General features: G+C 73.8%; 46 protein-coding genes, 1 tRNA gene, 1 other RNA gene and 1 riboswitch (2 of these 49 cut by a window edge). Of the genes, 37 read left to right on the top strand and 11 right to left on the bottom strand.

Annotated features, from left to right (window positions below; translation table 11 throughout):
• Window positions 1-2,807, bottom strand: the 5' portion of a protein-coding gene (locus ACIRST_RS27995; RefSeq protein WP_402805193.1) for an FtsK/SpoIIIE domain-containing protein. Its footprint begins 49 nt before the window's first position; only the first 2,807 of its 2,856 coding nucleotides appear in the window; its start codon is at window positions 2,805-2,807; the stop codon falls past the left edge of the window.
• Between the two features lie 411 nt (window positions 2,808-3,218).
• Here ACIRST_RS27995 and ACIRST_RS27990 point away from each other — a divergent pair, with 411 nt between their 5' ends.
• The 3 genes from ACIRST_RS27990 to prfB all read left to right on the top strand — a co-directional run bounded on the left by ACIRST_RS27990 (window position 3,219) and on the right by prfB (window position 7,786).
• Entirely contained in the window at window positions 3,219-5,069 is a 1,851-nt protein-coding gene (locus tag ACIRST_RS27990) for a protein kinase (RefSeq protein WP_402805190.1), read from the top strand.
• Between the two features lie 289 nt (window positions 5,070-5,358).
• Entirely contained in the window at window positions 5,359-6,612 is a 1,254-nt protein-coding gene (locus tag ACIRST_RS27985; protein ID WP_350521763.1) for a serine/threonine-protein kinase, read from the top strand.
• Between the two features lie 58 nt (window positions 6,613-6,670).
• Window positions 6,671-7,786, top strand: coding sequence for a peptide chain release factor 2 (prfB, locus tag ACIRST_RS27980; RefSeq protein ID WP_350521764.1), 1,116 nt, complete (start codon window positions 6,671-6,673; stop codon window positions 7,784-7,786).
• Between the two features lie 161 nt (window positions 7,787-7,947).
• Here the strand turns inward: prfB and ACIRST_RS27975 are convergent, their stop codons facing one another.
• Window positions 7,948-8,142, bottom strand: a complete 195-nt coding sequence (locus ACIRST_RS27975) for a hypothetical protein (protein WP_350521765.1) — start codon at window positions 8,140-8,142, stop codon at window positions 7,948-7,950.
• Between the two features lie 350 nt (window positions 8,143-8,492).
• On the opposite strand from ACIRST_RS27975, the gene ftsE reads away from it, so the two are divergent.
• From ftsE to ACIRST_RS27935, 8 genes are all read left to right on the top strand, one after another.
• Window positions 8,493-9,182, top strand: a complete 690-nt coding sequence (gene ftsE, locus ACIRST_RS27970) for a cell division ATP-binding protein FtsE (RefSeq protein WP_030059730.1) — start codon at window positions 8,493-8,495, stop codon at window positions 9,180-9,182.
• A 78-nt stretch (window positions 9,183-9,260) separates the two neighbouring features.
• Window positions 9,261-10,172, top strand: coding sequence for a permease-like cell division protein FtsX (ftsX, locus tag ACIRST_RS27965; protein ID WP_350521766.1), 912 nt, complete (start codon window positions 9,261-9,263; stop codon window positions 10,170-10,172).
• 111 nt (window positions 10,173-10,283) lie between these two features.
• On the top strand, window positions 10,284-11,420 hold the full coding sequence (locus tag ACIRST_RS27960) for a S41 family peptidase (RefSeq protein WP_402805184.1): 1,137 nt from the start codon (window positions 10,284-10,286) through the stop codon (window positions 11,418-11,420).
• A gap of 64 nt (window positions 11,421-11,484) precedes the next feature.
• Complete coding sequence (gene smpB / locus ACIRST_RS27955; protein WP_350521768.1) at window positions 11,485-11,961, top strand: SsrA-binding protein SmpB; 477 nt, start codon at window positions 11,485-11,487, stop codon at window positions 11,959-11,961.
• Between the two features lie 86 nt (window positions 11,962-12,047).
• Window positions 12,048-12,429, top strand: a transfer-messenger RNA (tmRNA) gene (gene ssrA / locus ACIRST_RS27950).
• Between the two features lie 151 nt (window positions 12,430-12,580).
• On the top strand, window positions 12,581-14,893 hold the full coding sequence (locus tag ACIRST_RS27945; protein WP_402805181.1) for a HelD family protein: 2,313 nt from the start codon (window positions 12,581-12,583) through the stop codon (window positions 14,891-14,893).
• Window positions 14,894-15,262: 369 nt separating this feature from the next.
• Window positions 15,263-16,735 (top strand): NAD-dependent malic enzyme, encoded by a 1,473-nt coding sequence (locus ACIRST_RS27940; protein WP_402805179.1) that lies wholly within the window; start codon window positions 15,263-15,265, stop codon window positions 16,733-16,735.
• Between the two features lie 508 nt (window positions 16,736-17,243).
• Window positions 17,244-17,528 (top strand): HU family DNA-binding protein, encoded by a 285-nt coding sequence (locus ACIRST_RS27935; RefSeq protein ID WP_030242980.1) that lies wholly within the window; start codon window positions 17,244-17,246, stop codon window positions 17,526-17,528.
• A 76-nt stretch (window positions 17,529-17,604) separates the two neighbouring features.
• Here the strand turns inward: ACIRST_RS27935 and murA are convergent, their stop codons facing one another.
• On the bottom strand, window positions 17,605-18,945 hold the full coding sequence (gene murA / locus ACIRST_RS27930) for a UDP-N-acetylglucosamine 1-carboxyvinyltransferase (RefSeq protein ID WP_350521771.1): 1,341 nt from the start codon (window positions 18,943-18,945) through the stop codon (window positions 17,605-17,607).
• Window positions 18,946-19,245: 300 nt separating this feature from the next.
• Between murA and ACIRST_RS27925 the strand changes: the two genes are divergently transcribed.
• The 6 genes from ACIRST_RS27925 to ACIRST_RS27900 all read left to right on the top strand — a co-directional run bounded on the left by ACIRST_RS27925 (window position 19,246) and on the right by ACIRST_RS27900 (window position 26,704).
• Complete coding sequence (locus tag ACIRST_RS27925) at window positions 19,246-19,830, top strand: YqgE/AlgH family protein (RefSeq protein WP_350521772.1); 585 nt, start codon at window positions 19,246-19,248, stop codon at window positions 19,828-19,830.
• 62 nt (window positions 19,831-19,892) lie between these two features.
• Window positions 19,893-20,171 carry a DUF3039 domain-containing protein gene (locus ACIRST_RS27920; RefSeq protein WP_350521773.1) on the top strand — a complete coding sequence of 93 codons (279 nt, stop codon included), beginning with the start codon at window positions 19,893-19,895 and terminating at the stop codon, window positions 20,169-20,171.
• Between the two features lie 87 nt (window positions 20,172-20,258).
• Window positions 20,259-21,869, top strand: coding sequence for a beta-N-acetylhexosaminidase (locus ACIRST_RS27915; RefSeq protein WP_402805175.1), 1,611 nt, complete (start codon window positions 20,259-20,261; stop codon window positions 21,867-21,869).
• Between the two features lie 358 nt (window positions 21,870-22,227).
• Window positions 22,228-23,094: an FAD binding domain-containing protein gene (locus ACIRST_RS27910; protein WP_350521914.1), complete on the top strand. Its 867-nt coding sequence runs from the start codon at window positions 22,228-22,230 to the stop codon at window positions 23,092-23,094.
• Window positions 23,091-24,380, top strand: a complete 1,290-nt coding sequence (locus ACIRST_RS27905; protein WP_402805172.1) for a 2Fe-2S iron-sulfur cluster-binding protein — start codon at window positions 23,091-23,093, stop codon at window positions 24,378-24,380. Before ACIRST_RS27910 ends, ACIRST_RS27905 begins: the two co-directional genes overlap by 4 nt.
• Window positions 24,377-26,704, top strand: coding sequence for a xanthine dehydrogenase family protein molybdopterin-binding subunit (locus ACIRST_RS27900; RefSeq protein WP_402805170.1), 2,328 nt, complete (start codon window positions 24,377-24,379; stop codon window positions 26,702-26,704). The genes ACIRST_RS27905 and ACIRST_RS27900 overlap by 4 nt, the downstream gene beginning before the upstream one ends.
• Window positions 26,705-26,767: 63 nt before the next feature.
• Here the strand turns inward: ACIRST_RS27900 and ACIRST_RS27895 are convergent.
• Window positions 26,768-26,842, bottom strand: a tRNA-Cys gene (locus ACIRST_RS27895).
• A gap of 84 nt (window positions 26,843-26,926) precedes the next feature.
• Window positions 26,927-26,992, top strand: a riboswitch (guanidine-III (ykkC-III) riboswitch).
• Between the two features lie 44 nt (window positions 26,993-27,036).
• On the opposite strand from ACIRST_RS27895, the gene ACIRST_RS27890 reads away from it, so the two are divergent.
• Together ACIRST_RS27890 and ACIRST_RS27885 are read left to right on the top strand one after the other, a co-directional pair.
• Entirely contained in the window at window positions 27,037-27,351 is a 315-nt protein-coding gene (locus tag ACIRST_RS27890) for an SMR family transporter (RefSeq protein WP_350521776.1), read from the top strand.
• Window positions 27,352-27,442: 91 nt separating this feature from the next.
• Window positions 27,443-28,882 (top strand): MFS transporter, encoded by a 1,440-nt coding sequence (locus ACIRST_RS27885; RefSeq protein WP_350521777.1) that lies wholly within the window; start codon window positions 27,443-27,445, stop codon window positions 28,880-28,882.
• Window positions 28,883-28,885: 3 nt separating this feature from the next.
• On the opposite strand, the gene ACIRST_RS27880 is transcribed toward ACIRST_RS27885, so the two are convergent.
• Entirely contained in the window at window positions 28,886-30,238 is a 1,353-nt protein-coding gene (locus tag ACIRST_RS27880; RefSeq protein WP_402805167.1) for a hypothetical protein, read from the bottom strand.
• A 403-nt stretch (window positions 30,239-30,641) separates the two neighbouring features.
• On the opposite strand from ACIRST_RS27880, the gene ACIRST_RS27875 reads away from it, so the two are divergent.
• From ACIRST_RS27875 to ACIRST_RS27865, 3 genes are read left to right on the top strand one after another with little or no spacing between them, the layout of a single operon-like run.
• The gene (locus tag ACIRST_RS27875; RefSeq protein WP_350521779.1) at window positions 30,642-31,286 is read left to right on the top strand and encodes a class F sortase; all 645 of its coding nucleotides are present in this window, start codon (window positions 30,642-30,644) and stop codon (window positions 31,284-31,286) included.
• A complete protein-coding gene (locus tag ACIRST_RS27870) occupies window positions 31,283-32,605 on the top strand; it encodes an alpha/beta hydrolase (protein WP_402805164.1) in 1,323 nt (440 codons plus the stop codon). The genes ACIRST_RS27875 and ACIRST_RS27870 overlap by 4 nt, the downstream gene beginning before the upstream one ends.
• Window positions 32,602-35,181, top strand: a complete 2,580-nt coding sequence (locus tag ACIRST_RS27865) for a bifunctional lysylphosphatidylglycerol flippase/synthetase MprF (protein WP_402805161.1) — start codon at window positions 32,602-32,604, stop codon at window positions 35,179-35,181. Before ACIRST_RS27870 ends, ACIRST_RS27865 begins: the two co-directional genes overlap by 4 nt.
• Window positions 35,182-35,292: 111 nt before the next feature.
• On the opposite strand, the gene ACIRST_RS27860 is transcribed toward ACIRST_RS27865, so the two are convergent.
• Window positions 35,293-35,718: an SsgA family sporulation/cell division regulator gene (locus ACIRST_RS27860; RefSeq protein WP_402805159.1), complete on the bottom strand. Its 426-nt coding sequence runs from the start codon at window positions 35,716-35,718 to the stop codon at window positions 35,293-35,295.
• Window positions 35,719-36,027: 309 nt separating this feature from the next.
• On the opposite strand from ACIRST_RS27860, the gene ACIRST_RS27855 reads away from it, so the two are divergent.
• The 3 genes from ACIRST_RS27855 (at window position 36,028) to ACIRST_RS27845 (ending at window position 39,748) form a co-directional block, all read left to right on the top strand.
• Window positions 36,028-37,860 (top strand): DEAD/DEAH box helicase, encoded by a 1,833-nt coding sequence (locus ACIRST_RS27855; RefSeq protein ID WP_350521915.1) that lies wholly within the window; start codon window positions 36,028-36,030, stop codon window positions 37,858-37,860.
• 392 nt (window positions 37,861-38,252) lie between these two features.
• Window positions 38,253-38,903, top strand: a complete 651-nt coding sequence (locus ACIRST_RS27850; protein WP_350521783.1) for a helix-turn-helix domain-containing protein — start codon at window positions 38,253-38,255, stop codon at window positions 38,901-38,903.
• Window positions 38,904-38,941: 38 nt separating this feature from the next.
• A complete protein-coding gene (locus ACIRST_RS27845) occupies window positions 38,942-39,748 on the top strand; it encodes a S16 family serine protease (RefSeq protein ID WP_350521784.1) in 807 nt (268 codons plus the stop codon).
• A 99-nt stretch (window positions 39,749-39,847) separates the two neighbouring features.
• Here the strand turns inward: ACIRST_RS27845 and ACIRST_RS27840 are convergent, their stop codons facing one another.
• Complete coding sequence (locus tag ACIRST_RS27840) at window positions 39,848-40,330, bottom strand: Lrp/AsnC family transcriptional regulator (protein WP_350521785.1); 483 nt, start codon at window positions 40,328-40,330, stop codon at window positions 39,848-39,850.
• A 270-nt stretch (window positions 40,331-40,600) separates the two neighbouring features.
• Here ACIRST_RS27840 and ACIRST_RS27835 point away from each other — a divergent pair, with 270 nt between their 5' ends.
• Complete coding sequence (locus ACIRST_RS27835) at window positions 40,601-41,143, top strand: VOC family protein (protein WP_402805156.1); 543 nt, start codon at window positions 40,601-40,603, stop codon at window positions 41,141-41,143.
• Between the two features lie 50 nt (window positions 41,144-41,193).
• Here the strand turns inward: ACIRST_RS27835 and ACIRST_RS27830 are convergent, their stop codons facing one another.
• Complete coding sequence (locus tag ACIRST_RS27830; protein ID WP_402805154.1) at window positions 41,194-41,736, bottom strand: hypothetical protein; 543 nt, start codon at window positions 41,734-41,736, stop codon at window positions 41,194-41,196.
• 134 nt (window positions 41,737-41,870) lie between these two features.
• Here ACIRST_RS27830 and ACIRST_RS27825 point away from each other — a divergent pair, with 134 nt between their 5' ends.
• The 4 genes from ACIRST_RS27825 to ACIRST_RS27810 all read left to right on the top strand — a co-directional run bounded on the left by ACIRST_RS27825 (window position 41,871) and on the right by ACIRST_RS27810 (window position 47,490).
• Entirely contained in the window at window positions 41,871-42,575 is a 705-nt protein-coding gene (locus tag ACIRST_RS27825; protein ID WP_350521788.1) for a response regulator transcription factor, read from the top strand.
• Window positions 42,572-44,017 (top strand): HAMP domain-containing sensor histidine kinase, encoded by a 1,446-nt coding sequence (locus ACIRST_RS27820; protein WP_350521789.1) that lies wholly within the window; start codon window positions 42,572-42,574, stop codon window positions 44,015-44,017. The genes ACIRST_RS27825 and ACIRST_RS27820 overlap by 4 nt, the downstream gene beginning before the upstream one ends.
• Window positions 44,018-44,297: 280 nt before the next feature.
• The gene (locus ACIRST_RS27815) at window positions 44,298-45,878 is read left to right on the top strand and encodes a cellulose binding domain-containing protein (RefSeq protein WP_402805151.1); all 1,581 of its coding nucleotides are present in this window, start codon (window positions 44,298-44,300) and stop codon (window positions 45,876-45,878) included.
• A gap of 220 nt (window positions 45,879-46,098) precedes the next feature.
• Window positions 46,099-47,490 (top strand): glycosyltransferase 87 family protein, encoded by a 1,392-nt coding sequence (locus ACIRST_RS27810; RefSeq protein ID WP_402805149.1) that lies wholly within the window; start codon window positions 46,099-46,101, stop codon window positions 47,488-47,490.
• Window positions 47,491-47,564: 74 nt separating this feature from the next.
• On the opposite strand, the gene ACIRST_RS27805 is transcribed toward ACIRST_RS27810, so the two are convergent.
• A complete protein-coding gene (locus tag ACIRST_RS27805; protein ID WP_350521792.1) occupies window positions 47,565-47,981 on the bottom strand; it encodes an SsgA family sporulation/cell division regulator in 417 nt (138 codons plus the stop codon).
• A 513-nt stretch (window positions 47,982-48,494) separates the two neighbouring features.
• Here ACIRST_RS27805 and ACIRST_RS27800 point away from each other — a divergent pair.
• Window positions 48,495-50,096, top strand: coding sequence for an RDD family protein (locus tag ACIRST_RS27800; protein WP_402805147.1), 1,602 nt, complete (start codon window positions 48,495-48,497; stop codon window positions 50,094-50,096).
• Between the two features lie 91 nt (window positions 50,097-50,187).
• Complete coding sequence (locus ACIRST_RS27795) at window positions 50,188-50,940, top strand: RDD family protein (protein WP_402805145.1); 753 nt, start codon at window positions 50,188-50,190, stop codon at window positions 50,938-50,940.
• A 36-nt stretch (window positions 50,941-50,976) separates the two neighbouring features.
• Here the strand turns inward: ACIRST_RS27795 and ACIRST_RS27790 are convergent, their stop codons facing one another.
• Window positions 50,977-51,270, bottom strand: coding sequence for a hypothetical protein (locus ACIRST_RS27790; protein ID WP_402805143.1), 294 nt, complete (start codon window positions 51,268-51,270; stop codon window positions 50,977-50,979).
• Window positions 51,271-51,516: 246 nt separating this feature from the next.
• On the opposite strand from ACIRST_RS27790, the gene ACIRST_RS27785 reads away from it, so the two are divergent.
• From ACIRST_RS27785 to mycP, 4 genes are all read left to right on the top strand, one after another.
• Window positions 51,517-52,218, top strand: a complete 702-nt coding sequence (locus ACIRST_RS27785) for an endonuclease V (protein ID WP_350521796.1) — start codon at window positions 51,517-51,519, stop codon at window positions 52,216-52,218.
• A gap of 97 nt (window positions 52,219-52,315) precedes the next feature.
• Entirely contained in the window at window positions 52,316-52,768 is a 453-nt protein-coding gene (locus tag ACIRST_RS27780; RefSeq protein WP_350521797.1) for a hypothetical protein, read from the top strand.
• Window positions 52,769-52,806: 38 nt separating this feature from the next.
• Entirely contained in the window at window positions 52,807-54,243 is a 1,437-nt protein-coding gene (locus ACIRST_RS27775) for a hypothetical protein (RefSeq protein ID WP_350521798.1), read from the top strand.
• Between the two features lie 134 nt (window positions 54,244-54,377).
• On the top strand, window positions 54,378-55,592 hold the full coding sequence (mycP, locus tag ACIRST_RS27770; protein WP_402805140.1) for a type VII secretion-associated serine protease mycosin: 1,215 nt from the start codon (window positions 54,378-54,380) through the stop codon (window positions 55,590-55,592).
• Here the strand turns inward: mycP and ACIRST_RS27765 are convergent.
• Complete coding sequence (locus ACIRST_RS27765; protein ID WP_402805138.1) at window positions 55,586-56,158, bottom strand: GNAT family N-acetyltransferase; 573 nt, start codon at window positions 56,156-56,158, stop codon at window positions 55,586-55,588. The two genes, mycP and ACIRST_RS27765, sit on opposite strands and share 7 nt — an antisense overlap.
• Before the next feature lie 215 nt (window positions 56,159-56,373).
• Here ACIRST_RS27765 and ACIRST_RS27760 point away from each other — a divergent pair, with 215 nt between their 5' ends.
• A protein-coding gene (locus ACIRST_RS27760) for a DinB family protein (RefSeq protein ID WP_402805136.1) crosses the window boundary here: on the top strand, window positions 56,374-56,851 show its 5' portion. It continues 137 nt past the right edge of the window; 478 of the gene's 615 nt are visible here — the first part of the coding sequence; the start codon lies at window positions 56,374-56,376; its stop codon lies beyond the right edge, outside the window.

Below are 56,851 nucleotides of genomic sequence, written 5' to 3'. Positions count from 1 at the left end.
TCGGTGGGACCGTTGCCGAGTTCGCGGACCGGCCGACGGGCGGGCGGGGCGCCGAGCTGGAGCGGGTCGATCGCGACCACGGTCGGGCGCAGGGTGGCGGTGCGCGGGATGCGCCCGCTGATCCGGGCGGTCTGGAAGGCGGTGACGCCGCCGTCCGGCAGCCGCAGGTAGCCGCGGCCGGGGGTGTCCTCGGGGAGGGCGGCGGCGTCGCCGAGGTGGATCAGCAGGTCGGAGTCGGCCGGGTCGTCGGTGCGCAGCGCGATCCGCAGCAGGGCGGCCTCGTCCACCTCGGTGCCGGCGCTCTCCTCCGGGCGGCCGGTGGCGACGGCGAGGTGGACGCCGAGCGGGCCGCCGCGGCGGGCGATGCCGGCGAGCGCGCGGGCGAGCGGCCGGCCGGCCGGGGAGGTGGGCGAGAGCAGGGCGTCGTAGTCGTCCACGACGACGACCAGGCGGGCCGGGACGGGCGAGGCGGAGGCGGGCGTCGCGGGGGTGCCCGGCCGGGGGCCGTCCGCGCTGCGCGGCGCGATGATCCTGGGCGCCGAGGCGGCCGCGGCTCCGACGGTGGCGGGCACCGGCACCTGCGGATGGTCCGCCGGCTGCTCGTCCAGGCCGTGCCGGCCGTGCTGGCCGTCCAGGATCCGTGCGGCGTGCCAGGACGCGAAGTCCAGGCCGTCGAACAACCGCTCCCGCAGGGTGAGTTCGTCCTCCAGCGCCTCGGCCGCGAGGAGTGCGGCGCGCGGGTCGGTGGCTGCGTTCACCAGGCCGGTGACGTGCGGCAGCTCGGTGCAGCCGTCCAGGCCGTCCTCGGCGGCCCGGCCCTCGACGATCGTGACGGTCAGCCGCTCGGGGCGCTCGGAGACGGCGAGCGAGGCGATCAGGGTGCGCAGCAGCTCGGTCTTGCCGGAGCCGCAGCCGCCGCCGATCAGCAGGTGCGGGCCGCCGGGGTCGGGGGAGGGGAGGGCGAGCTCGGGGTCGGCCAGGTCGAGCGTGCACAGCTCGTCCCGGGTGGTGCCGAGCAGCGCGGTGGCGGCGCCGATGCCGCCCGCGTGCGCGGCCCAGCGGGCGGACAGCTTGGCCGGGGTGACGGTGTCGAGCTGCAGCAGGTCGAGCAGGCGCAGCGCGTCGGGCAGCGGGCCGCGGGCGGCCGGGGTGGCCTCGCGCAACGGGGCGAGGACGCGGGCCAGCCGTTCGGCCCAGGCGTCGGAGACGGCGTCCAGCGAGACCTCGTGCAGGGTCTCGCGGCCGCGGGCGACGGGGCGGTCGAGCGAGAGCTGGGTGCCGACCTCGCCGGTGATCAGGGCGGTGGCGCCGAGGCCGCGGGGGAGCAGTTCGGGCTGCTCGGCGAGGCAGATCGGGAAGATGCCGACCGCGGGGCCCTGGCGCAGCAGCAGGTCGAGCGCGTGCCGGGCGGTCTCGGTGGCCGGTCGGCCGTCCACCACGACCACCGTGGCGGGGTGGCCGCCGAGGCCGCTGGGGCCGCTGAGCCGGGCGGTGAGCTCGGTCAGCCGGGCGGTGGCCTGTTCGTCGTCGAGGCCGAGCAGCAGGCGGCAGTCCTGGCCGTCGGCCGGGCGCAGGTGGGGCAGCCACAGGGCCCAGGCCCAGGTGTCGGCGCGCTCCTCGGGGGCGCGGGTCGGGTCGGCGTCGACCACGACCAGGCTCAGGCCGGTGGGCGGGTGCAGTGCGGCGAGCTGGGCGACGACGCCGCGGGTGAGCGCGTCCAGGCGTTCGCGCGGGCCGCAGAGGCCGAGGCTGCCGGCGGTCTGCAGGTCGAGGGTGACCGGGACGGCGGGCAACAGGGTGCCGGGCGTGGTGCCGGGGCCGCCGGGGCGGTCGGCGGTGCCCAGGCGCAGGGTGAGCGCGTCGGGGTGGCCGGGGCCGCGCTCCCACAGCCGCGGGCCGGGGCCGACGGCACCGAGCAGCAGGGCGGCGAGGTCGGGCCAGCGTTCGCGCTGGGCGGCGGTCTGGCGCAGCCGTACGGCGGCGTGGTGGCGTTCGGCGCTCTCCTGGCCGGGCGGTTCGGCGGTGCGGCCGGGCAGCAGGGAGAACAGGCCGCGGCCGCGGCCGGGGGCGGGCTCGGGGGCGGCGGGCGGTTCGGCCGCCGGCGGCGCGGGCCGGACGGGGCCCGGCGCGGCGAGCTGGAGGTGGCCGTGGCCGTCGGGCAGGGCGGCGCGGACGGCCCCGGTGGCGTCGGCCGGGTCGGGGGCCGTCACCTGCAGGGTCGACTCGCCGATCCGCAGCAGGGCGCCGGGTTCCAGCGGGACGGCGGCCTCGGGCGGGCCGGGCGGGACGAGCCGGCCGTCCAGGGTGGTGCCGTTGGTGGAGCCGAGGTCGCGGACGGAGACCCGGCCGTCCTCGGTGAGGTGCAGTGCGAGGTGCAGCCGGGAGACGTCCGGGTCGTCGAGCGGGACGTCGGCCTCACCGGAACGGCCGATCCGGATCTCCCGGCCGTGCAGCCGGTGCACGCCGCCGGCGTCCGGTCCGCCGACCACGCGCAGTTCGGCGACGGCGGGGGTGTCGTCGGAGTCGTCGGCGGTCGGGTCGGGCTCGTTGAGGCTGAGGACGGCTCCGTCGAGCAGCGGGGGGTGGCCGAGCAGGGTGTGCTCGTCCACCCGGTGCGCCCCGGCGTACAGGTGCACATGGGTGGCGGCCCGCGGTCCGCGCACGCCGACCGCGCCGGCGAGGGCGCCCGCGATGGCGCCGAGCGCGGTGCCGACGGGAGCGGTGACCAGCACGTCCACGTAGGGGATGGCGGAGCCGGCGGCGGTCGGGCCGCTGCGCGGTCGGAGGACGGTCAGCCGGATCTGCATCTCGCCCGCGGGTCCCTTCTGCTGGTGTGAAGCCTGGTACCCCGGCGCCGTCGCGGACGCACCGGGCGGCCGCGGCGACCCCATTGGGCCACACGAGTGGCGAGTGTCCATCCTGCCATCCGGCACGGACGGTCCGCGCACGGTACCGGATTTGACGATCTTGCGATCATCGCCATGGTGGAGGCGACGGTGGGTCAGGTCAACCGCCCCCCTCGCGGCCCCCGGGCAGGCCCGCCGACCGGCTCCGGGCACTCCCCTAGGGGATGTCCCCCAACCCTGCTCGGATGCCCTGCCGGTCACCCCGAAAACCCGAACGGACACCGTTAGAGTGGCCGCAGACACGGGCCCGGCAGGCTCACCGCACCGGCGGAGGAGCGCCCCGCGCGGGCGGCACGGCGAGGAGTGCGACAGGTGCGGCCAGTCGGCAGCAAGTATCTGCTGGATGAGACCCTCGGACGGGGTGCGACCGGCACCGTCTGGCGCGGCGTGGTGCGCGACGACGTGCAGGCGCCGGGCAGCGAGCCCGGGCAGCGGGTCGCGATCAAGGTGCTGCGCGAGGAGCTGGCGGCCGACCCCGACGTCGTGATGCGCTTCCTGCGCGAGCGCTCGCTGCTGCTGCGGCTGTCCCACCCCAACATCGTGCGGGTCCGCGACCTGGTCGTCGAGGGCGAGCTGCTGGCCCTGGTGATGGACCTCGTGGAGGGCCCCGACCTGGCGCGCTACCTGCGCGCCAACGGCCCGTTCAGCCCGATCGCGGGAGCCCTGCTGATGGCCCAGGTGGCGGACGCGCTGGCGGCCAGCCACGCGGACGGCATCGTCCACCGCGACCTCAAGCCGGCCAACGTGCTGCTCGCCTCCACCGTGGTGGACGGCGTCGAGCGGATGCACCCGCTGCTCACCGACTTCGGCATCGCCCGCCTCGCCGACTCCCCGGGCGTCACCCGTACCCACGAGTTCGTCGGCACCCCCGCGTACGTCGCGCCGGAGTCCGCCGAGGGCCGCCCGCAGACCTCCGCGGTGGACGTGTACGGCGCCGGGATCATGCTGTACGAGCTGGTCACCGGACGCCAGCCGTTCCAGGGCGACGGCGCGCTCGCGGTCCTCCAGGCCCACCTGGCGCAGGAGCCGCAGCGGCCCAGCACCATGCCCGAGCCGCTCTGGACGGTGATCGAGCGCTGCCTGCGCAAGGACCCGGCCCAGCGGCCCGGCGCCACCTCGCTGGCCCGCGCCCTGCGGGTGGTCGCCGCCGGTGTCGGCGTGCACGCCTCGCCGGCGGCGGTGGACGAGGCGCTGGCCGTCGCCGCCCTGCTGCAGCCCGATCCGCAGCCCACCGTCGTCCCCGGGATCGTCCCGGGTCCGCCCGGCACCGACGACCGGACCCAGGTGCTGCCGCCGACCGCCCCCGGCGCCCCGCACCACGACCCGGCCGCGGCGACCCGGGTGATGGGCACCCAGCAGCCGCCCGCGCCCCCGTACGGCGCCCCCGACCGCACCCGGGTGATGCCGCCCGTCGCCGTGCCGCCGCCCCCGCCCACCGCGCCCCCCGGCCCGCAGGAGGAGGCGCCGCACCCGTGGCAGACCCAGCTGCGCGCGGCGCGGGACCGCAACCAGCAGACCGAGGTCGGGTACTTCGGCCCGGAGGACTACGAGGAGTACGGCGAGCCGCAGGTCGCCCCGCCGCCGTACCAGGCCGGACACGGGGGGCAGCCCGGTCGGGGAGCGCCGGGCCGCCCGCCGCAGGGGCAGCCGCCGGCCGGCTACCGACAGGCCCCGCCGCCGCCCGGCTACGCGCAGCGCCCGCCGGTGGCCCCGCCGCCCTACCAGGCCCGGCCGGGGGGTCAGGACCCCCAGGGCGGACGTCAGGGCCGGCAGCCGCAGGCCCAGCCGCCCGGTGGCAACCGGCAGGCCCCGGCCGGGTACGGCCGGCCGCAGGGCGGCTACCCGCCGCCGCCCGCCCCGGCGGCGCGCCGGGCCGAGCCGCCCGCGCCGCAGTACCGGGAGGCTCCGCCGCGCCGCGAGGAGCCGCCGCGCGAGCCCGCCCGCCGCGAGCCCGCGCCGGCCCGCGAGCGGCGCCCGCGCAGCCGCAACCGGATGTACATCCCGGGGCTCGGCTGCCTCAAGGGCTGCCTGATGGTGCTGCTGGTGCTGGCCGTGGCCGCGCTGGCGCTGTGGAACTTCACGCCGCTGCCGCACTACTGGGACAACGCCGTGGGCTGGTTCGACTCGGCGCGGGACTGGGTGAACAGCGTCTTCGGCAAGTAGCGCCGCCGGGCTCCCGGTCCGGCCCGGTCGGGGAGCCCGGAACGACCCGCTTCGGGCCGGTTCGGGCTGCGGACCGGGCCGTGGCGGACCGTTCCGGGCCTCCGAACCCGTGCCGGACGGCAAGATTGACGCTTTGTCGACAATTCACGAGATTTCCCGCCCGAGACTCCCGCTCCGGGCCCCTCAGGCGGCCCCCGCGGGGCCTCCGGGCGCGTAGGTTGGTCGCTGTTGTCCCGCCCCACCGAGCGAACCGGACCCCCGGAGCGCTCCCGCCGCCCACGGAGCAGCATTGGCACGCAAGATCGGCAGCCGGTACACCGTCCACCAGGTGATCGGCCGGGGTTCGGCCGGGACGGTCTGGCTCGGTGAGGGGCCCGACGGCCCGGTGGCGGTCAAGCTGCTGCGCGAGGACCTCGCCTCCGACCAGGTGCTGGTCGGCCGCTTCGTCCAGGAGCGCACCGCGCTGACCAGTCTCGACCACCCCCGGGTGGTCGGCGTGCGCGACATGGTCGTGGACGGCAGCGACCTCGCCCTGGTGATGGAGCTGGTCCAGGGCACCGACCTGCGCTCCCGGCTGGAACGGGACAGCGCGCTGCCCCCGCAGACCGCCGCCTCGATCATCGCCGACGTCGCCGACGGCCTGGCCGCCGCGCACGCGGCCGGGATCGTCCACCGCGACGTCAAGCCGGAGAACGTCCTGCTCGACCTCGCCGCCGCCCCCGGCCCCGGCGGCGCCCCGCGCGCCAAGCTGACCGACTTCGGCGTGGCCCGCCTGGTCGACGCCCCGCGCCGCACCCGCGCCACCCGGATCATCGGCACCCCCGACTACCTCGCCCCCGAGATCATCGAGGGCCTGGAGCCGCGCGCCGCCGTCGACATCTACGCCCTCGCCACCGTCCTCTACGAGCTGCTGGCCGGCTTCACCCCCTTCGGCGGCGGCCACACCGGCGCGGTGCTGCGCCGGCACGTCACCGAGCAGGTGCCGCCGATCCCCGGCCTGCCGGACGGGCTGTGGCGGATCATCTCCGAGTGCCTGGCCAAGGCCCCCGCCTCCCGGCTGCGGGCCGCCGAGCTGGCCGCCCGGCTGCGCGAGCAGCTGCCGTCGCTGGCCGGCCTGCCGGTGATCGCCCTGCCCGCCCAGGGCCGCGCCCCGGCCGAGGAGCAGCTGACCCCCGGCGAGGCGGTCTACGCCGAGGCCGACACCGGCCCGGGCCTGCACAAGCGCCGTCGCGGCCCGGCCGTCCCGCTGGTCCCCGGCGCCGCCCCGGACTCCACCCGGGACACCCACACCAGCCTGCGCCGCCCGTCCGCGGAGGAGCTGGCCGCGTACGCCGCCGAGTCCCGGGCCCAGCGCACCGCCCCGGGGCACCGCCGGGACCGCCAGGCCCTGCTGCGCCGCCGCCGGCTGCTGGCCGTCCTGCTGGCCACCGTCCTGCTGCTGGCGGGCGCCGCCGCGGCCTGGACGGCCTTCGCGGCCACCGGGCCGGACGGCGGCCGGCCGGCCCGTCCGGTCGTCCACAGCACCGCCCCGCGGGCGCCCTGACCCCGGTGGGAACGGGGGTGTCGTCATGACCACCCCCGGAACCATTACCCTGGGGGGCGTGGCAGCCGTCGATCCTTCCGAAGAGCTCAAGAACCTCGATACGACCATGGGGTCGATCGAGGCCGTCCTCGACCTGGACAAGATCCGGGCCGACATCGCGGTCCTGGAGGAGGAGGCAGCCGCCCCCACCCTGTGGGACGACGTCGCGAACGCGCAGAAGGTGACCAGCCGGCTCTCCTTCCTCCAGGGCGAACTGCGCCGCGTCGAGGGCCTCCGCGGCCGCATCGACGACCTCGGCGTGCTGTTCGAGCTGGCCGAGGCCGAGAACGACGCGGACACCCGCGCCGAGGCCGAGGTCGAGCTCGTCGCCCTCCAGAAGGCGGTCGAGGAGCTGGAGGTCCGCACGCTCCTGTCCGGCGAGTACGACGCCCGCGAGGCGCTGATCAACATCCGTGCCGAGGCCGGTGGCGTGGACGCCGCCGACTTCGCCGAGCAGCTGATGCGCATGTACCTGCGCTGGGCCGAGCGGCACGGGTACCCCACCGAGGTGTACGACACCTCCTACGCCGAAGAGGCCGGCATCAAGTCCGCGACCTTCACCGTGAAGGCGCCGTACGCCTACGGCACCCTCTCGGTCGAGCAGGGCACCCACCGCCTGGTCCGCATCTCGCCGTTCGACAACCAGGGCCGCCGGCAGACCTCCTTCGCCGGCGTCGAGGTGCTCCCGGTCGTCGAGCAGTCCGACCACGTCGACATCGACGAGGGCGACCTGCGCGTGGACGTCTACCGCGCCTCCGGCCCCGGCGGCCAGGGCGTCAACACCACCGACTCGGCGGTGCGCATCACGCACCTCCCGACCGGCATCGTGGTCTCCTGCCAGAACGAGCGCTCGCAGATCCAGAACAAGGCGTCCGCGATGAACGTCCTCCAGGCCAAGCTGCTGGAGCGGCGCCGCCAGGAGGAGAAGGCGGCGATGGACGCGCTCAAGGACAGCGGCAGCTCCTGGGGCAACCAGATGCGCTCCTACGTCCTGCACCCGTACCAGATGGTCAAGGACGTCCGCACCGCGTACGAGGCCGGCAACCCGCAGGCCGTGCTGGACGGCGACATCGACGGCTTCATCGAGGCCGGGATCCGCTGGCGCAAGCAGCGCGAGACGTCGACCGAGGCGTGAGCAGGTCGGCCTCGATGACCGAGCACGGCATCGAGGCCGCTGTCCGCCGGCGCGAGCAGCGCGGGACCGGCGCCGGGTAGCGCGCCGGGCACACGGCAGAACACAGAGCGAAGGGCCCCCGACCGCAGCGGTCGGGGGCCCTTCGTCGTCGGTCGACGGAATCAGGCCAGCGCCTGCCGGGCGATCAGCGCCACCGCGAGCAGCCCGGCCACCAGGGCCAGCAGCAGCGCGGGGGAGAGCGCGGCGAACGGCCCCTGCTGCTCCTGCAGCCGGGCCCGGTTGGCGCGGCACACCGGGCAACGCCCGTCGCTGACGCGGCCGTTGCAGTTGGCGCACACCAGATGGTCGCAGGTCATGCGATCTCCTCCTCGCTGCTTACTGCAAACGCACCGGACGGGGCTTTGGTTCCATTTCTTGCCCTGTACGGGGGAGCGGCCGGTCACGGTCGCCACCTCCACTCTGCCAGGTTCCGGCGCTTCCGGCTCCCGGGCTGTGAGATGCCTCGCAATATTCGGGGCATAAACGGACATTCTCCCGCAGATTCCGAGAACTGTCACGGGCTGCCCCTGCGGGCCGGTTGCCGATTCGCGTATGGTCCCAGACCGGGAGCCGCCCTCCGCGCTCCTTTCGCCCGCGCCCGGACCGGGCCCCCGGGGCGGACCGACCGAGGACTGGCGCCGCCTAGGATGGCCTCCGTGATGCAGCCGTGATCAGATTCGACAACGTCTCCAAGACCTATCCCAAGCAGAACCGTCCCGCCCTGGACAACGTCTCGCTGGAGATCGAGAAGGGCGAGTTCGTCTTCCTGGTCGGCTCGTCCGGCTCGGGCAAGTCCACCTTCCTGCGCCTGTGCCTGCGCGAGGAGCGGCCCAGTACCGGCGCGGTGCACGTGCTGGGCAAGGACCTGGGCAAGCTGTCCAACTGGAAGGTGCCGCACATGCGCCGCCAGCTGGGCACCGTCTTCCAGGACTTCCGCCTGCTCCCCAACAAGACGGTCGCGCAGAACGTCGCCTTCGCCCTGGAGGTCATCGGCAAGCCCAAGAGCGCCATCAACAAGGTGGTGCCCGAGGTGCTGGAGCTGGTCGGCCTCGGCGGCAAGGAGGACCGCATGCCGGGCGAGCTCTCCGGTGGTGAGCAGCAGCGCGTGGCGATCGCCCGCGCCTTCGTGAACCGCCCGATGCTGCTGATCGCGGACGAGCCCACCGGAAACCTCGACCCGCAGAACTCGGTCGGCATCATGAAGCTGCTCGACCGCATCAACCGCACCGGCACCACGGTGCTGATGGCCACCCACGACCAGGCGATCGTCGACCAGATGCGCAAGCGCGTCATCGAGCTCGACAAGGGACTGCTCGTCCGCGACCAGGCCCGCGGCGTCTACGGGTACCAGCACTGACCCACCAGCGCTGACCCCGTAGGGCCGCCGGCCCGAACCGCCCGACCCAGAGCAGTACCGACCCTGGAGTTGTTCCGCATGCGTGCCCAGTTCGTCCTGTCGGAGATCGGTGTGGGTCTCCGACGCAACCTGACGATGACCATCGCGGTCGTCGTCAGTGTCGCGCTCTCCCTCGCCCTCGCCGGTTCCTCGCTCCTGGTCCGCGACCAGGTGAACAGCATGAAGGGGTACTGGTACGACAAGGTCGAGGTGAGCATCTACTTCTGCACGAAGGCGGATGCCCGCAACTCGCCCCAGTGCGACAAGGGCGCGGCCACCGACCAGCAGGTCCAGGACATCAAGGACCAGCTGGACAAGATGACCTCGGTGGTCCAGTCCTCCACGTACGAGAGCTCGCCCGAGGCGTACAAGCACTGGAAGGAGATGAACCCGGACAACCCGCTCATCTCCGTCCTGGGTCCGGACGCCATGCCGCAGTCCTGGCGGGTCAAGCTCAACGACCCGACCAAGTACGACGTGATCCAGAGCGCCTTCGCCGGCAAGCCGGGCGTGAAGTCGGTCGAGGACCAGCGCAAGATCCTGGAGAACCTGTTCGGCCTGCTCAACGGCCTGCAGACGGCGGCCTTCGTGATCATGGTGCTGATGCTCTTCGTGGCCCTGCTGCTGATCGTCAACACCGTCCGGGTGTCGGCGTACAGCAGGCGGCGCGAGACCGGCATCATGCGCCTGGTCGGTGCTTCGAACTTCTACGTCCAGATGCCGTTCATCGCCGAGGCCGCGTTCGCCGCGCTGCTCGGCGCGGCGATGGCCTCCGGGCTGCTGATCGGCGGCCACTTCTTCGTCCAGAACTGGCTGGCCGACCGGGTGCAGTTCATCCACTTCATCGGCCTCGGCTCGGTGCTCGCGGTGATACCGCTGCTGGTCGTGGTGGGTATGGGCATGGCCGGCGTGGCGGCGTTCTTCACGCTGCGCAAGTACCTCAAGGTCTGATCCCGGACGCCTCGGCGGCCCCGGACGGCACTGCGCCGTCCGGGGCCGCCGTCGTTCCGCGCTCCCCGTTCCGGCCCGTCGCGCGCGGCACGGTGTCTACACTCCGATGCCATGCTGCAAACTCCGCGCAGGGCACGTCAGGTGGCCGCCCTCAGCCTGGTGTTCGGTGCCGTCCTGCTGGTCGGCGCGGCCACCGGAGCCTGGGGCGACCCGAGCGACCTGCCGCGCCCCTCCGTCGACGCCGCCCGGGCCACGGGCGGCGGGCTCCCGGCGGACCCGGCCGGCAGCACGCTCTCCGAGCAGCAGGCCGAGCACCTGCTCGGGGCCAGCGGCGACCGCTGGGGCGCGTACTACAGCGCGCAGGAGTACGCCGAGTTCAGCCAGGGCCTGGACGGCCGGTACCTGGGCGTCGGCCTGTCCGTGGGCCGCGGCGAGGACGGCGTGACCGAGGTCTCCCAGGTCGCGCCCGAGGGCCCGGCCGCCGCGGCCGGGATCGCGCCCGGCGACCGGCTGCTGCGGGTCGGCCAGGACCAGGCCGACCACCTGCCGGTCACCGAGGTGGTCGCGCGGCTGCGCGGCCAGGGCGGCGAGCGCAGGGCCGGCTCCGAGGTCACCCTGGAGGTCCGGCGCGGCGGGGGCGAGGTGCGCGAACTGCGGCTGCGGCGCGCCCTGCTGGACAGTCAGCAGGTCGCCGCCGAGCACCTGGACGGGGGCGTCCTGCGGATCACCGTGCGGGCCTTCACCAGCGGCGTGGCCGATCGGGTGCGCGCCGCGCTGCGCGCCCCGCACACCGGCGTGGTGCTCGATCTGCGCGGGAACTCCGGCGGGTTGGTCGACGAGGCCGCCGGCACCGCCGGGATCTTCCTGGACGGCGGCCCGGTCGGCTCGTACCAGGAGCGCGGCGGGACCAGGGAGTTGACCGCCCCGCGCGGCGGCGACCAGCGCACCCCGCTGGTGGTGCTGGTGGACGGCGGCACGATGAGCGCCGCCGAACTGCTCGCCGGCGCCCTCCAGGACCGCAGCCGCGCCGTCGTGGTGGGCGCGCGGACCTTCGGCAAGGGCACCGTGCAGCAGCCCAGCCGGCTCGCCGACGGCGCGGTGCTGGAGATGACCGTCGGCCGCTACTTCACCCCGGCCGGCCGCTCCCTCGACGGCACCGGCCTCACCCCCGACGTCCCGGCGGCCACCGGCGAGGACGCCGACGCGCTCGCCCTGCGCGTCCTCGCGGGGCTCGGCACCCGGGCCTGAGCGCCGGAACCCGCGGCTAAAGCAGCTGCCTGATCCCGCCCCGAAGTGCGAGAATGACCGCGCTATGGCAAAGGAAACCGGACACAAGCTGATCGCGCAGAACAAGAAGGCGCGGCACGAGTACATGATCCTCGACACCTACGAGTGCGGCCTCGTGCTCACCGGCACCGAGGTCAAGTCGCTGCGCGAGGGGAGGGCCAACCTGGTCGACGGCTACGCCTACATCCAGAACCACGAGGCGTGGATCGACAACGTCTTCATCCCCGAGTACACCCAGGGGACGTGGACCAACCACGCGGCCCGGCGCAAGCGCAAGCTGCTGCTGCACAAGCTGGAGATCCGCAAGATCGAGACCAAGGTCCGCGACGCGGGCCACACCCTGATCCCGCTGTCGCTGTACTTCAAGGACGGCCGGGTCAAGCTGGAGCTCGCGCTCGCCGTCGGCAAGAAGCTGTACGACAAGCGCCAGACGCTCCGCGAGAAGCAGGACACCCGCGAGACGGCCCGCGCGGTGGCGGCGGCGCGGCGGCGCCAGGGTTAATCCGCTGGACCCTCGCCCGTCGCCTCGCGTACTATGGCGCAAGCAACACGGACGGTCACCGTCCGAGCTGTTTCTCAAAAAAACATGGGGATGATCGGTTTCGACAGGGGATGTTGAAACAGGGGAAGCGAGCCGAGGAACGCGGCAATGATCTCGTAAACCACGTGTCGCAAAAAAATAATCGCCAACTCTAAGCGCGATTCCCAGCAGTTCGCTCTCGCTGCCTAATAAGCACCGATAGCGCTTGGGTGTCAGACCGGGGAGTTCCCGACCCGGACCCTGGCATAATCTAGGGAACTCAACCGTCCGCCCGGGCTGCGGGGGTGGATGGGAAATCAAACAGCAGCTGGGCCTGTTGGCGGCTTGTCCGCGTGACCGCCAGGGCCGAGAAAATCACAGCGGACTGCGCTCGGAGAAGCCCTGAATTAACTCCACTGGACCCGGGTTCGATTCCCGGCATCTCCACCACCCCATGTTCACACCGAAGGCCGTCCACCGCTCCGCGGAGGGCGGCCTTCAACTTTTGTACGTTCCGGAGCAGCGCGCCCCGGGGGTCGCGGCGTAGGATCATCCGTCCGCTCGTTTTCCGGAGCCGGATTCCGCCGCAACCACCGAGGCCATGAGCAACACGGACACCACCCCCACCGCCGATCACGAGACCGTCCGCGCGCGCGAGATCGCCGGTGAGCAGCAGCACCTCGACACCGTCTACCACCGGTTGGAGGAGAAGCTCGCCGAGGCCGAGTACATCCTGGAGGACGCCGCCAAGCGGGTCCAGGTCGGCACCCCGGGCGCGCTCGCCGAGCGAGACGCCCAGGTCTACCGGGCCGGCGCGCACCTCCAGCGCCTCAACAACGAGTTCGAGGACTTCCTCTTCGGCCGGATCGACCTCCAGCAGGCGGACGCCCCGGAGGAGCACGGCATCCCCTCGAACACCCCGATGGACCCGGCCGACCCGGTCGTCGCCGAGACCCTCCACATCGGCCGCCTGGGCGTGCTGGACGCCGAGTACGGCCCGCTGGTGATCGACTGGCGCGCGCCCGCCGCCGCCCCGTTCTACCGCGCCACCCCGGTCGAGCCCGGCCGGGTCATCCGCCGCCGGGTGATCCGTTCCAAGGGCCGCAAGGTGATCGGCGTCGAGGACGACCTGCTGCGCCCCGACCTCACCCCGACCCTGGACGGCGAGGAGCTGGCCGTGGTCGGCGACGGCGCGCTGATGGCCTCGCTGGGCCGCGCCCGCAGCCACTCGATGCGCGACATCGTCTCCTCCATCCAGAAGGAGCAGGACGAGGTGATCCGGGCCGCCGCGGCCGGGGCCACCCTCGTCACCGGCGGCCCCGGCACCGGCAAGACCGCCGTCGCCCTGCACCGCGCCGCCTACCTGCTGTACCAGGACCGCCGCCGCTACGCCGGGGGCATCCTGGTCGTCTCGCCGACCCCGCTGCTGGTCTCCTACACCGAGGGCGTGCTGCCCTCGCTCGGCGAGGAGGGCCAGGTCGCCATCCGGGCCGTCGGCTCCCTGGTGGACGGCATCGAGGCGGACACCTACGACACCCCCGAGGCGGCCCGGGTCAAGGGCTCGGCCCGGATGGCGCAGCTGCTGCGCCGGGCCGCCCGGGCGGCGCTGGAACTGGGCGCGCCGCAGGAGCTGAAGGTCGTCGCCCGCGGCGAGGTGCTGAAGCTCGACGCGGGCCGGCTGAAGGCCGTCCGCGGCAACGTGGTGGGCTCCGGCGGCACCCCGCTGAACCTGCTGCGTCCGCGGGCCCGGCGGCTGCTGCTGGACGCCCTGTGGCAGGAGGTCGTCAAGGACCTCCCGAAGCCCACCGACCACTACGCCCGGGAGCAGCGCCAGGAGGAGAAGGAGAGCTTCGACGAGTACGTCTCGGACGAGGCGCCGTTCCTGGACTTCCTGGACGCCTGGTGGCCCGCCGTGACCCCGCGGCGGGTGCTGGGCACGCTCAGGCAGCACCGTCACATCAACCGGATCGCGCGCCGCGTCGTCACTCCGGACGAGGCGCGGCTGCTGGCCGCCTCCTGGCGCCACCTGTCCCCGGAGGGCGAGGGGGCGCTGTCCGCGCACGACGTCGCGCTGGTGGACGAGCTCCAGGTGCTGCTCGGCGAGCCGTCCCGGCCGAAGGTCCGCGAGGTGGACGCGATGGACCTGCTGACCGGCCTGGAGGAGGTCACCACCTTCGCCGACCGCTCCACCCGCCAGCGCGAGCGCCAGCCGGTGGAGCGCAAGGAGTACGCCCACATCATCGTGGACGAGGCCCAGGACCTCACCCCGATGCAGTGGCGGATGATCGGCCGCCGGGCCCGGATGGCCACCTGGACGATCGTCGGGGACCCGGCGCAGTCCTCCTGGCCGTTCCCGCAGGAGGCCCAGTCCGCGCTGGACGAGGTGCTGTCCGGCAAGCCGCGCCGCCGCTTCACGCTGACCGTGAACTACCGCAACCCGGCCGAGATCGCCGAGGTCGCGGCCAAGGTGCTGGCGCTGGCCGCGCCGGGCACGCCGTCGCCGAGCGCGGTCCGCCGCGTCGGCGTGGAGCCGCGCTTCGCGGCCGTCACCGACCCCTCGCCGGCGGCGTTCGGCAAGGCCGCCAGGGCGGAGCTGGAGCGGCTGCTGGCCGAGGTGGACGGCACCGTGGCGATCGTCGTGCCGATGGACCGCCGGGCCGAGGCGGCCGGCTGGGCCGAGGGCCTGGGCGAGCGCGTGGTGCCGCTGGGCAGCCTGGAGGCGAAGGGCCTGGAGTACGACGCGACGGTGGTGGCCGACCCGACCGGAATCGCCGGCGAGTCGGAGGCCGGCCTGCGGGTGCTGTACGTCGCGCTGACCCGCGCGACCCAGCGGCTGACCGTGCTGTCCGGCCCGGACGACCTGCCGGACGCGGCCGGCGTGCCGGCGCTGCTGCAAACGGCTGACGGCAGCTGACGGACCCTGCCGGAGCCACGGAAGAAGGCCCCCCACCGCTTCGGTGAGGGGCCTTCAGACGTTTAGTACACCGACCCGCCATGCTCGCCTCGCGGCAAGTGGTCCCTCGAAGGGACGAAGGTTGGGCCCGGGGGCTTGGATCGAGCCGGTGCCCGTCCAATGTAACGCATCGGCCCGGAGAGGCAAGGAGTCGGCGACGGAAGTCGGCGGAAGGTCGGCGGGAGCCGGCCGGATTGTCGGATCCGCACACTCAATGAACGATATTTCTGGCTACCCCTTGGAAGGTGCGACGATCGAGGTCTAGCATGCGCAGGCGATGCCTTCAACAAAATGTTGAGCCTGCGGGACAGACGGAAGAAGGAAGCGTCGATGGCGACGGTGCCCAGTGTCTCCAACTCGATCACGGTACGGCTGGAGGTCCCGGCCCGGGGCAACGCCGTCAGCGCGATCACCACGGCCGTGGAGTCCTCCGGCGGATCGGTGACCGGCCTCGACGTCACCGCCTCCGGCCTGGAGGCGCTGCGGATCGACGTCACGGTGGCGGCTTCCTCCGTCGCGCACGGCGAGGAGATCGTCGAGAAGCTCCGGGCGATCGACGGCGTGTCGATCGGCAAGGTCTCGGACCGCACCTTCCTGATGCACCTCGGCGGCAAGATCGAGATGTCGTCCAAGCTGCCGATCCGCAACCGTGACGACCTCAGCATGATCTACACCCCGGGTGTCGCGCGGGTCTGCATGGCGATCGCCGAGAACCCCGAGGACGCCCGCCGCCTCACCATCAAGCGCAACAGCGTCGCCGTGGTCACCGACGGCTCGGCGGTGCTGGGCCTGGGCAACATCGGCCCGGCGGCCGCACTGCCGGTCATGGAGGGCAAGGCGGCCCTCTTCAAGCGGTTCGCCGGGATCGACGCCTGGCCGATCTGCCTGGACACCCAGGACACCGACGAGATCGTCGCGATCGTCAAGGCGATCGCCCCGGGCTTCGCCGGGATCAACCTGGAGGACATCTCCGCGCCGCGCTGCTTCGAGATCGAGGCCCGGCTGCGCGAGGCCCTGGACATCCCGGTCTTCCACGACGACCAGCACGGCACCGCGATCGTGGTGCTGGCCGCCCTCACCAACGCGCTCAAGGTGGTCGGCAAGGAGATCGCCGACATCCGCGTGGTGATGTCAGGCGCCGGCGCCGCGGGCACCGCGATCCTCAAGCTGCTGATGGCGGCCGGCGTCGAGCACGCCACCGTGGCGGACGTGCAGGGCGTGGTCCACCAGGGCCGTGGGGACCTCAACGACAACCTGCGGTGGATCGCCGAGCACACCAACCGCTCGGGCCGCACCGGCAGCCTCAAGGAGACCGTGGCGGGTGCGGACGTCTTCATCGGCGTCTCGGCCCCGAACGTCCTGGACGGCGACGACCTGGCCACCATGGCCCCCGACGCGATCGTCTTCGCCCTGGCCAACCCGGACCCGGAGGTCGACCCCGGGATCGCCCGGCAGACCGCCGCCGTGGTCGCCACCGGCCGCAGCGACTTCCCCAACCAGATCAACAACGTGCTGGTCTTCCCGGGCGTCTTCCGCGGCCTGCTGGACGCCCAGAGCCGTACGGTCAACACCGAGATGATGATCGCCGCCGCCCGGGCGCTGGCCACCACCGTCGCCGACGACGAGCTGAACGCGAACTACATCATCCCGAGCGTCTTCCACAAGGACGTCGCCAAGACCGTCGCCGCCGCGGTGCGCGAGGCGGCCCTGGCGGGCGGTCAGGAGGCCCCCGCGCCGGCCCGTCCGACCCCGGGCATCGTGGGCACCCTGGACACCTCCGCCTTCCCCACCGTCAAGCTCTGACGACCGGACCGGCGGACGTGTCGTCGGTCGCTCAAACGCACGAATAGCGGTCATACCCGCCCAGCCCGCCCCGAACCCTTGCGACACAAGGGCGAGGGGCGTGTTTGGGCTTGTCAGTCGTAGGGCGTACGGTAGCCCTGCACGGGGCAGGCGTGTCCGACAAGTACGGAACGTCCCCCTGGTCTTCCGGCGAGTCGTCCCGACCGCCGCCCGCGCCCGGTCCGCCGGAGCCGACGGAGCGTCACACCTCCAACGGGCGGGCGTTGTTCGGGTGGCCCGGCCGGGGCCCGATTGGCTTTCTCGGGGCCGGTCGGGGCAGGATTCGTATCCAGGCGGGCGGGCGGGCCTTCGAAGGCTCCGGCGCGCGGCATCGGGTACGGACCCGGCCTGCGACCACGCATTGCCTGCATGAGCACAGTGTGCGGACCTGCGGCCCATCCGGGTGCCCCCCGGTGGGAGCACCGATGGGCCCCCGCACACCGCAAGCGAACAGACCACAGGAGTACACATGAACCGCAGTGAGCTGGTGGCCGCGCTGTCCGAGCGCGCCGAGGTGACCCGCAAGGACGCCGACGCCGTTCTGGCCGCCTTCGCCGAGATCGTCGGCGAGGTCGTCGCCAAGGGCGACGAGAAGGTCACCATCCCCGGTTTCCTGACCTTCGAGCGCACCCACCGCGCTGCCCGCACCGCCCGCAACCCGCAGACCGGCGAGCCGATCCAGATCGCCGCGGGCTACAGCGCCAAGGTGAGCGCCGGCTCCAAGCTGAAGGAAGCCGCCAAGGGCGCTGCCTGAGCCACCCCTTGAACGCCCGAGAGGCCGGGCTCCCCGCGTGGGGAGCCCGGCCTCTCGCCGTGCGTCGGGCCGCTGATCAGGCGTCGACCAGCTGCTCGCTGGGCAGTTCGACGTGGGCGCCGAGGTCACGGAGCTTGTCCATGAAGTTCTCGTAGCCGCGGTTGATCAGGTCGATGCCGTGCACGGTCGAGGTGCCCTCGGCCGCCAGCGCCGCGATCAGGTACGAGAAGCCGCCGCGCAGGTCCGGGATGACCAGCTCGGAGCCCATCAGCTTGGAGGGGCCGGAGACGACCGCGGAGTGCAGGAAGTTCCGGGCGCCGAAGCGGCACGGGGTACCGCCCAGGCACTCGCGGTAGAGCTGGATGTGCGCGCCCATCTGGTTCAGTGCGCCGGTGAACCCGAGCCGCGACTCGTACACCGTCTCGTGGACGATGGACAGGCCGGTGGCCTGGGTCAGCGCGACGACCAGCGGCTGCTGCCAGTCGGTCTGGAAGCCGGGGTGCACGTCGGTCTCCAGGGCGATCGCCTTGAGCTCGCCGCCCGGGTGCCAGAAGCGGATGCCCTCGTCGTCCACCTCGAAGGCGCCGCCGACCTTCCGGAAGGTGTTGAGGAAGGTCATCATCTCCAGCTGGCGGGCGCCGCGGACGTAGATGTCGCCCTTGGTGGCGAGCGCCGCGCAGGCCCAGGAAGCGGCCTCCAGGCGGTCCGGCAGCGCACGGTGGGTGTAGCCGTTCAGCTCGTCCACACCGGTGATCAGGATGGTCCGGTCGGTGCCCAGCGTGATGATCGCGCCCATCTTCTGCAGGACGCAGATCAGGTCGACGATCTCCGGCTCGATGGCCGCGTTGCGCAGCTCGGTGACGCCCTCGGCGAGCACCGCGGTGAGCAGCACCTGCTCGGTCGCGCCGACCGAGGGGTAGGGCAGCTCGATCTTGGTGCCGCGCAGGCGCTGCGCGGCGACCAGGTAGGTGCCCTGCGGGTGCTTCTCGATGGTGGCGCCGAACTGGCGCAGCACCTCGAAGTGGAAGTCGACCGGGCGGCCGCCGATGTCGCAGCCGCCGAGGCCCGGGATGAAGGCGTGGCCGAGGCGGTGCAGCAGCGGGCCGCAGAAGAGGATCGGAATCCGCGAGGAACCGGCGTGTGCGTCGATGTCGGCGACATTGGCGCTCTCGACGTGCGAGGGGTCGAGGATCAGCTCGCCGTCCTCGTCGCCGGCGCGCACCGTCACGCCGTGCAGCTGCAGCAGACCGCGAACCACCTTGACGTCGCGGATGTCCGGGACGTTTCGCAGTCTGCTGGGGCCCTGGCCGAGCAGGGCGGCGACCATGGCCTTGGGGACCAGGTTCTTCGCACCGCGGACGCGGATCTCGCCTTCGAGCGGGTTTCCGCCGTGGACCAGCAGGACGTCGTCGGTCATCGTTCTCGCAATCCGGGGTGCCAGAGGAGTTGGGGAAGGGCTCCGGTAGAGAGCCGGTGGTGGACCGGTCGTACGGGCGCGTTCGGGCCCCCGGTGTGACCGAGTCGGCACCGCATAAGGGCGTCCACCAGACGTAGATGGTAGTGGGCGTCCCGATGGTTCCCGTGAGCCTCTCCCGTGATGGTGCTCTCTCCGGGGTCGGCGGCGCCCGCCGGTGCGCCCGTACGGGTGTTCGTTCGGCGTGGCGGGGTTTCGCGCGTTGCGGTGTCCGAGCGGCCGTTCTGCGGGATCATGTGAGGCATGACGGCGGCCCATTCGCACGGAGGCCGGTCCCACACCGGCCGTCTGCTCGTCGCGACGCCCCTGCTCACCGACCCGAACTTCGCGCGGGCGGTGGTGCTCCTCCTCGACCACGACGCCGAGGGGGCGCTCGGTGTGGTCCTCAACCGGCCGACGCCGGTCGAGGTGGGCGCCGTGCTGGACGGCTGGGGCAGGCTCGTCGGGCAGCCGGCCGTGGTGTTCCAGGGCGGGCCGGTGGCGCTGGACTCGGCGCTCGGCCTCGCCGTGGCGCCCGGGGAGCCCGGCACCGGCGAGCCGCTGGGCTGGCGGCGGGTGCACGGCGCGATCGGCCTGGTGGACCTGGAGGCGCCGCCCGAGGTGCTGGCGGGCGAACTGGGCAGCCTGCGGATCTTCGCCGGGTACGCCGGCTGGTCGCCCGGGCAGCTGGAGGCCGAGCTGGAGAGCGGCGCCTGGTTCCTGGTGGACTGCGAGCCGGGGGACGTCTCCAGCCCCGAGCCGGAGCGGCTGTGGCGCTCGGTGCTGCGCCGCCAGCGCGGTCCGCTCGCCCTGCTGGCGACCTACCCGGACGACCCCACGATGAACTGAGGAACGGGCCCCGCGGCGCGACACTGGCCCGGTTTCCCGGGGCGCCCATAGACTTGGCACTCATGAGCACTCTTGAGCCCGAGCGCGGCCTCGGCACCGGCACCCTGGTCGAGCCCGTCCCGCAGGTGTCCAACGGGGACGGCGACCACGAGCGCTTCGCGCACTACGTCCAGAAGGACAAGATCATGGAGAGCGCCCTCTCCGGGTCTCCCGTGGTGGCGCTGTGCGGCAAGGTGTGGGTGCCCGGGCGCGACCCGAAGAAGTACCCGGTCTGCCCGATGTGCAAGGAGATCTACGACGGCATCGGCAAGCCGCAGGGCGGCGACGGCGACGACAAGTAGTCCGCGGTCCCGCAGGGCCGTTTTGCATGGCACCGCGATCGCGCGGTGGTCTATGCCAATCGTTCCGGGCGTGGGCAGGATGTCGGAATGGACCTCATTCCCGCACCTTCGAGTGCCGTCCGCCGCCCGGACGAGGACTTCCCGCTCGACGCCGCCACCACGCTGACCGCACCGCCCGCGCTGGCCGACGCCGAGCGCTGGCTGCGCGGCACGCTGTCCGCCGCCACCGGGCTGCCCCTGGGCCCCGGCCGGCCGGGCGCGGGCATCGAACTGGTCCTGGACGACGCGCTCGCCGCCGAGGCGTACCGGATCACGGTGCGCCCCGGCCACGCGCTGCTCGCCGCGGGCGGCCCGGCGGGCGCGCTCTGGGCCGCGCAGACCCTGCGGCAGCTGCTCGGGCCGGACGCCTACCGGCGGTCGCCGCTGCGCCACGAGGGCTGGGTGCTGCCCGGCGCCGACATCGAGGACGCACCCCGGTTCGGCTGGCGCGGCGCTCTGCTCGACGTCGCCCGGCACTTCCTGCCCAAGGCGGACGTGCTGCGCTTCGTCGACCTGCTGGCCGCGCACAAGCTCAACGTGCTGCACCTGCACCTGACCGACGACCAGGGCTGGCGGGTGGAGATCAAGCGCTACCCGAGGCTGACCCGGCGGGGTGCCTGGCGGGAGCGCTCGATGGTCGGCTACCGCTCCGGTCAGCGGCGCGACGACCGCCCGCACGGCGGCTACTACACCCAGGACGACCTGCGCGAGATCGTCGCGTACGCGGCCGCGCGCGGGGTGACCGTCGTCCCGGAGATCGACCTGCCCGGCCACACCCAGGCCGCCGTCGCCGCGTACCCCGAACTGGGCAACACCGACGTGGTGGACACCACCGCGCTCGGCGTCTGGACGGACTGGGGGGTGAGCCACCACGTGCTCAACGCCTCCGAGGAGACCCTGCGCTTCTTCGAGGGGGTGCTGGAGGAGGTGCTGGAGCTCTTCCCGTCCGAGTTCGTCCACCTCGGCGGCGACGAGTGCCCCAAGGAGCAGTGGAAGGACAGCGCCGCCGCCCAGGCCCGGATCCGCGAGCTGGGCCTGGCCAACGAGGACGAGCTGCAGAGCCACGTCATCCGGCACTTCGACCGCTGGCTCGCCGAGCGCGGCCGCCGGCTGATCGGCTGGGACGAGATCCTGGAGGGCGGGCTCGCCCCGGGCGCGGCCGTCTCCTCCTGGCGCGGCTTCGGCGGCGGGATCGCTGCCGCGAAGGCCGGGCACGACGTGGTGATGTGCCCCGAGCAGCACGTCTACTTCGACCACCGGCAGGCGGACGGGCCGGACGAGCCGATCCCGGTCGGATTCGTGCGCACGCTGGAGGACGTCTACCGCTTCGAGCCGGTGCCCCCGCAGCTGGACGGGGCCGCGGCGCGGCGCGTGATCGGCACCCAGGCCAACCTGTGGAGCGAGTTCGCGGACAGCGCCCGGGACATCGACTACCGGGCCTTCCCCCGGTTGGTCGCCTTCGCCGAGGTCGCCTGGTCCGAGCTGCCCGTCCGCCCGGCCGAGCGCGACTTCGCCGGCTTCGAACGGCGGCTGGCCACGCACCTGAAGGCGCTGGACGCGCTCGGCGTCGAGTACCGCCCGGCGGACGGGCCGCTGCCCTGGCAGCGCCGCCCCGGGGTGGCCGGCCGGCCGATCGAGGGCCCGCCGCCGGTGCGGTAGGCGAGGGCGTCGCCGGGGCGTCGCACTGCTGTCCACGGGAGGCGGCGACGGGTACGGGTGCCACCCGCCGGGAACTTCTGAGTGGTCGTCGGACGTCAAGAACAGATGAACATCTGCCCTGGCCCCATCCGGGCCGGGGCAGATACCGCCCGGTAACGGTCCCAATCGGGCAGTCCCGTTCAGCGGCCCCGAAATGATCATCGAGCATTGTGTGCCAGAGTTGCCCAACCCGGCCCGATCGCCCGTACCCTACGGGCCAGGCCGGGCTGCTGACGCGGACACCACGGCCCAAGGCCGCGGGCGGCAGGCGATCGATGAGCAAGTGGAGCACGGTGGGACCCAGGTGAACCGGACGATCATGCTGCCGGCCTCGCTCGACGAGGCCGTCGACGCGCTGGCCGCCGCCCCGGCCGCGGTACCGGTGGCCGGAGCCACCGACCTCATGGAGGCCGTCAACGCCGGACGGCTGCGCCCCGCCGCCCTGGTCGGCCTCGGCCGGATCACCGAACTGCGCGGCTGGCGCTACGAGGACGGCGGCACCGCCGTGCTCGGCGCCGGACTCACCCACGCCCGGATGGACCGCCCCGACTTCGCCGCGCTCATCCCCGCCCTCGCCGACGCCGCCCGCACCGCCGGCCCGCCGCAGGTCCGCAACGTCGGCACCCTCGGCGGCAACATCGTCAGCGCCGCCCCGGCCGGCGACACCCTCCCGGTGCTCACCGCGCTGGAGGCCACCGTCACCCTCGCCCGGGCCGGCGCCAGCCGCGAGGTGCCGGTCAGCCACCTGCTCACCGGCCTCGACCCGGTCCGCCCCGGCGAACTGCTCACCTGGGTGCGCGTCCCGCTGCTGCACGCCCCGCAGGTCTTCCTCAAGGCCACCGGCCGCAGCGGCCCGGCCCGTGCCACCGCCTCCGTCGCCCTCGTCCTCGACCCCGCCCGGCGCTCGGTGCGCTGCGCCGTCGGCGCCGTCGCCCCGGTGCCGCTGCGCCCGCTGGAGGCCGAGGCCTGGGTGGCCGGCTGCATCGACTGGGACGGCAGCCGCGAGATCGACCCGGCCGCGAACGCCGCCTTCGGCGAGTACGTGGCCACCGCCTGCGTCCCCGACAACTACGGCGCCGAGGGGGCCTGGGAAGCCGTGACCGAGGGGCCGACCGCGGCGGCCGTTCGGCTGCGGCGTACCGTAGCGGTGCTGGCCCGACGGGCACTGGGAAGGGCGCTGAAGTGACCACAGACCCCATCGAGACCCTCGACGCCGACCCGCTCGGCCTCTCCCCGCAGGTCAGCCGCGAGCTGCGCCCGTGCGCCTCCTACACGCTGCGGGTCAACGGTTTCGAACGGCCCGTCACCGACGCCTGGATCGGCGAGAGCCTGCTCTACGTGCTGCGCGAGCGGCTCGGCCTGGCCGGCGCCAAGGACGGCTGCGAGCAGGGCGAGTGCGGGGCCTGCTCGGTCCAGGTGGACGGCCAGCTGGTGGCCGGCTGCCTGGTGCCCGCCGCGCTGGCCGCCGACAGCGAGATCAACACCGTCGAGGGCCTGTCGGCCGGCGGCGGCGCGAGCGACGTCCAGCAGGCGCTGGCCGCCTCCGGCGCCGTGCAGTGCGGCTACTGCACCCCCGGCATGGCGATGGCGGTGCACGACCTGCTCCAGCGCAACCACCGGCCCACCGACGTCGAGGCCCGGCAGGCGCTCTGCGGCAACCTCTGCCGCTGCACCGGCTACAAGGGCGTGCTGGCCGCCGTGCAGACCGTCGCGGAGGCCCGTGCGGTGGAGGCCGAGGAGGCGGAGGAGGAGGCCGAGGCCACCGCCGCGCAGGCCGCCGAGGCGGCCGCCGAGGCCCTGTCCGCCCTGCCCGCCGAACCCCAGCCCGCCGTCGAGCCGCCGGTCTACACCGACGCCGACGCGTGGATCGAGCACGTCCCGCAGCCGCCCGCCGAGCAGCAGCACGTCGAGCCCCATTACGCCGAGCCCCAGTATGCCGAGCAGCAGCACGTCGAGCCGCAGCACCTCGCGGCCCACCCCGCCAAGACCCATCCGGTCGCTCCGCCGCCCGTCGAGCAGCCCCATGCCCCGGTCGGGATGCCCTACGGCGACGTGCCGGGCGGCTACGACACGGGCGGCTACGACACCGGCGTCTACGACACGGTGCCGATCCAGGTCCAGGGCGCCGTCCCCGCCCCGACCGCCGACGACCAGGTCTACTACCCGCCGCAGGGCTACCCCGAGCAGCCGTACCAGGGCACCCCCGCCCACGGCACCTACCTGCCCTACCCGGACGGCCACCAGCAGCAGAACGGCTACGACACCGGCTACGACGCCCCGGTCTACGAGCCGACCCCCGCGCACGGCACCCCGCTGCCCGGCGCCGTCCACGACGGCACGCCGCCGCACGGCACCCCGTACGCCCCGCACCCGCACGGTGCCCCGGTCGAGGGCGGTGCCCCGGCCGGCGTCCCGTACAGCGCCACCCCCGCCCACGGCATCCGGCTCCCCGAGGACGACCACGCATCATGACGTCGCCTACCGACATCGGCGCAGCACTCCAGCAGGACGGCGGCGAGGGCGGCGCACCGGAGCCGTTCGGACTGGGCAGCTCCCCGCTGCGCAGTGACGCGCTGCCCAAGGCGCTCGGCATCTACCCGTACGCGGCCGACCTGTGGGCCGAGGGGCTGCTGTGGGGCGCGGTGCTGCGCTCGCCGCACCCGCACGCCCGCATCCGCGGCATCGACACCTCGGCCGCGCTGGCGCTGCCCGGCGTGCACGCCGTGGTCACCGCCGCCGACCTGCCGCCCGGCCCGGACGGCACCCCCGACGGCGCCCCGGCCGGCCCGGTCGTCGCCGACCGGCCGGTGCTGGCCGCCGGCGTGGTGCGCCACCACGGCGAGCCGGTCGCCGCGGTGGCCGCCGACCACCCGGACACCGCCCGGCTGGCGGTCGGTCTGATCGCGGTCGACTACGAGCCCATGGAGGCCGTGACCGACCCCGAGCAGTCCTTCACCGCTCCGGCGCTGCACCCGGACGGCAACCTCTTCCGCCACCTGCCGCTGCGCACCGGGGACCCGGACGCGGTCGGCGAGATCGTCGTCGAGGGCCTCTACCAGGTCGGCCGGCAGGACCCGGCGCCGCTCGGCGCCGAGGCCGGGCTGGCCGTGCCGCGCCCGGACGGCGGCGTCGAGCTGCACCTGTCCTCCACCGACCCGCACGGCGACCGCGACCGCACCGCCGCCTGCCTCGGCCTGGAGCCCGACCGGGTCCGCCTGGTGGTCACCGGCGTGCCCGGAGCCACCACCGACCGCGAGGACCTCTCCTTCCAGGTCACCCTGGCGCTGCTGGCGCTGCGCACCGGCCGCCCGGTGAAGATGACCCTCACCCGCGAGGAGTCCTTCCACACCCACGCCTCACGCCACCCCGCGCTGCTGCGCTACCGCCACCACGCCGACGCCGAGGGCACGCTGGTGAAGGTTGAGGCGCAGATCCTGCTGGACGGCGGCGCCTACGCGGACGTCTCCGCCGAGGCGCTGGCCGCCGCGACGGCGTTCTCGGCCGGACCGTACCTCTGCCCCAACGTCTTCGTGGACGCCTGGGCGGTGCGCACCAACAACCCGCCGGCCGGGCGGATGCGCGGCGAGGGCGCGCTGCAGGCCTGCTTCGCCTACGAGTCGCAGCTGGACCAGCTGGCCGCCCGGGTGGGCGTGGACCCGGTGGAGATCCGCCGGCGCAACGCGATGTCCACCGGTGACCCGCTGCCCACCGGACAGGCCGTCACCTGTCCGGCGCCGGTGCGGGCGCTGCTGGACGCGGTCGCGGACGAGCCGCTGCCGGCCCTGCCGGTGGACGACCCGGACGCCGAGTGGCTGCTGCCCGGCGGGCCCGGCGGTGCGGGCGACCCGGCGGCGGTGCGGCGCGGCATCGGCTACGCCGTCGGCATGGTGCACATGCTGGGCGCCGAGGGCGAGGACGAGGTGTCCACCGCGACCGTGCGGGTCAGCGGTGACCACGCCACGGTGATCTGCGCGGCCGTCGACTCCGGGCAGGGCTTCGCCACGCTGGCCCGGCAGATCGTGCAGACCGTGCTGGGGGTCAGCGAGGTCTACATCGCGCCGGCCGACAGCGACCAGTCGATCGCCGGGCCCTCCGCCCGCGGTCGGCACACCTGGGTCTCCGGCGGTGCCGTCGAGCGGGCCGCGCTGATGGTCCGCCACCAGCTGCTGCAGCCGATCGCGGCCAACTTCGGGATGTCGGCGGAGCTGCTGCAGATCGCCGACGGCAAGATCACCTCCTACGACGGGGTGCTCGGCATGCCGGTCGCCGAGGCGCTGGAGGGCAAGGAGCTCTGGGCCACCGCCCAGTGCCGCCCGCACCCCACCGAGCCGCTGGACGAGGCCGGGCAGGGCGACGCCTTCGTCTCCATCTCGTTCTGCGCGATGCGCGCGGTGGTGGACGTGGACATCGAGCTGGGCGCCGTGCGGGTGGTCGAGATGACGGTGGCCCAGGACGTCGGCCGGGCGCTGAACCCGCGGCAGATCGAGGACCGGATCGAGGCGGGCGTGGCCCAGGGCGTGGGCCTGGCGCTGCTGGAGGACCTGCAGACCGCCGGCGGTGTGCTGCAGAACCCCTCGCTCACCGGCTACCGGCTGCCGACCGCGCTGGACACCCCCGAGGTGCGGATCGCCGCGCTGCTGGAGGAGCGCGACGTGGTCGCCCCGTTCGGCGCCAAGGCGGTCGGCGCCGCCCCCGCGGTGGTCGCCCCGGCGGCCGTCGCCGCGGCCGTCCGCGCGGCCACCGGCCTGCCGGTCGGCCGGCTGCCGATCCGGGCGGAGGACGCCGTCACCGCCTGAGCGGAGAAATGCGGAAAGGAATTGCCGGTCGACTTTTCCGGGTCGACCGGCAATTCCTTTTCGTGGAGGCCGTGGCGGGAATCGAACCCGCGTTAACCGCTTTGCAGACGGTTCCCTGAGCCACTCGGGCACACGGCCAGTGAATTCATGGTGGCGGATCCGGGGGAAGGGGGTCAACGAAGTTTTGTAAATTCTGTGTGGCAATGTGTGCTACGGTCGAAGGCCGGTGGCGAATTCCCGCCACCCCGGACGAGCGCGTCGTACCCGGTGACGACAAGACGGCGCAGTTCAGCGGCAACCCGGCCGCTGTGGACTGCGGAGGCATCGCCGTCATGGCCTGGCTCGTTCTGATCGTCTCGGGTCTCCTGGAGACCGTCTGGGCGGTCGCCCTGGAATCGTCCAAGGGCTTCTCCCGCCTCGTTCCCACCCTCGTCTTCGGCGTCGCGCTGCTGTTCAGCATGGGCGGCCTGGCGTACGCGATGCGCACCATTCCGATCGGCACCGGCTATGCGGTCTGGGTCGGCATCGGTGCGGTCGGCACCGCGCTCTACGGCATGGCCGCGCTGGGGGACGCGGTGACCGTGGCCCGGATCGGCTGCCTGCTGCTGATCGTCTCCGGCGTGGTGGGCCTCAAGGTGCTGCACTGACCGATGACCCCTGACCGGGGTCGCACCGGCCGAGCCGGTCGCCGACCCCGGTCAGGGGTCATCGGGGCAGACGGCTCTTACGATGTTCCGTATGACCACAGCCTCCCCCACCTCGGTCGACCCGGTACCGATACCCCACGACGACGACCCCGGCGGCGGGGTGCTCAGCGGTCGCTACCGCGCACTGACGCTGGGGATCGTCTCGGTGGTCCTGGTGATCGCCTTCGAGGCGACGGCCGTCAACACCGCGATGCCGACGGCGGCCCGCCAGCTGGACGGCCTCGGGCTGTACGCCTTCGCCTTCTCCGGCTACTTCACCACCACGCTGTTCGCCCTGGTCGTCTCCGGCCAGTGGTGCGACCGGCGCGGACCGCTGCAGCCGCTGTTCACCGGCATCGCGGTGTTCGGCGCCGGCCTGCTGGTGGCCGGGACGGCACCCGGGATGTGGGTGTTCGTGGCCGGGCGGGCGATCCAGGGCCTCGGCGGCGGGCTGGTGATCGTCGCGCTGTACGTGGTGGTCGGCCGGGCCTATCCGGAGCGGCTGCGGCCGTCGGTGTTCGCGGCCTTCTCCTCGGCCTGGGTGCTGCCCTCGATCGTGGGCCCGCTGGTCGCCGGGGCGGTCACCCAGCAGCTCGGCTGGCGCTGGGTGTTCCTGGCCGTCCCGGTGCTGATCCTGCTGCCGCTGGCCGTGATGGGCCCGGCGCTGGCCCGCTCCGAGCAGGACCACCCGGTGCTCAGGGGCGCGGACTTCGACCGCCGGCGCACCCTGCTCGCCGCGATGGCGGCGCTCGGCGCGGGCCTGCTGCAGTACGCGGGCCAGCGCCGCGACCTGATCGGCCTGCTCCCCGGGATCGCCGGGGCGGCGCTGCTGGTGCCGGCCGTCCTGGGGCTGCTGCCGAAGCGGACCCTGCGGGCCGGGCGCGGGCTGCCGACGGTGATCCTGCTGCGCGGGGTGGCGGCGGGGGCGTTCTTCGCGGCCGAGGCCTTCATCCCGCTGATGATGACCACCCAGCGCGGCCTGTCGCCGACGCTGGCCGGGCTCACCCTGACCAGTGGCGGGCTCTCCTGGGCGCTGGGCTCCTGGCTGCAGGGCCGGCCGGGGGCCGAGCGCTACCGCGGGGCGATGATCCGGGGCGGCTTCCTGCTGACCGCGCTGGCGATCGCGGGCGCCGCGCTGGTGCTCGTCCCGGCGGTGCCGGCCTGGGTGGCCTCGGTGGCCTGGGGGATCGGCGGTGTCGGGATGGGCCTGGCCATCGCGAGCGTCAGCGTGCTGATGATGAAGCTCTCCGCCCCGGAGGACGCCGGCGCCAACTCGGCCGCGCTGCAGATGAGCGACGCGCTGGGCAACGTGCTGCTCACGGGCCTCGCCGGGGTGCTGTTCGCGGCGCTGGGCGGCGGCGCACTGGCGGCCGGCCACGAACAGGCCGAAGGCGCCGGCTCGCCCGGCGCCTTCGCGGTGATCCTGCTGGTGATGGCCGGGGTGGCGCTGCTGGGAGCGCTGCTCGCCGGCCGGGTCCGCACCCGGTCCTGACGGTCAGCCGGCGGTGGCGCCGGTCGTGACGGCCGCGGTGGCGGTGGTGGCGGCGGCAGCGGTGGCGGCGGTGTCGGGGGAGGGGACCGGCGGCGCCGCCGGCGTGCCGAGGAAGGCCTCCCAGCCCCCGGTCGGGGACTGGCCCGGGGCCAGGGTCTGCAGCTTGCGCAGCACCGCGGGGTCCTGGGCGTCCAGCCAGTCGACCAGCTGGCGGAAGGAGACCAGCCGGACCTCCGGCTTGCCCGCGATGGCCTTGAGGGCGTCCTCGACGGCGTTCATGTAGATGCCGCCGTTCCACTCCTCGAAGTGGTTGCCGATGATGTACGGCGCCCGGTTGCCGTTGTAGGTGCGGTCGAAGCCCATCAGGTAGGCGTCGCGGGCCTGAGCCTGGAAGCCCGGGTGGAGCGCCGGGTCGGCCTTGGTGTTGGTGCCGCACTGGTTGTACATGATGTTGTAGTCCATCGAGAGCACCTGGAAGGTGTGCCCGGGGAAGGGGATGGACTGCAGCGGGAGGTCCCACAGCGCACCGCCCTGGATCTTCTGCGGCCACACCTGGGTGCCGTTGCCGCTGCTGTCGTAGCGCCAGCCGCGCTTGACCGCGGTGGGCAGCAGGTTGCGCTGGCCCTCCAGGCAGGGGGTGCGGCTGCCGATCAGCTCCTTGCGGTAGTCGAAGGGCAGCGCGGGCAGGTCGGTGAAGCCGGTGTTGGTGCGCCAGTTCGTCACGAAGTCCATCGCCTGCTGGATCTCGCTGTCCCACTCCTCCGGGGACCACCTCCCGACGCCGGTGGCGCCGCAGAAGTGGCCGTTGAAGTGGGTGCCGATCTCGTGGCCCTCCAGCCAGGCCGCGTGCACGTTCTCCAGGGTGTCGTGGATGTGCCGGTCGCTCAGGTAGCCGATGTCGGAGGCGCCGACGTTGTGCTGCGGCGGGCGGTAGAGGTCCTTCTTGGCCTCGGGCAGCAGGTAGAGGCCGCTGAGGAAGAAGGTCATCTTCGCGTCGTGCTCCTGGGCCAGCCGGCGGAAGCGGCCGAAGAGGCCGTTGTCGAGCTCGCCGGCGCCGTCCCAGGAGAAGACCACGAACTGTGGCGGGCGCTGCCCGGGGAGCAGCCGCTCGGGGACGGGCTGGTGCGGCTGGGCGCCGGTGTCGGAGGTGGAGCCGTCGCCGATCAGGACGGCCTGCGGCTTCACGGCCGGGGCAGGGGCCGGGGCGGGGGTGGCGCTCTGCTCGGTGTCCACGCCGGTGGAACCGGTCGCCCGCTCGCCGCCGCCGCCGGCGTGGTTGCTGCCGCAGCCGGCCGCCAGGGTGGCGGCGGTGGCGGCGCCGGCCGTCAGCAGGGTGCGGCGGGAGAGAGCGTCCATGATCACTCCGTTCATCGGGCGTTCGTCAACGTGCGGGAGTGTGGGTCCGATCGGATGTCCGGCGGATCGAACCCGTGACCGCGTCAGCATGGCACGCGGGCGGATTCGGTCGAAGAGGCGCAGCGGGCGGTCGGAAGTGATCGCCCGAACGCCGCAACCGATCCCGGCCGTAGAACCGTCGGATGCTCGTGTCGGGACGTGGTCCCGCGGTGACCGCCGATGGGGGGCGGTCATCGCGCTCCGCGACCGCACGTGCACCCGGCGCAGGGACGCGGCCGGCAGCCCTGCCGATCGGCGGGTGTCGGTACGACCGTCGTATGGACGTGCCTTACAGTCCGATCCGGTTGAATTGTTCCCAGGAAACTCCCAGGAAGCGGGATTCCGTCGGCAGAGGGGAGCGCCCGTGGGCGTCCAGCAGAGCAGGAGCCCGTGGCCGGGCACCCTGGCGGCGGGTTCCGCGCTGGTGCTCGGTGCCTGGCTGCTGCACGACGGCGGCTCGCCCGTGCTGCCGCCCGCCCCGGGCGTCGGCCAGGCCCAGGCCGGCATCGCGCCGGTCTCCGTCGTCCCGCCGCTGGGGCCGTCGGCGCCCACCCGGATCCGCATTCCGGCCGTCCGCCTGGACGCCCCGGTCACCGCGCTCGGGCTGGACGCCGAGGGCCACCTCCAGGCCCCGCCCGAGGCGGACCGGAACCTGGCGGGCTGGTACCGCGGCGGGGCCAGCCCCGGTCAGCGCGGTACCGCGATCCTTGCGGGGCACGTCGACAACAAGGCGGGTCCGGCCGTCTTCTATCATCTGGGCGCGCTCCGTAGAGGAGACCGGATCGAGATCGCCCGGGCGGACGGGGCCACCGCCGTCTACCAGCTGTACGCCATCGAAGTGCACGACCGAAAGGACTTCCCGGACGATCGGGTCTACCGTCAGGCCGCCGACGCGCAACTACGGGTGATCACCTGTGGCGGCGCCTACAGCGAGGAGCACGGTTACGACGGCAACGTCGTGGCCTACGGGTTCCTGGCCGACACCACCCATCCGGGCAAAGCCGCATGACCACGCTCACGCTCGCCACCCGCTGGAACCCGATCGACTGGCCGCTCACCGAGGGCCCGATCCCGCACGCCGTCCTCGCAGCCGGCTGGCTCGCGCTGTTCGCGCTCGCCGTCGGCCGCCGCCGCACCTGGTGGCGGGTGCGCCTGCCCGCCGCGCTGTTCACCGCGGCCGCGCTCAGCCTGCTGCTCGAAGCCGTCGTCGACGGCTGGTGGCACCCCTTCCCCGAGGGCACACCGGAGTACGTCACCTGGTGGATAGCCGTCGCCCTGCTGGGCTTCTGCCTGGTCGGCTACCGGTTCGGCCGGCTCACCTGGCGCCGTCGCGGCATCGCGCTCGGCCTGAGCGGGCTGGTGCTGCTGATGGCCGCCTCCGAGGTCAACATCGGCTTCGGGCAGTTCCCCAGCGGGCGCGTGATGCTGGCGCCGTGGCTGACCAAGACCGACGGGCTCGTCCCCAAGGCCGATCAGACCGTGGCCGCCCCGCCGGACAAGGTGCTCGACGAGGTCTGGCAGCCCCCGGCGGACCTGCCCGACAAGGGCACCGTCTCCGTGGTGCCGATCCCCGGCCTGCGGTTGGGCTTCAAGGCCCGCGACGCGTACGTCTACCTCCCGCCCGCCTACCAGGCCACCCCGCGGCCGCTGCTGCCCGTGGTCGTCATGCTCACCGGCCAGCCTGGGCAGCCGGGGGACTGGGTGCTCTCCGGGCAGATCAACGAGGTGCTCGACGCGTTCGCCGCCAAGCACGGCGGGCTCGCGCCGATCGTGGTGATGCCCGACCACAACGGCTCGACCTGGGGCAACTCGCTCTGCATGGACTCGAAGATCGCCAAGACGCAGACCTACCTGGCGTCGGACGTCCCCTACTGGATCCACCAGAACCTGCAGACCGCCACCGGCCGGCAGTCCTGGGCGATCGGCGGCGCCTCGATGGGCGGCACCTGCGCGCTCCAGCTCGGGGTCAACGCGCCCGACGTGTACGGCACCGTCCTGGACATGTCCGGCCAGGAGGAGCCGACCCTCGGCACCCGGGAGCAGACCGTCAAGGCCGCCTTCGGCGGGGACGGCAAGAAGTTCGACGCGGTCGATCCGGTGCAGGTGATGGGCCGCAAGAAGTTCACGGACACCAACGTCGCGCTCCTCGTCGGCGCGACCGACGACGAGTTCAAGCCTCAGATGGAGAAGATCTACCGCGCGGTTCAGGGGGCCGGGATGAAGGCGAAGTTCGAACTGATGCCGGGCGGCCACGGGTGGGTCGTCTTCCGCCCCGGCATCGTCCAGCAGATCCCGTGGCTCGCCCAGCAGACCGGTCTGACCCGGTGAGCGGGGCGGGGACCGCGGTCGTCGCCGTCGGCGAGAACGATCAGAAGTCCGAGCGGGTCGTCGCGCAGCGCGGCTCCGAGCGGGGCACGGACCGGGCGCCCGTCGCCCGGACGCAGGAGCCGCGCCCGCAGCGGGTCCGACGGGCGGCCCGCGTGCTGGGCACCCGGCTGCGCGCGGCGCCGCTGACACTCACCCTGCTGGCCGGGCTCTGGCTGGTCGGCGCGGCCACCGGCAGCCTGCGCCACGGACCGTCCGAGCGGCTGCTGGACCGGGTCGGGGTGGGCCTGCCCACGCTCGCCGAGGGCCACTGGTGGTCGCCGGTCACCTCGACGGCCTGGTGCTCCGGCATCGGCTCGTACGTGTTCAGCAGCCTGCTGCTGCTCCTGGTCGGCCCGGCCGCCGAGCACCGGCTCGGCCGGCTGCGCACCCTCGCGGTGCTGGTCGGCGGACAGGTCGTCGGCACCCTGCTGGGCGTCGGGCTGGTCGCCTTCGGCTCCTCGGCCGGCGAGCAGTGGACGGCCTCGGTGGCCGACCAGATCTCGGTCGGCCCCGGCGTCGGACTCTTCGCCCTGGCCGGGGTGCTCGGGTACCGGCTCACCGTGCTCTGGCGCCGCCGACTGCACCTGCTGGTGCTGCTCGTCCCGCTGGTCATGACGCTGTACGTGGGCCACCTGCAGAGCGTCCAGCGGTGCGCCGCCGCCCTGGTCGGGGTCGGCGCGGGCGCGCTGCTCAGCCACGGCCGCCCGTACCTGCGCTCGCACCGCTCCTCGCACTCCGAGACCCGGGTGCTGGTCGCGCTCTGCCTGGTCGCCGCCGCCTTCGGGCCGCTGATCGCCTCGCTGTACGACAACGCCAGCGGCCCGTTCAACACCTTCTCCGAGCTGTACTTCTCGCACCGGCTGAGCCCGGACGAGGTCGCCGACCTCTGCGCGCAGTCGGCGCACGACTGCGCCCGCGCGCACGCCGTCGTCCGGATCTTCGACACTCCCGGCCGGCTGATGGCCGCGCTGTTCCCGGCCCTGCTGCTGGTGCTCGCCGAGGGGCTGCGCCGGGGGCTGCGGTTCGCCTGGCTGGTCACCATCGCCACCGAGCTGCTCTGGACGGCACTGCTGGGCTGGCTGTACCTGGACGCCGGGCCGGTCAGCCGGGACGTGGTGCAGTACTTCGTCGAGGCGATGCTGCTGCCGCTGCTGACCACCGGCCTGCTGCTGGCCACCCGCAAGCGGTTCCGGCTGCGGCTGTCCGGCCCCGCGGTGCGCCGGCTCGCCCTGGTGCTCGGCGGCGCCGCGCTGGTCTCCTCGGCCGCGTACGTCGGCCTCGGGCGGCTGGTGGCCGACCAGTTCGAGCCCGGGGCGAACGTCCGCCGGCTGCTGCACGGGCTGCCGGCGCAGTTCCTGCCGCCCGCGTACAACGACCTGACGCCGGACTACCCGATCGCGGTCGGCCCGCTGGCGCGCTTCCTGGAGACCTACTGCGGGCTGGCGTTCTGGGTGGTGGCGCTGGTCGCGCTGCTGACCGCCTTCCGCCGGCCGGTGCTGCACACCGACGCGGCGGCGGCCGCCCGGGCCAGGGCGCTGCTCACCGAGCACGGCGGCGGGACGCTGTCGTTCATCACCACCTGGGACGGCAACCACTACTGGTTCGACGAGCAGGGCCGGGCGGGTGTCGCCTACCGGGTGATCGGCACCGTCGCGCTGACCACCGGCGACCCGTTCGGCGCCCCGGAGGACCGGGCGCGGGCGGTGGCGGGCTTCGCCCGGTTCTGCGACGCGCGCGGCTGGACGCCCTGCTTCTACAGCGTCTGCGGGCAGACCAGGGAGGCCGCCGCGCAGCTCGGCTGGCGCTCGGTGCAGGTCGCCGAGGACACCGTGGTCCCGCTGCCCGAGCTGGCCTTCACCGGCCGCAAGTGGCAGGACATCCGCACCGCCCTCAACAAGGCCGGCAAGCAGGGCATCAGCGCGGAGTGGTGGGCGTACCCCGAGGCGCCGCTCGCGCTGCGGGACCAGATCCGGGCGATCTCCGAGGAGTGGGTCTCCGAGAAGGGCCTGCCGGAGATGGGCTTCACGCTCGGCGGGCTGGAGGAGCTGGACGACCCGGACGTCCGGGTGCTGGTCGCGGTGGACGAGCAGCGGGTCGTGCACGGCCTGACCAGCTGGATGCCGGTGTACGAGGACGGCGTGCCGGTCGGCTGGACGCTGGACTTCATGCGCCGCCGTTCGGACGGCTTCCGCGGCGTCAACGAGTTCCTGATCGCCTCGGCCGCGCTCGGCTTCAAGGAGGAGGGCGCCCGCTTCCTGTCGCTGTCGGGTGCGCCGCTGGCCCGCACCGGGCAGGACGAGGAGCCCACCGGGCTGCAGCGGATGCTGGACTGGATGGGCAAGGTGCTGGAGCCGGTGTACGGCTTCCGCTCGCTGCTCGCGTTCAAGGCGAAGTTCCAGCCGGAGTACCGGCCGATGTACATGGCCTACCCCGACCCGGCCGCGCTGCCCGGCATCACCCGGGCGATCGGCAAGGCGTACCTGCCGCACCTGACGGCCGCGCAGGGCGTCCGGCTGATGCGCAAGCTGTCGGGCTGAGGGCGGGGCGGGGCGGACGGGGCGCGTGCCGTGTCCGCCCCGCCGCCCGTTCCTGCCGCTCCGCCCTGCCGCCCGTGCCGGCCGCGCCGGCCGCTCCGCCCGTGCCGCCGCTCAGCCGAGCAGCTGGGCGAGGGCCCGGTCGGCGTCCAGGTGCAGGTGCTCGTCGCCCTCGGGGACGAGCAGCCGGCTGCGCCACAGGAAGCGGCGCAGGTCGGCGGTGTCGAACCGGAGCAGCGCGGTGCCCTCCGGGGCCCGCAGCTCGACCGTGGTGCGCCGGGCGGGAGACGGCCGGACGAGGACGTCGCCGACGCCGGCCGGCACCTCGATGCCGGAGGAGAGCAGCTGGCGCGCGAAGATCCAGACGATGTCCTCGGCGGCCCCGTCCTCCGTGTCGTCGTCGAGCGAGAACTCGGCGGGGAAGGTCATCCGGACGGCCAGCGGGTCCTCGGGCAGGTAGGACAGGACGACCCGCAGCCGGACGGAGCGGTGGGGGGAGATGATCAGGCGGGCCTGGACGGTCTCTTCGACGGTGCGCACGGGCGGTCCCTTCGGTCGGGTGCGGGCCGCGCTTCGGCAGGGGTGGTCGGTGCGGCCTCACCCCGGTGAGAGTCGTCCCGACGGTCGTGATTACCCGGTTCCACGAGCGATCCGGCGTGATCCGCGTCACATCGAAATCCGGCCGTGCGGGCCCGCCGAAGGGGCTCGCCTGGAGGCCCGAACGGCGCCGGGCCGGTAGGCTGGGCGGGTTGTCCGATCGCCGCCCGACCGCGGGACGGGGCCGCTAAACCGCCTCTGACCTGCGATGATCCCCCCTCGGAGACCGTGAGTACTGCCGCCGCCTCCTCGATGCCGCTGTTCTCCGACGCCTCGGAGACCCAGGCGCCCGCCCGGTCCGCCGGCCACGCCGCGACCGCCGGTTCGCACCACCTCTCCCCGGCCTTCCCCGGCCGCGCCCCCTGGGGCACCGCGGGCAAGCTGCGGGCCTGGCAGCAGGGTGCGCTGGACAAGTACATCGAGACGCAGCCACGCGACTTCCTCGCGGTCGCCACCCCGGGCGCGGGGAAGACCACCTTCGCGCTCACCCTGGCCTCGTACCTGCTGCACAACCACCTGGTGCAGCAGGTGACCGTGATCGCGCCGACCGAGCACCTGAAGAAGCAGTGGGCCGAGGCCGCCGCGCGGATAGGCATCAAGCTGGACCCGGGGTACTCCTCCGGTCCGCTGTCCCGGGAGTACCACGGCATCGCGATCACCTACGCGGGCGTCGGGGTCAACCCGATGCTGCACCGCAACCGGACCGAGGCCCGCAAGACCCTCGTGATCATGGACGAGATCCACCACGCCGGTGACTCGAAGTCCTGGGGCGAGGCCTGCTTCGAGGCCTTCGAGCCGGCCACCCGCCGACTGGCGCTGACCGGTACGCCGTTCCGCTCGGACACCAACCCGATCCCGTTCGTCCAGTACGAGGCGGGCAGCGACGGCATCCGCAAGTCCGTGGCCGACTACACCTACGGCTACGGCAACGCGCTCGCCGACCACGTCGTCCGCCCGGTGATCTTCCTCAGCTACAGCGGCAACATGCGCTGGCGCACCAAGGCCGGCGACGAGCTGGAGGCCCGGCTCGGCGAGCCGATGACCAAGGACCTGATCGCCCAGGCCTGGCGCACCGCGCTGTCCCCGCAGGGCGAGTGGATCCCGGCCGTGCTGCAGGCCGCCGACCGGCGCCTGACCGAGGTCCGCAAGGCCATCCCGGACGCCGGCGGGCTGGTCATCGCCACCGACCAGACCGTGGCCCGCTCCTACGCCAAGATGCTGCGCGAGATCAGCGGCGAGAAGGTCACCCTGGTGCTCTCGGACGAGACCGAGGCCTCCAAGCGGATCTCCGACTACTCCGCCGGGACCTCCCGCTGGATGGTCGCGGTCCGCATGGTGTCCGAAGGCGTCGACGTGCCCCGGCTGGCCGTCGGGGTGTACGCGACCTCGATCTCCACCCCGCTCTTCTTCGCCCAGGCCGTCGGCCGCTTCGTGCGCGCCCGCAAGCGCGGCGAGACCGCCTCGGTGTTCCTGCCGACCATCCCGATGCTGCTGAGCTTCGCCAACGAGATGGAGGTCCAGCGCGACCACGTGCTGGACCGGCCGAAGAAGGAGGGCGACGGCCTCTTCGACGAGGAGGACCGGCTGCTCGCCGAGGCCGAACGGGCCAACGACGGGCCGGACGGCGCGGGCGGCGAGGAGTTCTCCTACGAGGCGCTGGGCTCCGACGCGGTCTTCGACCGGGTGCTGTACAACGCCATGGAGTTCGGCATGCAGGCCCACCCGGGGAGCGAGGAGGAGGAGGACTACCTCGGCATCCCGGGCCTGCTGGAGCCGGACCAGGTCCAGATGCTGCTGCAGAAGCGCCAGCACCGCCAGATCCAGCGCTCCAAGGCCAAGCCGGCCGAGGAGGCCGACCTGCTGGAGCTGCCCGCCGAGGAGCGGCCGGTCGTCACCCACCAGGAGCTGCGGGAGCTGCGCAAGGAGCTGAACGCGCTGGTGGCCGCCTGGCACCACCGCACCAGCCAGCCGCACGGCACCATCCACAACGAGCTGCGCCGCCAGTGTGGCGGGCCGCTCACCGCGCAGGCCACGGCCAACCAGCTCAAGGCGCGGATCGCCCGGATCCGGGAGTGGGCGAAGTAACACCCTGACGGGCCCTCCCGGGCCGGCCTCCCCCGCCCCGCCCGGCCCCGGGCGGGGGCCCGCGGCCCGAGGTGTCCGGACATCGGACCCGGATCGAACCCGTGCGCTGACCGGCCCGGTGCTTTGGGGGGCTTCGTCCGGATTTCGCGACGCTGTTGAAGTCGATCACGCCCGAATTTTGGACAACCACTTCCGCCGCGACATTTCCTTCACTACCTTTCCCCCACGCTCTTCCGTCGGGCAAACCCCCGCGGGACGGCGCCGCAGGGCCGTACCCGGCGTCAATGACGACGTCGCGCACGGCCCGAGCGCGGCCACCCCCACCTGCGCGCGACACCGACCTTGGACCGGCGCCGCCCGCCCCGCGAGTGCCGCGGAAAGGATTGCCCGTCGTGACAGCCGAGACCTCCCAGACCCTGGACCGCGGCGTCCGGGTCCTCAAGCTCCTTGCCGACTCCGAGCGGGGGCTGACCGTCACCGAACTGGCGGCCCGGCTGGCCGTCAACCGCACCGTCGTCTACCGGCTGCTGGCCACCCTGGAGCAGCACGGCCTGGTCCGCCGGGACATCGGCGGCCGCGCCCGGGTGGGACTCGGCGTGCTGCGGCTCGCGCACCGGGTGCACCCGCTGCTGCGCGAGGCCGCGCTGCCCGCCCTGCGCAGCCTCGCCGAGGACCTCGGCGCCACCGCCCACCTCACCCTCGTGGACGGCAACGAGGCGCTGGCCGTCGCCGTGGTCGAGCCGAGCTGGACCGACTTCCACGTCGCCTACCGGACCGGCCTGCGCCACCCGCTCACCGAGAGCGCGGCCGGCCGGGCGATCCTGGACGCGCGCGCCTTCCCCAGCCAGCGGCGTCCCGAACAGGGCTTCGTCATCACCCGTGCGGAGGAGCAGTCCGGGGCGTGCGGGGCGGCCGCCGCGCTGCTCGGGCTGAGCGGCATCGAGGGCAGCGTCGGCGTGGTGATGCTCAACGGCATGGTGCCCGAGCGGGTCGGACCCCGGGTCGTGGAGGCGGCGACCGAGGTGGCGGACGCCCTGAGGTAGCGCCCGCGCGGGGCGCCGGGTGTGTTTGGATTCCCCTTGTGTCCGACACCAAGCTCTCCAAGGCCCTCACCTCCCCGCGGACCCGCGCGCTCGCGCTGTGCGGGGCGCTGGTCGCCGCGCTGTTCGGCGTGGCCGCCTTCGTCCCGCTGCCGTACACCCTCACCTGGCCGGGCCTGACCGCGGACACCCTGGGCACCTACCAGGACAAGCCGGTGCTCACCATCACCGGAGCCCCGCTGCGCACCACCGACGGGCAGCTGCGGATGGTCACCATCACGGCGACCAACCCGGACCAGCGCAACACCTTCCTGCGGTCGATGCAGTCCTGGTTCGACCCGAAGGAGGCGGTCCGCCCGACCGAGACCGTGTACCCGCAGGGCGACCCGGCCAAGGCCGAGGAGGTCACCGCCCAGCAGATGGCCGAGTCGCAGGACAGCGCGACCGCGGCCGCGCTGAGCTACCTCCACCTGTCGCCTGACCAGGTGAAGGTCAAGGTCGACCTGGGCGACATCGGCGGCCCCAGCGCCGGCCAGATGCTGGCGCTGGGCATCGTCGACAAGCTGGCCGGGGACGGCATGGGCGGCGACCTCACCGGCGGGCTCACCATCGCGGGCACCGGCACCATCGACAAGGACGGCACCGTCGGCCCGGTGGGCGGCGTCCCGCTGAAGACGCAGGCGGCCGCCCGGGACGGCGCGACGGTGTTCCTGCTGCCCAGGGACGAGTGCACGGACGCCAAGGTGAACACGCCGAAGTCACTGCGGCTGGTGCCGGTCGGCACGCTCGACGAGTCGGTCTCGGCGCTGAAGGCGCTCAAGAGCGGCGGCAGCGTCCCCTCCTGCTGATCCGGGCGGGCCGGGACGGTCCGGGGCCGGGTCCGGTCCGGGACGCTCCGGCGCGTGCCGCCTCGGAGCGTGGCGTGTCGGCGCGTGCCGCCTCGGCGACTACTCGGCGGCGGCCTGGTCCACCAGAGGCAGGATCCGGTACGGCACCGGGTTCTCCAGCACGATCGCGGTGGACGAGCGGACGATCCCGTCGAAGCCGACCACCCGGTCGATCACCCGCTGCAGATCGGCGTTGGACCGGGCCACGATCCGCACCATCATGTCCCCGATCCCGGTGATGGTGTGCAGCTCCAGCACCTCCGGCACGCTCGCCAGGTGGGCGCGCACGTCCGTGCCCTGGCCCTGGGAGATCTCCAGGGTCGCGAAGGCCGTCACCGGGTAGCCGATCGCCGCCGGGTCCACCTCCGGGCCGAAGCCGCCGATCACCCCCTTGGCCTGGAGCCGGTCCAGGCGGGCCTGCACGGTGCCCCGGGCGACCTGCAGCCGGCGCGAGCACTCCAGCACCCCGATCCGGGGCTCCTCGGCGAGCAGCCGGATCAGCCGGCCGTCCAGGGCGTCGATGGTGTCGTTCGTGCTGCCCACGATCGAAGTACCTTGCGGGGCGGCGGTGTTGGGCGAGTCGTGGGGGCTCGGGGAGTGGGCGGGGGGCATCGCGGCACCGTCCTCCGGTGGGCATTCTGTACAGCTGTGCGGCCGATTCTCCCGCCCCGGGGCACAGCTTGACCAGGAGGAAACGGAACAGTTGCGCGCAGGTCGGCTCGGCGCCACCCTCCAGCCACCACCCCCTGCCCCGGGCCCCCACCCCGGCGCCGGGGCCCCAGCGTCGTCCGTACGCCCACCGGGAGGGCCGTCATGACCGACACCGCCGCCGAACCCGTCCTGCTCCGGGCAGGCGTCACACCGGACGCGGGCGAACCGGGGCCGCTGCCGGCGGGCCGCGCCGACGCGGTGGTCTTCGCGGTCGGCGACGCCGAACGGGCGGCCCGTCGCTACTGCGCCGCGCTCGGGCTGCGGTGCACCGCGTACGCCGGGCCGGAGACCGGCGAGCCGGAGACCACCTCGTACGTGCTCGCCGCGCCGGGGACGCGGATCGTGCTGACCTCGCTGGTGCAGGCGATCGGCCCGCGGGGCCGGGAGCTGGCCGCGTACCTGGAGCGGTACGGGGACGGGGTGCTGGACGTCGCGGTGAGCGTGCCGGACGTCTACTACGCCTACGACTACGCGGTCGACCGCGGCGCGCTGTCGCTGGCCGAGCCGTACCGGGCACGGGACGCGTACGGCACGGTGGTGCTGGCCACCATCGGAGTGCCCGGCGGGACGAGGCACACGCTGGTCGACCGGGGCGGGTACGCGGGGCCGTACCTGCCGGGCTACGTGCCGCACGACGGGTTCTGACGGAGCGCCGCCGGGCGGGGAGGCCCCGGGCCCGATCGGCGCACGGCTCGTCAGCGGACGGCCGTCTCCACGATCGGCGGGTGCCCGTTCCAGTAGACGAAGACCGAGTTGGCCTGGGCGTCCCTGGTGAAGTCGATCCGCATCCACTGCGGGCCGTTCCACACCTGCATCTGCCAGCCCGGGTCCGGGGTGGCGGAGACCAGCGAGGCCCGGTCGGGCATCAGGTCCAGTGCGACCTTGCCGCCCGGGATCGGGTAGCTCTTGACCGTGGACGTCGGCGTGGGCGTCGGCGTGGGCCGCCGGGTGGGCGGCGGGGCGGTCGCGGCGGGGGTCGTGCCGTGCGTCGCGGTGGCGGGCGGGGACGTCGGCTGGGTCGGCGTCGGGGTCGCCGACTGCTCGGCCGGCCGCGGCTGCTCGGGGGCGGCGGTGGGGGAGTACGGCGTTCCGTCGGCCTTGGGGGAGGGCAGCGGCAGCGCCGTGGGCTGCTCGAACGCGGCGCCGGTCAGCACCGCGTGCACGCCGAGCCAGGACAGCGCCACCGCCGCCCCGGTGGCCGCCGCCCAGGCGCCGAGCTGTACCAGTCCGTTCCGCATCGTGCGCACATCCTGCCGTACTTCCGCCCCGCCCGAGACCGGCACCCCTGCCATTCCTCAGGGCAGTTGCACAATGTCCGGACGTGGCCCCGAGGTACAGACCACTGCCCCCCGATGGCGTACCGTGCAGGCCCATGGCAACAGTGCTCGTGGTCGAGGACGACCCCTTCGTACGTTCCGCCCTCATCCGCCACCTGACCGACACGGGTCACGCGGTCCGCAGCGTGGGCACCGCGCTGGAGGCGCTGCGGGAGGTGGCCCAGGTCGGCTGCGACCTGGTGATCCTCGACCTCGGCCTGCCGGACCTGGACGGCAGCGAGGCGCTCAAGATGATCCGGGGCCTGACCAACGTGCCGGTGATCATCTCCACCGCCCGGGACGACGAGGCCGAGATCGTCCGGCTGCTCAACGACGGTGCCGACGACTACTTGGTGAAACCTTTCTCCGGAGAGCACCTCAGCGCCCGGATGGCCGCCGTGCTGCGCCGGCTCGGCAGCGGCGCCGCACCCGTCGCCCAGGTGCTGCGGGTCGGCGGACTGGCCATCGACCTCCAACGGCGCGAGGCCTCCCTGGACGACCGGCTGCTCGACCTGACCCGCCGTGAGTTCGACCTGCTGGCCTTCCTCGCCGCCCGCCCCGGCGTGGTCGTGCCGCGCAAGGAGATCCTCGCCGAGGTCTGGCAGCAGACCTACGGCGGCGACCAGACCATCGACGTCCACCTCTCCTGGCTGCGCCGCAAGCTCGGCGAGACCGCCTCCAACCCCCGCTACCTGCACACCGTCCGGGGTGTCGGGGTGCGGCTGGAAGCCGTCGGGGGCCCGGCGGGGCACCGGACATGAGGAGGTTCGGGCACTCGCTGCGCTGGGCCCTGATCAAGGCCGCCGTGGCCGGGACCACCATGGTCGCGCTGGCCTTCCTCATCCCGCTCGGCCTGATGGTCCAGCAGACCGCCCGGGACCGGGCGTTCACCGCCGCCGAACGCCAGGCCGCGGCGCTCGGCCCGGCCCTCGCGATCACCACCGAGCAGGACGCCGTCACCCGGGCCCTGGCCAGTACGGACGCGGGCGGGCAGGGCCGGATGGCGGTCCACCTGCCGGCCGCGGGCCGGCCCGAGACCCCCGAGACCCCCGGGACGGGCGGGCCCGGCGGCCCGACGCTGGGGGAGGGCCGGGCCGCCGCCGGCGACGTGGCCACCGCCGGCGGGCAGGGCCGCTCCTTCACCGTGCAGGTGCCCGGCGGCTACGCCCTGCTCCAGCCGGTCGCGGTGGACACCGGGCGGACGGCCGTCGTCGAGGTGTTCGTGGCCGAGAGCGACCTCACCCGGGGCGTCTCCACCGCCTGGCTGGTGCTCTCCGCCGTCGCGCTCGCCCTGGTCGCCATCTCGGTGCTGGTCGCCGACCGGATGGGCAACCGGATCGTCGCCTCCGCCCGGCGCCTCGCCGGCGCCGCCCGCTCCCTGGGCGCCGGCAACCTCGCGGTCCGGGTCCCGGTGACGGGCAAGCAGGTCGACGGCAGCCCCGAGGAACTGCGCGAGGCCGGCCACGCGTTCAACACCATGGCCGACCGGGTGGTCCAACTCCTCGCCGCCGAAAGGGAACTGGCCGCCGACCTGTCCCACCGGCTGCGCACCCCGCTGACCGTGCTGCGGCTCAACGCCGCCTCGCTCGGCGACGGCGACGCGGCCGACGCCACCCGGCACGCGGTCGCCCAACTGGAGCGCGAGGTCGACCAGATCATCCGCTCGGCCCGCCGCGCCCCCGAGGACGCGCCCGCCGTCACGGTCGGCTGCGACGCCGCCGAGGTGATCCGCGAGCGGGTCGGCTTCTGGTCGGCACTGGCCGAGGACGAGGGGCGCCGCTGGCAGCTCGCGGGTGCCGAGCGCCCGGCACCCGTACCCGTCCAGCGCGGCGACCTGGCGGCCGTCGTCGACGCGCTGCTCGGCAACGTCTTCCGGCACACCGCCATCGGCACCGCCTTCTCGGTGGACGTGCTGGCCACCGACTCCTCGGTGATCGTGCTGGTCGGCGACGCCGGCCCCGGGTACAGCGACCCGGCCGCCGCCCTCAAGCGCGGCGAGGGCCACGGCGGCGAGGGCTCGACCGGCCTCGGCCTGGACATCGTCCGCAAGCTCGCCGAGACCACCGGCGGGGACCTCGCGCTCGGCCGCTCCGCCGTCCTCGGCGGCGCCGAGACCAGGCTGCGGCTGCGCACCCGGCCGCAGGAGGCAGCGGGCGCGCGGACCGGACGGCGGCGGAGCCGGGGAGCGCTCTTCCAGCGGTGACGGGCCGGCGGTCGCGGTTCCGGCGGTTGATGGCGGCCTCCGGCGGCTTCCGGTGCTGACGGTGGTTCCGGTGGTGACGGCGGGTCAGTGGAGGGGTCTTCCTTAACTGCGGCCTAAGGGAGTTCTACCCCTCGCTCAGCAAGCCGTTCCGGCCCCCGGGCCGCCGCTAGCGTCGGTCGCGCCGGTCACCCGACCGAGCCGGGCCGGCCGCCCGGACGTCCGCAGGCACCCCGTGCCCCGGACGGCGGCCGACCGACGTCACCCGCGGAGGTAACGCGCCATGACCACCCAGCCCACCCGCCGCTCCGGCCGTCGCAGGCGCAGCCGCAAGGGCGCGATCGTCGGGGCCGCCGCGGTCGCCGCCGCCCTGGTCGCGGGCGGGACGGTCGTCCTCGCCTCCTCGGCCAGCGCCGCCTCGCTCGGCGCCGTCTACAGCCGCACCAGCACCTGGGACGCCGGCTACACCGGCCAGTACCTGGTCACCAACCCGGACAGCCGCCCGATCGAGGACTGGACGCTCAGCTTCGACCTGCCGTCCGGCGCGAAGATCGACTCGCTGTGGAACGCCGCCTTCACCACCCAGGGGCAGCACGTCACGGTCAAGCCGGAGTCCTGGAGCAAGCGGCTGGAGCCCGGCAAGAGCGTGGTGGTCGGCTTCGTCGCGCAGGGCGCGGGCGCGGCCCAGGCCGAGCCGGGGAACTGCCTGATCAACAACGTCTCCTGCAAGGCGGGCGACGGCACGCCGCCCACCCCCTCCGGGCGTCCGACCGCCACCGCCACGGCCACCCCGACCGCTTCCCCCACCGCGACGGCGAGTGCCACCCCGACCGCCACCGCCAAGCCCAGCCCCACCGCCACGGCGAAGCCGACCACCCCGGCGCCGACCCCCACCCCGACCGTCACCCCCACGGCGACCGGTGTGCCCGTTCCTCCGGTCGGTGCCGGGGCCGGCTTCGCCCCGTACGTGGACACCTCGCTGTACCCGCCGTACGACCTGGTCGCCACCGCCAAGGCGAGCGGCGTGAAGAACGTCAACCTCGCCTTCGTGGTGTCCGGCGGCGGCTGCGTGCCCAAGTGGGGCGGCGTCAGCGACCTGTCGGCCGACGCGGTGGCCGCCCAGATCGGCGCGCTGCGGGCGATCGGCGGTGACGTCCGGATCTCCTTCGGCGGCGCCAACGGCAGCGAACTGGCCCTCGCCTGCTCCTCCACCGCCGACCTCACGGCCGCGTACCAGAAGGTCGTGGACGCGTACGGCGCCACCAAGCTGGACTTCGACGTCGAGGGCGGCGCGATCGCCAACGCCGCCGCCAACACCCGGCGCGCCCAGGCCGTCGCCCAGCTGCAGAAGAACGCCGCCGCCAAGGGCAAGGCCCTCGACGTCTCCTACACCCTGCCCGCGCTGCCCTCCGGCCTGACCCAGGACGGCGTCAACCTCGTCGCCGACGCCAAGGCCAACGGCGTCGCGATCGGCGCCGTCAACATCATGGCGATGGACTTCGGCGACGGCGTCGCCCCCAACCCGCAGGGCCAGATGGGCAAGTACGCGATCGCCGCGGCCACCGCCACCCAGGCCCAGGTCAAGAGCGTGCTGGGGCTGGACGACGCGGCCGCCTGGCGCAGGGTCGCGGTCACCCCGATGATCGGCGTCAACGACGTGGCCAGCGAGGTCTTCACCGTGGCCGACGCCAAGCAGCTCGCCGATTTCGCCAAGGCCAAGCACCTCGCCTGGCTGGCCATGTGGTCCGGCACCCGCGACAAGGCCTGCGACGGCGGCGCCAAGGGCTACGCCGACGCCACCTGCAGCAGCATCGTCCAGCAGCCGCTGGACTTCACCCGGGCCCTGGGGGCGTACACGGGCTGACCGCCCGCCGGGCCCCGCCCCCGGCCTCCCCGCCTCTCCCGGTCCCTGGTGGCCCTCCCGGCCCCGGCCGTCCGCGCTCCGAGCTCCACCCCGAGCCACTGCGCGGCCGGTCGGGGCACCTTTGTCACGTTCCGTAGTCGAACGAGTCCCGTACCGTTCGGGTGGCATCCGGTATCGTCGCTGGTTGGCCGAGCGGTGGACGGAGTGAACAGTGACAGCGGTGCAAGACGAGCGAAGCCCGGTGCGGACCGCACCCGACCCCTCGCCCGAGCCCCTGTCGGACCAGCTGCGCCGCGTGCTCGGCGCTCCCGTCCGGGCCCTGCGCGAGGCTCCCCGCCGTCCGCTGCTGGCCGCCTCCGCGCTGGCCCTGTTCTCCCTGGTCGTGTACGCAGTGGTGCGCCACTTCGTCCACACCTCGATGGTGGACATGATCGTCTACCGGGCCGAGGGCGCCGCCGTCGCCGACGGCTCCGACCTGTACGGGCTGCGCGTCACCGAGTGGAACCTGCCCGCGACGTACCCCCCGTTCGCGGCGATGCTGTTCGTCCCGACCACCTGGTTCCCGGTCCCCCTCCTCCGGATCGTGATCACTCTCGGCAATGTCGGGCTGCTCGCCCTGCTGACCCATCTGTCGTTCAAGCTGGTCGGCTGGCCGCGCCGCGAGCTGCGGCCGATCGGCGTGATCCTGGTGACCGGCCTCGGGGTCTGGCTGGAGCCCGTCTTCACCACGCTCCGCTACGGCCAGATCAACCTCGCGCTCGCCTGCCTGGTCCTCTGGGACCTCACCCGCCCGGACGGGCGCCGCAGCAAGGGCGTGGCGATCGGCATCGCCGCCGGCATCAAGCTCACCCCCGGCCTGTTCGCCGTCTACCTGCTGGTCACCGGCCGGATCCGGGCCGCCTTCGTGGCCGGCCTCACCTTCCTCGGCACCTTCCTGCTCGGCGCCCTCGTGCTGCCCGACGCCACCTGGGGCTTCTGGACCAAGTACCTCTACGACTCCTCCCGGGTCGGCAAGACCTGGATCGTCGACAACCAGTCGCTGCGCGGCGCCTTCGCCCGCCTGCTGCACAGTGCCGACCCCGGCACCGTCGCCACCCTCGGGGCCGGCCTGGTCGCGGTGGCCGGCCTCGCCGTCGCCGCCTGGGCCGCCCGCAGCGCCCGCTGGCTGCCCCGGGCCGAGGCCTGGGGCGTCTGCTGCGCGGCCGTCACCGCCGTGCTGATCTCCCCGATCAGCTGGACCCACCACTGGGTCTGGTGCGTGCCGCTGCTCGTCCTGCTCGCCGCCGAGGCCTCCGTCGAGCACGCCCGCCCGGCCGGCGTCCGGCGACTGCGCTGGCGGGCGGTCTTCTGGGCCACGCTGGTCGCCTTCCTGTCCTTCGCGATGTGGGCGGCGAAGCCGGTCGGCGTGGCAGTCCTCCACATGTCACCGTGGCGCCAGCTGCCGACCTCGGTCTACCCCTGGGTCGGCCTCTGCTTCCTGCTCGCCGCCGCGATCCGGATAGGGGCGCGGCGACGCTCCGCCGGCGTGCCGGCGGTCCGGCTGCCCGGACAGCGCGACGCCGGCGGCCCCGACGCCGCCCGTGGTCGTCAGCAGGCCCCCGCGGCCCGCTGAGCCGACGGGGGCGCCGCTCCTGCGTCCTCGCTCCGGTGCGTGGTGCTGCGTGCGCTGCATGCTGCGGCGCACGCCTACGCGAGCAGCTCGGCGAGCGAGCCGTCCATGTCCAGCGCGGCCAGCTCGCTGCCCGGCGGCACCAGGCGGTGCGCCCGCTCCAGCCAGGCCGCGACGGCCGGCAGCGGCGCCTCCAGCAGCGCGTCGCCGGCGGGCGAGCTCAGCGCCAGACAGAGCACGCTGCGCCGGCCCGACCGCGTCGGCCAGATCCGCACGTCGCCCTGGCCGCACGGGCGGAAGGTGCCCTCGACCAGCAGCTCGCGGGCGAACACCCAGGTCACCGGGGAGCCGGTGTCCAGGTGGAAGGTGATGTAGACCGCGTACGGGTCGTGGCTGCCGTAGGACAGCCGCGCCGGGACGGGGACGCTGTGCTCGGGCGAGAGCACCAGGTTGAGCTCCAGCTCGTGCTCGACGACGCTGACGTGGCGTTCCATGATCGTCTTCCTCTCTGCCTGCGGGGCGTGCCCGGTTCCGGGCCCTGTGACCTTTGAGAGGGCGGTCCGCACCGGCTCTTACACACGTTTCCGGGATTTCTTCGGGAAGTTCGACGAGGGGTGGTGAAGGGGGCGGTCGCGCGGCGTGCGAGCGTTCGCCGCGCGCCTGGTTCTTTATCGCGAGCGGCCCGGCGCTGTCCGGGGATTCGCGAACTTCCCGTCAGGGCTCCGGCGAGGTACTACCCTTTGTGACTGCCCGGCGACTGTCCGCCCATCGGTGGTGCCCCCACGCGCGCCGAGCGCCGGGCGCGCCGGGTCGTGCGCGCGGGCGGACGCGGCGCATGTCGACTCACGGTTCCACCGGCTCCACTGGCTTCGTCGGTTCCACCGGCTCCACCGCTCCACTGGTTTCGTCGGTCCCGGGCGGCCGCATCCGGCTCTCCCGAGGCCCTCGCCGCCCGCCACCGTCCTTCTCCTTGCCCTCGTCAGGACCTGCCAGGAAAGAAGACCCCCATGACGGACCGCTCCTTCGCCGACGGAGGCGACCCGGCCGTCGCGCCCCAGCCGGGCTACTACCCCGACCCCTCCATCCCCGGCTTCGTCCGGTACTGGGGCGGCTCGGCCTGGGTGCCCGGCACCAGCCGGCCCGCGCCCGCCGAGGGCGAGCTGCTGGAGCCGCCCCGGTACGCGGCCCGGCGGCCCGCCCCGGGCCGACCGCCGGCGCGGGCGGTGCCGCCACCGGTGGTTCCGGCGGCCGTCGTGCCGGCGCCTGCGCCCACGCCGGTGCCGGAGGGGCGGCCGCCGGCGGGCGGGGGCGACACCGGGCCGGTGTACTTCGACCAGACCACGGGCGGGGCGTCCTTCGTGATCGGGCCGCGGGTGGCGGAGGTGATCGGCGGTCCGGTGTTCCGGACGGTCGGGCCGGCGTCGTCGACGTCGTCGGCCGCAGGCGCGGGCGCCGGGGGCTCCGTGATGTCGGACCCGTCGTCCGGAGAGGGGGGCCCGGCGGGCGCGGCGTTCCCGGCCGGGGGTTTCGCGGCGCCGGCGGTGGCCGCGCTGCCCGGCCCGGCGCCGGTGCCGCTGTCCGAGGCAGCCCCGGGGGAGTCGGGATGGCAGGCCGATCCGGGGGCGCAACGTGGGCTGATGGAGACCGGCGGCGCGCCGCGCTGGGTCTCCTGGGGGGTGCTTCCGGGGGCGCCCGACGAGGAGGACGAGCGTGCGGAACCGGAGCGCGCTCCGGCAGCCGTGGCGCCGGCTGCCGTCGTCGCACCCGCCGCGGCAGTGGCCCTGCGGAAGGCCCCGGCTCCGTCCGTCGAGGCCGCGCCCGTCGAAGCCGCGCCCGTTGAAGCCGCGCCCGTCGAGGTCCCGCCCGTCGAGGCCTCGGGCGCGGTGCCGGTGGTGGAGGAGGCGTCGGCCGAGGGGGCGGGCCCCGGTGGGTCCGCCTCGGGCGCTGTGCCTGCCAAGTCCGCCGGGTCCACCAAGTCCGCCGGGTCCACCGGGTCTGCCGGGTCCACCGGGTCCGCGAGGCGCGGTGCGCCCGCCGCCGTCACCCCCACCGCTCCGCTGCCCGCCGTGGGGTCGGCCCGGAAGGCCGCCGCCCGTCGTCGCTCCGCCGTCCCCGCCGCGGTGCCGGCCGGGCTGGGGCGCCGGCTCGCGGCCCGGGCGGTGGACACCGTCGTGCTGCTGGTGGTGGCCGTCGCCGCCGCCATCCCGCTCGGACGCTCGGTCTCCGACCACCTCCAGCAGAAGCTCGACCAGGCCCGGATGGCCAGCGCCCTCACCCGCCGTCAGGTCCAGGTCTGGCTGGTGGACGACGTGGTGCTGGGCAAGATCGCCGTACTGATCGGCATCCTGCTCCTCGCCGGCCTGCTCTACGAGGTGCTGCCGATCGCCCGCACCGGCCAGACCTTCGGCAAGCGGCTGGCCCGGATCCGCGTGGTCGACGCCGCGGCCCCCGCCCGAACCCGGCTGAGCCTCGGCCGGTCACTGCTCCGGTGGACCGTACGACAGGTGGGCGCGGTGCTGCTGCTCGGCCTGGTCTGGCCGGTGTTCGACCGTCCGGCGAGGCGCGGCTGGCAGGACCGCGCGGCCCGCACCCGGGTGGTGCGGGTCTGAGACGCCGAGCCCCTCGGCCCTTCCGTGGCGGCGACGGCAAAACGGGCGAAATATCCCGAACCCTGAGAATGTGTGATGTTCTACTCGGGGCATGAGCACCCACGACCCCTCAGGCCCCCAGCCGGAGGGGGGCGGCAAGCCCTCCTTCGACAAGCAGTCCCCCCAGCCGGGCGGCGGCGCGCCGGAAGGCGAGCCGTCAGGCCCGACCCCGCCCGAAGAGCCGCCGCAAGGCCCGCCCGGAGGTGAGCCCGGCGGCCCCGGCGCCTACCAGGGCACCTACGGCGGGAGCGCGCAGAGCGGACCCGCCCACGGCCGGACCCCGTACGACCGCAATCCGTACGACCAGCCCCCGCCCGGCTACGGCACCGGCTACGGCCCCGGCGCGTACGGGACGCCCGGCGGCGGACCCGTCCCCGGCATGCCGCCGCTCGGCACCTGGCCCAAGCGGATCCTCGCCCGGCTGATCGACTACCTCCTCGTGCAGGCCGTCGCCCTGATCGTGGTGGGCCCCTTCGTCGACCTCGGTGCGCGCAGCGGCTCCGCCGAGGCCTTCTGGCTCGCCTGCCTCATCTACCTCGTCTACGACGCCCTGATGCTCAGCCGGGACGGCCAGACCCTCGGCAAGAAGGCGACGAAGGTCCGCGTCGCCATGCTCATCGACGGGAACATCCCGACCCAGTCCGCCGCCTGGACCCGCTCGGCGGTCTTCATCCTCCCGGCCCTGCTCTGCTGCGCCGCGCTCTGGTGGGTCATCGACCTGGTCTTCGGCGTCTTCGACAAGCCGTACCGGCAGTGCATCCACGACAAGGCCGCGAAGACCGTGGTGGTCACCACGGAAGTCTGAGCGGCGGCGCGGAACGCTCCTGCGCCCGGCGGCGGATCAGCGCTGCCGGGCGTACGCGCGCTCGGGGGCGGTCGGGCCCGCCGGGGTGCCGCGGGGCGTCTCGGCCGGGCCCGGCTCGGTGGTGGAGGCCGCGGTGGTGGCCGTGGTGGCGGTCGCCGCCGAGCGGGAGAGTGACAGCACCGTCACCACGGTGCCGAGTGCCAACGCGAAGACCACCACGACCGCGACCGCCAGGACGCCCGAGGCGCCCGAAACGGCCAGCAGCGCCACCGTGGCGGCGACGACGGTGAACGAGCCGAGGCAGGCCTGGGCAGCGGAGGGACGCGGCATGGCGGGGGTCCTTCGCACGTCGGGGGAAACGGGCGGGAGTGGTGCCGGTTCCAGGAGTCCTACCCGGCAAGGCAGTTCGATACGTCCAGGCTAGTCCCCCCGCCCGGGAGCACAGGGGGCGCACGGGCTCACCCCGGGGTCGTCCGCCCCGGTCTGTACGGTGAACCGCAGCGCGTCGACGACACGCACCACCACGCAAACGCCGCGCCCACCGCGCAGCACCACCACTCCCCGGGGGAACCGACCGTGCCCGTGCCCGCCGACTGGCCCACCACCGAGGCCGCAGCACTCGCCGAACAGCAGCGGCTGCGCCCGCTCGTCCGGGCCCACGACGACGAGGACGCCCCCGGTGACCTGATCGCCGGCGTGGACGTCGCCTACGACGACGACCGCGACCTCGTCGTCGCAGCGGCCGTCCTGCTCGACCGGGACACCCTGGACGTCGTCGAACAGGCCACCGCCGTCGGCCGGATCGCCTTCCCCTACCTCCCAGGACTCCTCGCCTTCCGCGAACTCCCCGCCGTACTCGACGCACTGGCCGCCCTCACCCGCACCCCCGACACCGTCGTCTGCGACGGCTACGGCCTCGCCCACCCCCGCCGCCTCGGCCTCGCCAGCCACCTCGGCGTCGTCACCGGCCTGCGCACCCTCGGCGTCGCCAAGACCCCCTTCACCTTCGACCACCACGAACCCGACGCGCCCCGCGGCTCCTGGACCCCGCTCACCGACCCCGCCACCGGCGAAGAAGTCGGCCGCGCCGTCCGCACCCGACCCGGCGTCAAACCCGTCTTCGTCTCCGTCGGCCACCGGATCGGCCTCGACACCGCCGTCCGCACCACCCTCGACCTCGCCCGCCGCTACCGCCTCCCCGAGACCACCCGGCACGCCGACTCCCTGTGCCGCCGCGCCCTCGCCGAAGCCCTGCGTGACGGGACGACCGCGAACTGACCAAGCCCGGGGCAGGATTCGGGACCGGTGTGTTAGACATGAGGCACCGGGGCCCGGCCCCGACCGCCAGGGACGGACGCACGGGGGAGGCGCCGACATGGGATCAGGCACGGGTACCGGTTCGACCGGCGGAGCCGGCCAGGGCTACCGCGTCGAGATCGAACAACTCCGCGCCTTCGCCGGCCAAGTGCGGCTCCTGCTCGCCGACTTCCAGAAACACGCCGACGGCACCGACACCCACGGGCGCAGCGGCGTCGGCAAGAACGCCTTCGGCGAGTTCGCCGAAGCCACCGAGATCCACGGCCGCTACAGCACCATGCGGGACGCGCTGCGCGACGTCCTCAACCAGCTCCAGGAAGCGGTGAACGAGGCCCAGCTGAACGCCGACCTCACCGCCACCAACTACGAGGAACACGACCAGCACACCGCGCAGAAGCTCAAACTCAAGCTCAACGGTGACGGCTGGTCCGTCGCACAACCCTCCGCCACCAGCCAGGCCGCGCACGAGAAGAACCTCACCCCGTCCAACCGCGGCAACGCCACCATCTAGCGGCCGCCCGCCCGGACCCGAACGGAGGCGAACCGCCCGTGGTCTACACCGACTTCACCAAGTACAGCCACGCCCAACTCCGCACCATGGCACAGGCCCTCGACCCCGGCGCGGTCATGGCCGCCGGCGACCCCTGGCGCGCGGCCGCCGACACCCTCAAGCAGATCCGCCTCACCCTCACCAAAGCCAGCACCGAAGCCGCCACCACCTGGGAAGGCACCACCAGCGACGCCTTCCACACCCGCATGCTCAACCTGGCCGCCGGCATCAACAACGCCGCCGCCTACGCCAACGACGCGGCCAACATCCTCCACAGCGTCTCCGAGGCCATGGCCAAGGCCAAACGCGAGATGCCCGAGGAGCCGGGCAACTGGGACACCTTCAAGGACCACGTCGGCGACGGCCTCGCCTCCGTGTTCGGCGGCGGCGACGACGAACACATCCCCATCGCCGACCGCAAGAAGGCCGAAGCCGCCACCGTCATGCAGACCCTCGCCATGCACTACCGCATCGCGACCCCGGCGCTGAAGGCTCCGCCGATGTATCTGCGGCCGCCGAACGATGACATTCGTGATGTGGGACCGCAGAACGACCCGACCGGTGCTGCTGCAGCCGCGGCGGCCGCGATGGTGTCGGGCACGTCCTTCGGAGTCGGGGGAGCGTCGTCGCGGGCAACAGCGGTCCCTGCGCCACCGCGGTCGAAGACCTCTCAAGCCCCGACGGTGGCCGGATCGATGGCCAAGAGCGCGGCCGCCCCGACCGACTCCGGGATCAAGGGGGGTGCGGCACAGGCCCCGCCGAAGCCGTCGAATACGACGAGCCGTGGCTCCGATGAGGGCATCTCCGGTACTCCCGTGTCACGTCCGAGCGGTAGCGTGCCGAGCACCCCGACTTCCGGGACTCAGACCTCCGGCTTGACCGGGGTACCTGCTGCAGGCCCCGCGAACGGACCGGTCTCGGGGGGAGGCGGGCAGACGATCGTCAGCCCTGCGGGGCCGACCCAGCAGAATCCGTCGGGCCCGCCCGGATTCGACGGGAGCAGGGCCGGATTCGGCGGCAGCCGTGAGACACCCGTGGAAGGTGCCGGTCCCCGCGGGGGTCGAGCCGCCGGCACCGGTGGTGGCGGTGAGATTCATCCAGGTATCGGAGTCGGGGGCCGCGGGGCATCCGGCGCCAAGCAGGTCGCCGGGGCCCCGGCAGGCCCTGGGGTCCCCGTCCGACAGGCTCCGTCCGACGCCGGAGCGCGCGGCAAGCAGGCGTTCACGGAAGGCGGGTCCGGGCTGGGGGCGCGAAACCGGCTCAGGGCCGAGCCGGGTGCCGCGAGCGCGAACGGCATGTCTCCCGGCGTTCCGCTGAGCGGGGCACAAGGACGCCGGAAGGACCGGGAGAAGGACGGCAAGCGGCCGGACTACCTCGTCGAGGACGAGGAGACCTGGGCGTCGGACAAGCCGACCAACCCGAACGTGGTGGAATGAGGCCGGTCCGTGGACGGACGGGTGATCTGATCGCATCCCGCAGGTCGGTGATCTGCGGGATGCCTCGTTGAGTGGGGTGACCAGGTTTGGCGAGCCGTCGGTTGGCGCGTGGCACAGCGGCCCTTGCCGCCGGGATGTTGATCTGGGGCGTCGTCGCACCGGCGGCATCGGCCGACCAGATCAGGGATCAGCAGTGGGCGCTGAAGTCCTTCGAGGCCGATGCCAAGGTCTGGCCGGTCAGCCAGGGCGAGGGCGTCATCGTCGCGGTGGTCGACACCGGGGTGAACTCGGAGCATCAGGACCTGACCGGTCAGGTTCTTCCGGGGGCTGATTTCTCCGGTACCCAATCGGACGGCCGCATCGACACCGACGGCCACGGCACCGGCATGGCGAGCCTGATCGCAGGACACGGGCACGGTGCGCAGACCGGCGTGATGGGTCTTGCCCCGAAGGCGAAGATCCTCCCGGTGAAGGTGCGGACGAGCGACGGCGGACCCATTCCCGAACAGAACGATCTCGCGGAGGCGATCCGCTTCGCGGTGGATCACGGAGCGCGGGTCGTCAACATGTCCATCTCGGGGTCCTCCCGCTTCGAGACGCAGGTTCGAAAGGCCGTTCAGTACGCGGTGTCGAAGGACGTCGTCCTGGTGGCCGGCTCGGGCAACGACGGCTCCGACAGGGGCGTCGAGTATCCCGCCGCCTTTCCCGGGGTGGTGGCAGTAGGAGCCTCGGATTCCAAGGGCGTCGTGTGGGACGGCTCCACATCGGGATCCGAGACCACGCTGATCGCTCCCGGAGTGGAGATCTACCGGGCCACGGCGAAGTCGTCGACGAGCTACGGGGTCGCGAACGGCACCTCCGACTCCACCGCCTACGTCTCCGCCACTGCCGCGCTCATCCGGTCCAAGTACCCGGACCTGTCGGCCGGGCAGGTCATCAATCGGATGATCAAATCGGCCACCCCTCCCGCCAACGGGACGGTCGTGCCCAACAGCCACTACGGCTACGGGATCCTCGCGCCCGCGAAGGCGCTGGAGGCGAACCCGTCCGTGGACGGCGGGCCTCGGGAGAATCCGTTGGCGAAGCGGCCGGAGACCAAGGGGACGCCGCCCGGCGACGACGCGAGCGACGACACGGACCAGCCGTCCGCGGAGCCCCCGGTGCCCGCGGCCGCCGGTGGTGGGAGCGGGGGCGACACCGGGCTCGTGATCGGTGCGGTGGCGGCCGGTGCGGTGGTCCTGGGGTTGTCGGTGGTGGCGGTGGTCCAGGCGCGGCGGCGGAGGCGGGCGGCGGGCGGGGGAGCCCAGCCGCCGTACCAGCAGCCTCCGTACGGCGGGACGTATCAGTGAGTGCTCAGCCATTCCTCCCGTAGGGCGGCCATGTGGAGGACGTCCCAGTAGCGGCCGTCCCAGTGGTGGGCCTGGCGGGCGCGGCCTTCCAGGGTGAAGCCGGACTTGCGGTAGGTGCGGGCGGCGCGTTCGTTGTACTCGAAGACTTCGAGCCGGACGCGGTGGAGGCGGACGGTCTCGAAGGCGTGGCGCAGGACCAGGAGGGTGGTCTCGGTGCCGATGCCGCGGCCGGTGCTGTCCGGGGTGAGGGCGATCCGGTACTCGGCGGAGGCGTTGTCGGGGTCGACGTCGGTGAGGGCGGTCTCGCCGAGGAAGCGGCCGGTGGCGGGGTCCTCGACTGCGAGGTCGAGGCGGTCGGGTCGGTCGGCGCGGGTGGTGCACCACTGGTGGATCCGGTCGCGGGTGAAGCTGGTGCGGGTGCCGGTGAGCCGGTTGGTCGTCTCGTCGGAGCAGAGTTCCCACATCGGGTCGGTGTGGCGTCCGTCGAGGGGGACCAGGCGGACGGTGGGCCCGTGCAGGGTGGGTTTCACGGCGAGTGCGGCCAGGTCGGCGGGGTCGGCGGTCATGCGGTTCAGGATGGTCGGCCGGTTTCCGGTTCGTCCACGCATTTTCGTCCGGTCGGTCCGGGCGGTCCGGTCGGCCCGGGTGGTCATTCGGCGACGGCGAGGTCGGCTTGGGCGATGCGGGGACCGAGGACCCGGGGGCGGACTGGCAGGATTTCGGCGGCCGCTGGCGTTCCTGCCGCTGGTGGGGTGTCCGCGGTGGCGGCCATGCTGGGCCCATGAGCACTTCTGAGAACGCGGGGACCTCCGAGACCGCCGGGACTTCCGAGACCGCCGGGACTCCGGTGAACGCCGCCGCCGGGGAGATCGTCCCCGACACCAAGGACTGGACCTGGGTGCTCGAACGTCCCTGCCCCGACTGCGGGTTGGACACGCCGCGGGTGGTGCGCGAGGACGTCGCCGGGATGATCCGGGCGAACGCGGAGGGCTGGCTGGCGGTGCTGGCCGGGGACGAGGAGGGGCTGCGTCGCCGGCCGGAGCCGGGGGTCTGGTCGGACCTGGAGTACGCGTGCCACGTCCGGGACGTCTTCCGGCTGTTCCACGTCCGGCTGAACCTGATGCTCGACCAGGACGACCCGCTGTTCTCGAACTGGGACCAGGACGAGACGGCCGTCGCCGAGCGCTACGTGGAGCAGCTGCCGCGGGTGGTGGCCGGGGAGTTGGCGGAGGCGGCGGAGACGCTGGCCGCGGGCTTCG

Origin of the sequence: Kitasatospora sp. NPDC101447, assembly GCF_044767225.1 — a bacterium.
GTDB lineage: Bacteria > Actinomycetota > Actinomycetes > Streptomycetales > Streptomycetaceae > Kitasatospora.
The sequence above is the reverse complement of the archived record's forward strand: the minus strand, read 5'-3'. Positions and strand labels throughout refer to the sequence as shown.

Excerpts from the sequence above, each read along its gene's own strand:
- ACIRST_RS27975 (WP_350521765.1), bottom strand. The coding sequence starts at position 8,142 with ATGACCTGCGACCATCTGGTGTGCGCCAACTGCAACGGCCGCGTCAGC.
- ftsX (WP_350521766.1), top strand. The coding sequence starts at position 9,261 with ATGCGTGCCCAGTTCGTCCTGTCGGAGATCGGTGTGGGTCTCCGACGC.
- ACIRST_RS27960 (WP_402805184.1), top strand. The coding sequence starts at position 10,284 with ATGCTGCAAACTCCGCGCAGGGCACGTCAGGTGGCCGCCCTCAGCCTG.
- smpB (WP_350521768.1), top strand. The coding sequence starts at position 11,485 with ATGGCAAAGGAAACCGGACACAAGCTGATCGCGCAGAACAAGAAGGCG.
- ACIRST_RS27945 (WP_402805181.1), top strand. The coding sequence starts at position 12,581 with ATGAGCAACACGGACACCACCCCCACCGCCGATCACGAGACCGTCCGC.
- ACIRST_RS27940 (WP_402805179.1), top strand. The coding sequence starts at position 15,263 with ATGGCGACGGTGCCCAGTGTCTCCAACTCGATCACGGTACGGCTGGAG.
- ACIRST_RS27935 (WP_030242980.1), top strand. The coding sequence starts at position 17,244 with ATGAACCGCAGTGAGCTGGTGGCCGCGCTGTCCGAGCGCGCCGAGGTG.
- murA (WP_350521771.1), bottom strand. The coding sequence starts at position 18,945 with ATGACCGACGACGTCCTGCTGGTCCACGGCGGAAACCCGCTCGAAGGC.
- ACIRST_RS27925 (WP_350521772.1), top strand. The coding sequence starts at position 19,246 with ATGACGGCGGCCCATTCGCACGGAGGCCGGTCCCACACCGGCCGTCTG.
- ACIRST_RS27920 (WP_350521773.1), top strand. The coding sequence starts at position 19,893 with ATGAGCACTCTTGAGCCCGAGCGCGGCCTCGGCACCGGCACCCTGGTC.
- ACIRST_RS27915 (WP_402805175.1), top strand. The coding sequence starts at position 20,259 with ATGGACCTCATTCCCGCACCTTCGAGTGCCGTCCGCCGCCCGGACGAG.
- ACIRST_RS27910 (WP_350521914.1), top strand. The coding sequence starts at position 22,228 with ATGCTGCCGGCCTCGCTCGACGAGGCCGTCGACGCGCTGGCCGCCGCC.
- ACIRST_RS27900 (WP_402805170.1), top strand. The coding sequence starts at position 24,377 with ATGACGTCGCCTACCGACATCGGCGCAGCACTCCAGCAGGACGGCGGC.
- ACIRST_RS27890 (WP_350521776.1), top strand. The coding sequence starts at position 27,037 with ATGGCCTGGCTCGTTCTGATCGTCTCGGGTCTCCTGGAGACCGTCTGG.
- ACIRST_RS27885 (WP_350521777.1), top strand. The coding sequence starts at position 27,443 with ATGACCACAGCCTCCCCCACCTCGGTCGACCCGGTACCGATACCCCAC.
- ACIRST_RS27880 (WP_402805167.1), bottom strand. The coding sequence starts at position 30,238 with ATGGACGCTCTCTCCCGCCGCACCCTGCTGACGGCCGGCGCCGCCACC.
- ACIRST_RS27870 (WP_402805164.1), top strand. The coding sequence starts at position 31,283 with ATGACCACGCTCACGCTCGCCACCCGCTGGAACCCGATCGACTGGCCG.
- ACIRST_RS27855 (WP_350521915.1), top strand. The coding sequence starts at position 36,028 with ATGCCGCTGTTCTCCGACGCCTCGGAGACCCAGGCGCCCGCCCGGTCC.
- ACIRST_RS27835 (WP_402805156.1), top strand. The coding sequence starts at position 40,601 with ATGACCGACACCGCCGCCGAACCCGTCCTGCTCCGGGCAGGCGTCACA.
- ACIRST_RS27830 (WP_402805154.1), bottom strand. The coding sequence starts at position 41,736 with ATGCGGAACGGACTGGTACAGCTCGGCGCCTGGGCGGCGGCCACCGGG.
- ACIRST_RS27825 (WP_350521788.1), top strand. The coding sequence starts at position 41,871 with ATGGCAACAGTGCTCGTGGTCGAGGACGACCCCTTCGTACGTTCCGCC.
- ACIRST_RS27820 (WP_350521789.1), top strand. The coding sequence starts at position 42,572 with ATGAGGAGGTTCGGGCACTCGCTGCGCTGGGCCCTGATCAAGGCCGCC.
- ACIRST_RS27815 (WP_402805151.1), top strand. The coding sequence starts at position 44,298 with ATGACCACCCAGCCCACCCGCCGCTCCGGCCGTCGCAGGCGCAGCCGC.
- ACIRST_RS27805 (WP_350521792.1), bottom strand. The coding sequence starts at position 47,981 with ATGGAACGCCACGTCAGCGTCGTCGAGCACGAGCTGGAGCTCAACCTG.
- ACIRST_RS27800 (WP_402805147.1), top strand. The coding sequence starts at position 48,495 with ATGACGGACCGCTCCTTCGCCGACGGAGGCGACCCGGCCGTCGCGCCC.
- ACIRST_RS27795 (WP_402805145.1), top strand. The coding sequence starts at position 50,188 with ATGAGCACCCACGACCCCTCAGGCCCCCAGCCGGAGGGGGGCGGCAAG.
- ACIRST_RS27790 (WP_402805143.1), bottom strand. The coding sequence starts at position 51,270 with ATGCCGCGTCCCTCCGCTGCCCAGGCCTGCCTCGGCTCGTTCACCGTC.
- ACIRST_RS27780 (WP_350521797.1), top strand. The coding sequence starts at position 52,316 with ATGGGATCAGGCACGGGTACCGGTTCGACCGGCGGAGCCGGCCAGGGC.
- mycP (WP_402805140.1), top strand. The coding sequence starts at position 54,378 with ATGTTGATCTGGGGCGTCGTCGCACCGGCGGCATCGGCCGACCAGATC.
- ACIRST_RS27765 (WP_402805138.1), bottom strand. The coding sequence starts at position 56,158 with ATGACCGCCGACCCCGCCGACCTGGCCGCACTCGCCGTGAAACCCACC.